This window comes from Caballeronia eucalypticola (assembly GCF_047608185.1).
Classification (GTDB): Bacteria; Pseudomonadota; Gammaproteobacteria; order Burkholderiales; family Burkholderiaceae; genus Caballeronia.
Window position 1 is genome coordinate 1 of the sequence record NZ_JBLKRU010000017.1, and the last position, 57,005, is coordinate 57,005.

Here is a 57,005-nt window from a genome sequence, read left to right on the forward strand (position 1 = left end):
AACGGCAAGGAGCCGCCGAAATCACTGATGCCCTGGTACTTGACGTGGGCGTTGGCGGGAATTGCCTTGAGGTTTTTCACCGGAAACTGCGCGCTGCCACGCGGCTCGACCATGCCGCCAATGTCGTTCGTGTAGGTCTGGCCCGCCCCCACCACGTCGATCTTGCTGAACGACACGTAGTAGGCCGTCGGGTTCGTCGCCTTCACGTCGTAGCCTTGGTTGTCCGCTGAGCGCACCAGCTTCCAGCTCACCTTTCCTGCAGCCTCATCCGCCGTGCCGGGCAAGCCCTTCGGACGCGCAAACACCTTGATGCGCGTGCGAAACGCAAACTGCAGCGTGTTGGTGTCGGAGGTCTTCGCGGTCTTGGGCGGCACGTCGAGCACGTTCAGCCAGAACACTGATTCGCGGTCCTGCGGCAGCGCATCGCCCGTGTACATCATGCGGATCGTCTGCGATTTCTTCGCGTCCATGCGAAAGATCGGCGGCGTCAGCACGAACGGCGCGCTCGCTTCACCGGGCTTGGCATCGGCATTGCCTTTGTCCATCCACACCTGGACCAGCGACGGTTCAGCGCGATCGTTAGTGAGCTTGACCGTCACCTCACGATTTTCAAGGGGATACACCACCCGCGTGCCGCCCACGGTCACGCTCGCGCCCGCGCTGCCGGCAAGCAAGGCCGCGACCAGACCCAAACCACATGCAATTCGACTAATGGACTTCATGATTGATGTTTCTCCGTGAAAAACGTATCTCGATATTTCGGTAAAAAAACAGGCATCTGCACCCGCAGATGCCTGCCTGTTCAACTCCTTCGGCTTACTGGTAATCGACCGTGTATTGCACCGAGGTGTTGACCGGGCCGGCTGTGGCCTTGCCCGTGGCGTAGTACTCAGCGAAATACTTCAGGTCCGCGGCACCCGTCACGATCGCCACGCCGTTGCCAGCCATGTCGTTGTTTTCACCCGTGACGACGTTGATCGGCAGATGCGATGCGTTGAGCAAACGAACCTGGACGTTCTGCGCACCGGCGGGTGCCTGGTTGGTCAGATAACCGGTGGTCTGGTCGATCGTCGGGCCGTTTTCGAAACGCGCGACCGCCTTCGTTTCAGTCGAGCAGCCGCTCAGCGTGAACGTCAGGTCGGTGGCAGCAGTCGTGCCGGCTGAGGCGCCCTTGGCGCTCAGGGTGCTGCCCGTCACCGTCGGCAGCGTGACGTTCTTGTCAGCCGCACCAGCGGCTTTTGCATCGATCGAGCAGGTGGTGTCGGTAACAGCACCGGTGAAGGTGATCGTGCCGTCCGCTGCGTTGGCACCGGTTGAAGCCAGGGCGATGGTAGCGAGCGTTGCAGCAGCAGCGAGGGTGGAGATGAATGATTTCATGAACGTTTCCAATAGAGAAATAAATGCGGGTTATGTAGACACTTGCGGCGCTTAGGATTCCTATCCCAGTCGATGCCGACCGCGCAGTGCGAGTCACCTTTTTTTCATCGTCTGGATTCGTGTGAGAGGCGATGAACCGGTTCGTCTGCGAGTGAATGAATATTAAGGTTCAGCGGCTCATATGACCCTCGGAACTCTCTTAAAGAATTAGGACACAATTGAGAATTCTTAAAAGCGAAATGCTGGCGGGTGGGATGGGTCGGGACGTCCATGAACGCCAAAAGGCGTCTGCGGATGCGGACGCCTTTTCGGTTTCAGACGGGTTTCAGACGGGTGAGGGTTTTCGGGAGCGGCGGTTGAAGCGAAGGGCGTTGCGGTTAGGGGGAACCGCTTGCGGCGCGCAAAGTAAGGGTACGCGTCTCGGGCGCCCAGGCTATCGAAACGATCATGCCAATCAGCAGCACGGCGGCCAGCACCATCATTGTGTAATGGAACCCGATCTCCGCGATCCCAACGGGCAAGAGGAACGTGCCAATCGCCGAACCAAGCCGACTGCATGCAATGGCGAGCCCAACACCCGACGCACGTACTTCCGTTGGGAAGCATTCCGGCGGGAAGACACCAACGAGATTGCTGAACGCCGACATGGTCAGGGTGAAGAAAGCGAACGCGACGATCATGGCGAGCGTTGCGGACGATGGCAGCAAGCTCATGGTTATCAGCATTGCGCAGGTGACTGCAAACGATCCGATCAGGAAGTGCCGGCGCGGCAGCTTGATGGTCAGCCAAATCCCCAGCACGGCGCCGATCACCAGCACCGCGTTCAGCAACAGATCCGCACCGAAACCGTTGCTCAGGCCGATTACCTTCAGGATGCCGGGCAGGAAGGTATAGATCGCAAAGTAGGGAATCACCAGGCACACGAAGAACCCGCAATTGAAGAGCGTCCTGCGGATCAGGTCGGGCTGAAACAGACGCGCATAACCGTGTTTCGTGGCGACGCTCGCCATGGCATCTTCTGCGTCAAGCGCTACGCCTGGCCCGAAATGCTTAAGCACAATGTCATTCGCCTCCTTGACGCGCCCTTTGCCAAGCAACCAACGGGGCGATTCCGGCGTACCAATACGCAATATCAGCACGATAAGCGCAGGCAGACTCGCGGACGCGAGAAGCCAGCGCCAGGCGTCGGGTCCCGCGTCGCCGTACGTCATGCCGAGCACGTTCGCCACCACGTAACCAATCGTCCACACCACGCTGAATGATCCCAGAAGTGCACCACGATGCTTTCGTGGCGAAAATTCAGCGAGGATGGCGTGACCCACCGTGAAGTCACCACCCATTCCGAAGCCGATCAACACCCGCAACGCGAATAATTCCATAGGCGAGGTAGCGAAGAATTGCAGGAACGCCGCTACGGTGATGATGACAAAGCTGCTAAGAAAGATGCTCTGGCGTCCCAGCCGATCCGACAGCAGGCCAAATACCAGGCTACCGAGGAAAATTCCGATCAAAGCGGAACTGCCGATTGCCCCCATCCAGAATGAATCGAGCGGCATCTGCCGGTTCATCGATGCCAGCGCGTATCCCACCGTGCCGAGCGCATAACCCTCAGTGAAGTGCGCGCCAAATGTCAGGCCCGCAATTTTTATATGGAATCGGTTTAACGGAATGTCGTCGAGTAAAACCGGCTTCGGCGTCGGCGGTGCTGGCGCGCGAACAGGCGTTGTGGCCGCATGAGGCAGCGGGCTGATTGGAAAAACACTACTTGGCGTGTCCTGATGACTCACTGCGTCTCCTTACCTATATGTTCTTCAATTCAGCTGACGCCGGCCATGCGCGACGGCAACATTGCGTGGCGCATAACCGGCATCCTTAGGCGCTCAGCAGTCATTGCCCATCAGGCCGCTGATCATCATGTATTTCATTTCCATGTATTCATCGAGGCCGTACTTCGATCCCTCGCGGCCAAGACCTGATTGCTTGACGCCTCCGAACGGTGCTACCTCCGTCGATATGATTCCTTCGTTGATACCCACCATGCCGGTCTCGAGTGCGTCGGCTACACGCCACGCACGGCCCAGGTCCTGCGAATAAAAATATGCGGCCAACCCGAACGGTGTGTCGTTGGAAAGCTTGATGGCCTCGGCCTCTGTTTCGAAACGGAAACAGGCGGCAACCGGTCCGAACGTTTCTTCCTGTGCGATCGACATGGTGCGGTTCGCATGAACGAGCACGGTGGGTTGGTAGAAGGTCCCGCCCAGCTCATGGGGATGCCCGCCGATTAGTGCTGACGCGCCCTTACCGAGTGCGTCTGCAACGTGATCGCCGACTTTCCTGAAAGCAGCCTCGTTGATAAGCGGGCCCTGATCCACTTCCTGCTCGAGCGCGTTCCCGACGCGGAGCTTCCGTACTGCCTCGGTCAAGCGTTGCGTGAATTCGGCATACACCCCCGCCTGCACGAAAAATCGGTTCACGCATACGCAGGTCTGGCCTGTGTTGCGAAACTTCGATGCCATCGCGCCCTGCACTGCTGCGTCGAGATCGGCGTCGTCGAACACAATGAACGGCGCGTTGCCACCAAGCTCCAGCGATAGTTTCTTCAACGTGTCCGCGGATTGCGCGGCAAGCAGCTTGCCCACGCGCGTTGAGCCGGTGAACGACAACTTGCGCACCACGGGCGATGCGGTCAACGCCGCGCCAATCGCTACAGCGTCTCCGGATACGACATTGAACACGCCCGCGGGGATGCCGGCTTCCGCCGCGAGCACCGCGAGTGCCAACGCGCTCAAAGGCGTTTCCTCGGACGGCTTCAGCACCATCGTGCAACCCGCCGCCAACGCCGGACCCGCTTTGCGCGTGATCATGGCAAGCGGGAAGTTCCAGGGCGTGATGGCGGCGACCACACCGACCGGCTCGCGCGTGACGATGATCTTCGAACCGGGCTTCGGGCTTGGGATTACATCGCCGTAGCTGCGTTTCGCTTCTTCGGCAAACCATTCGAGGAAGCTTGCGGCATACGCCACTTCGCCATTTGCTTCCGCAAGCGGCTTGCCTTGCTCACGTGTCAGCAGTTCGGCGAGCGCGTCGCGATGCTCCAGCATCAGTTCGCCCCAGCGCCTGACCCGCGCCCCACGCTCTTTCGCGGTCAGAGAGCGCCAAATGGGAAACGCGATCTCCGCAGCGCGAATGGCTTGGTCCGTTTCCGTAGCACCGGCCTTCGCGACATCGACGATCACTTCTCCCGTAGCTGGATTGCGGACGGCGTAAGTCTCGGCACTGTTTTGCCAGGCGCCATTGATGTAATGCTCTTTGCGAAGCAGATTCATGCGGCGTCCTTCATCGGTTGAACAAAGTCGCCTTGCGGCGCGCGAGATTCGCGCGCGGTGCGACGGCCGGCGGTGTAGTCATTGATGACATCGCACGGCGTGTAGTTGCGTTCGAGTTCGTACAGCTCGTCCGCGTCCAGGTGAGTGCCGAGCGCGCTCAGCGCGCTATCGAACTGGGCGGGCGAATCTGCGCCCACCAGCATGCTGGCGACGCCGTCGCGCCGGAGCACCCAAGCCTGCGCAATTTGCGCCGCGCTCACACCACGCCGCTTCGCCACGCGCGCCACCGATGCCGCAATCTCCCGCGAGGCTGCGTCGCCATACATTTGCGATGTAAAGAAGTCGGTCTGGTTACGCGTGGAGGCGGTGTCGCACGTGAGGAGTCCGCGCGCCAGCGGGCTGAAGACGGACACACCCAATCCCTGGTCCGCGCAATACGGCATCATTTCGCGCTCTTCCTCGCGGTAGGCGAGGTTCAGCTGCAACTGCATGTTGATAGGCTTGTGCCAGCCATGCCGCTCGCAGACCTGGACGATCTTCGCCAGTTGCCACGTGTACATGGTCGATACCCCGATATAACGCGCCTTGCCCGAGCGGACGATGTCGTTCAGCGCGCCCATGGTTTCCTCCACGGGCGTAGTGGTATCGAAGTAATGCAGCATGTAGATGTCGACATAGTCCATGCCCAGCCTGCGCAACGATGCGTCGATACCGTCAAGCACATGCTTGCGCGAATGACCGCCGGCGTTCTGATAAGCGCCCATGTCATACCCGACCTTGGTCGTCACCACGATTTCTTCACGCCGCGCAAGGCGTCCAAGAATGCGACCGACAACTTCTTCTCCAACGCCTGCCGAATAGAAGTCCGCCAGATCGATGAAATTCACGCCAGCCTCCAGCGCGTGGCGAACGATCGGTTCACTCTTTTGTTCGTCAAAAATCCACGGTTTCCATTGGGGGGTACCCATATTCATAGTGCCCAGACATAGGCGCGACACTTTCAGGCCTGACTGGCCCAGACGGACAAATTCCATTCTTTGAGTCTCCATGACGTCAATGACGCACGGCGACGGTTGCCGGTCACGGCACCGTCGCACTGATTTTTAGAGGGCCGCTTGCGGCAATTTGGGTGTGTAGAAGGGATTCGATACCTCTCGCGCGGCGGCAAACACGTCTTCCTTCGACGGCAAGCCGAGCATGGCGGCCTTGATGGCGTTTTTCGTCGCGCGGTAGTTGTTGCGAAAGACTGCGTCGAGATCGTCTGTAGATGGGTTCACCCAGTTCGCCGTCACCACGACCCAATCGTTTTCCGCTTCGGGCGGCAACGTGCCGTCTTCCAGCGATTCGGCTACGGCTTTCGCTATTCCCGCCTGCGATGCGCCCCAGGTTGCGTTGCCGTGAAATTCACCGGCTATGGGGGCCTTGTTGACATACAGCGTGAGCGGTTTGGTCGGCACGCCAGGTTGCGCGATGACGACAAACGGCGCGTGGCCCGCTGAAGGCGTGGCGAGCGCGGTGGCGAAGGCCTGCCCGGCTGGGCCGTTGCGCGGGCCGACAAGCACGTTGATGTGAGCGAGATTGACGCCCGGGCCTTCAAAGCCCTCGCCAATGTGGAGGGTGCGGCCGGATTGGGGTGTTGGCATGCTGGCTTCCGTTCATGGAGTGGATCGATGAACAGATTGTGCGAGCGCAAGCCGATGAGGAGGAATCGACGATTCGTGCGGACGGGTATGAGCGCCGCTCAGATCAGGGATTGCCCTGAGGCGGTAGATCCAGCAAACGTGACGTCAACGGCTGAGGGCACTCAGGCCAGCTTGCGTTTATCGTTCGGAAGGCGGGATCGCCCTGTAGCGATCAAGGAATACGCGATGCGCGTGTTCATCGACGCCGGCCGGATGCACATCGGTTGAAGGCGGCCGGGTTTCGAGCATCGCTTTCGGCCGAATCGGGCGGAGCTGAAAACCACCGCCGCAATTGGGGCACACGTTGCTCAGCCGGGACGACACGCAGGCTTCGCAGAACGTGCATTCGAAGCTGCAGATCATCGCGTCGCGCGCGTCGGGCGGCAGCGCTTTTCCACAGCATTCACAAGAGGGGCGCAAGGCAAGCATGATGGACATCTCCTTTTTCACAGTTTAGGGTCGGAGTGCCCGCTTGCCTTGCCAATCTGCCCACGATTTACGTCAGTACGCCCCACATGACTAGCGTCAACGCAAGGCCGACGACCGAGACGATGGTCTGCAACACCGACCAGACGTAGACGGTCTGCTTGAGTTGCAGGCCGAAATACTCGCGGATCATCCAGAAACCGGCATCGTTGACGTGGCAGAAGAACACCGAACCCGCGCCAATCGCCAGCGCCAGCAGCGAGTTGTGGGTCGCGCTCAAACCCGCCACGACCGGGGCGATGATCCCCGCAGTGGTCGTAGTGGCCACGGTCGCCGAGCCGGTCGCCTGGCGCAAGGCCACTGCGATGAGCCAAGCCAGCAGGATCAGCGGCATGTGCGAGCCGATGGCGATCTTGCCAATCGTCGTGCTGATGCCGGCGACGACCAGCGTCTGCTTGAGACCGCCGCCCGCGCCAATGGTCAACAGCAATGCGCAGATCGGCGGCAGGCTTTTGCGCAGGATGCCGCCCACTCGATCACGCGCCATGCCGCGCGACCAGCCGAGCGCGACGATCGCGAAAAGAACGGTGAGTCCCAGCGCGATAAGTGGCTCACCGAGAAAATTAAGGGTATCGAAGAGAAGGGTTTCGGGCTGGACCGCCAGTTTCGCGACCGTTCGTCCGAGCATCAGTACGACAGGCAGAAGGATGGTCAACAACGAGATGCCGAAGCTTGGCGCGTCGAGCCCTCCGTTCTCATCGACTTTCGATGAAAACAGCTTGCCCATCTCCTCTGGTTCCTCCACGTGCATGCGTTTCGATAGCCACATGCCATACACCGGTCCGGCGAGAATCACGGCAGGAATGGCAATGATGAAGCCCAGCCCCATGGTGATGCCGAGGTCCGCGTGCAGCGCACTGACGGCGATCAGCGGACCCGGATGCGGCGGCAGGAGCGCGTGCAGCGTCGTCATGCCGGCGAGCGCAGGAATCGCGATACGCAGGATCGGCTGCTTCGAGCGTCGCGCCATCACGAAGATGATCGGCACCATCATGACGAGACCGACTTCGAAGAACAGCGGCAATCCGATGATGATGGCCACCAGCGCCATCAGCCACGGCAAGGTGCGCGGCGTGGAGTGATCGAGGATGGTGGAGACCAGCCGGTCCGCCGCGCCCGATTCCGCCATCAGCGCGCCGAGCATGGCCCCGAGCGCGATGATGATGCCGACATCGCCCAGGATTCCGCCCGCCCCTTTGCTGAACGCGCTCGCGACGGCTTCGAGCGGCAAACTCGCCGTGAAACCCGCGACAAAGGTGCCGACGAGGATTGAGAGAAAGGGCGCCAGTTTCAGCGCGCTGATGAGAACAATGATCGTCGCGAGACCGAGCGCGCATGCGATGAGGAGACGCGTGTCGTGGGCGGACCACGCGGCGAGAGTCGAGGTCAGATGCACTGAAATGCCCTTGGCTTAGGTGGAGGGATGACCGGGGTGTTCGATTGCGTGTTTGTTCTTTGCCTGCTGGACGGCTTGTTTCGGGGGGTTATGCGGGACTCGGGTGTTCATCCGGTGTTGGCACACCACCGGCATCGCACGGTCGCCGGATTTTACGAGCGGAGGCTTACAAAATACTTGGGATGCTTCAGGCCGTAGGGGTTTGGCGGTAGTTTTAAAAAATGAGGTGGCGTTTTGACAGGCCGCTGGCGGAGGAGCGTTGTTACTCAGGGCCGTTCTTTAGCGGACGCGGGACGACGCAAATGTGTGTAGCACGTCATCGCCGGGTGGTTGAGTTGCCGTCTTATCTCGCTCTTGGGCCCATTCATTCCTCGTTAACTCTTTTCTGCGTTCTTCGCGTTTGAAGTCCATGGTCGATTAAAGCTTCCGTCGAGGCTCGCGTTCGGCAATAGATGACGTTGCGAGCAAGGATCAGATCGCACTTAGCTGACGTGTATCACGTTTATTTAATTTACTAGTTATAACTATTATAAATTTAATTTCATGCCCTGACCGGGGTGTGCATTTCAACCAAATATCCCGGATTGAGATCTAGCGCCGCGCCTGAAAAACCCAAAACGGAAATACAGATAGCGAATTCCATGGTGTTGGACGATGGCCCGAACAAATTTATGCGGGATAGCATTCGGGTTGTCAGATCGTCCTCGACATCGCGAACCCGAAGGGTGCCTAGAGCCAACCACCCCGATCGCCACTTACGCTGGATGATTGGTTTGCGTCCCAGTCAGTGAGTCGTACGAAGTCACTTAGACGACGCGTGCCCGCAGAAATCAAGACGGGTGATGCCAGACTTTATGCGCATAAAGTCTCGCAGGCGGATTTTCCGCTCGCTCGTGGTCGTTTTCGATAAACCGGCCACTGATCGACGGACACGAACGAGCGTAGTGATCATTCAGCAGGGGCCGAGGGCAGTACGCTCCTGCACCGACATATGTCGCTCCGTAATCATCAATCAAGGCCAATCGCCCTTCCTCATTGACACGGCGAGAAAACTCACGGCTCACCGAACGGCGAAGGACGGAGCATGTCGAGTCGGTGTCGAAATATTCAGGGAGTGATCAAGCCCAAATCTCAAGCCCAAGCTCACCCTCAAAGCCCGGCAGGAAACCACGTTTTCTCGATCGAGTTCACGTCGCGGCCATTGCCCCGAACCATTGCCAAACGTATCGGCTCTCCGACGCGCGCGGAGCGAGCGTCAAAAGCAAGATTGCAACTTAAGAATCAGCATCACGTCCCTTGGCCCTTTTGCAGCACAGCCCGCAGACGTCGGCCAACAACGCCATCAGGCGTGTCAAATCACTTCAGCGCTCCCAACTTTATGCGCATAAACCCGCAGAAACCCGACCAGACGGCCAATCAAAACAGTTAGCGCTAGAAAAATTGAGTTTTCAATGTAAAATTCGAAAAGCTAAATTTGGGAGCAAAACGTGGCAGCTGAAATCATTGCGATCACGCAGCAGAAGGGCGGAGTAGGAAAAAGCACGATAGCAATGCATCTAGGCGCTGCGTTTCACGAGAAGGGAAAGCGGGTGCTCGTCGTCGACGCCGACGGGCAAAATACGCTGGTCCACTGGGCCAGCGCTGCGGCCGACGAGGCCAGCGGCATCCCGTTTCCTATCGTCAACCTGTCAGAAGCAGGGGCCCAGATTCATCGAGAAATCAGGAAGTTCGTCAACGACTACGACATCATCGTCGTCGACTGCCCACCTTCGATTACGGAAAAAGTATCGGGTGTCGTTCTTCTCGCTGCGACGGTTGCCATTGTCCCGACATCGTCGTCGCCCGCCGACTATTGGTCCAGCGTGGGCCTTGTCAAACTCATCCAGCAAGCCCAGGTCATGAATGAGGATCTGCGCGCAGTGTTTCTCCTCAACAAGACCGAAGAAAAACGCATGCTGACACGCGAACTGAAGCGTGCGCTGGAAGAGTTGGGTTTCCCCTTGCTGAAAACGCAGATTCCGACTCGCGAGTGCTACAAGCAGGCGATGGCTCTCGGCCAAACTGTGCTTCAGATGAACGACCGAGGAGCGCGACTGGCGGCCATTGAGATACGTGCGTGCGCAGACGAAGTTCTCGCCATGCTTCCCTGAACTTTATGCGCATAAAGGATCCTGAATGAAACCTACCCAGTTCGCCAAAGGCTTCAAAGCCCGGCCAGATACGACCAGCAGCGAAAAGCGCACGGCCCTTGATCGCATCAATGCCATCGACGAAATCGTCAATCAAGAAGCAGGTAACGATAAGCAGGTCACTGGCCGCTCCAGCACCTACTCCGAAGACGCGTTTCACGACGACCCGACGGAGCAGGAGTCGGAAGACTTCAGGGCGTGGCGCCGGAAAAACCGATACGTACACGGCCAGGTCATTGAGTTGCCGCTGAAGGCTATCAAGCCCAGCCCGTTCAATCCCCGGCATTTCTATCTGAAGGCGTCTATTGCAGAATTGGCTGTCAATCTGGCGAAGCAGGGCCAGCAGCAAGCCATTCACGTGATCCCCGATCACGACAATCCCGGCACGTTTTTTGTGAGCGACGGCGGCCGGCGAGTACGGGCGCTGAAGGAAGCCAACAAAGAAACCGTGAAGGCGATTGTCATCGACCTTCCCATTGGCATTGAAAGCTACAAGCTGGGTTATGACTTGAACGTACAGCGGGACTCGCAAACCGTGTTCGATAACGCCATCGTCTGGAAGCGTTTCCTCGATGAAAAGCATTTCCAGAGCCAGCGCGAACTCGCTGACCATCTTGGTCTCGACGAGTCCACGATCGCCGTCGCGTTGGCTATTGCCAAGCTTCCCGAGAACGTGATGCATGAAATGGTCGCCCGGCCGGATCGATTTGGTTCGAATATGGCTTATCAGGTCTCGCGCTTTCATACGGCGCGCGGCGCAGATGCCACGCTGCGATTGATCAATAAGATTGCATCGGACGATCTGAGCACCCGGCAAGTCGCCGACATTGTGAAAGGTCGGGCGACTGCACAAGAAACCCCGAAACCCGCAGGCCGTCAACGCTATGCGCAGCGGCTGGAAATCAAGCTGGATGGGCTTTCCGTGGGCGATCTGAAGACGTATGGAGACGACAGGCTGGAGTTACGCTTACGTGGTTTGTCGAAAGACAAACGCGATGAAATTCTTCAGCAGATAGAGAAGATGCTGCAGACGGATACCGCAAAACAATGAAGGTACCGTAGTAACGAAAAATACCAGTAGAGGGACAAAATTGGCGGGCACGACGTCCGCTGCAGTCCCTCTAACTCGATTCTTACGTGGTGCGGCTCTGATTCAACGTGAATGCCAGCAAGTCGCCATCGGTCGGCTCTCCCCACGTCTTACGCGCAAGCCAGTCGAAAAACGACGTTTCTCCCATTTTTGAATCGAGTCCCCGCTTGCGCCAATCGTCACGCATGTGGGTACCAAGCTCCGGCAGCACATCTTCCTCAAAGGTTTGACGGGCAAGCTCCCGTTCAGACTCACCTTGTTCTTCGTATAACGAGCGCGCTTCCTTCCGGCGAAACACGGAATATTCGCTCAGCAACCGTGCCTTCAGGTCGTCTGCCGGCGCTCCATTGGATTTCGCTGGCGCCGCTACCGCCGGCAACGCTTCGACCTTGGGCGCATAACCCTTCTTCAGAGCATCTTTGAAAAGCGCAGCCGCACTGCGCACCGCAGGCAGCGTCGTGCTCCGCATTCTCTGCTCGGTCATCTGCAGCGCTGACCGAATTCGGTTTTCCTCGCTGTCCGCGTAAAGCGTTTGCGCATCTTTCAGCGGGATCCCGATTTTCACCATGCGATCGACCAAGGTACTGTCGAACACGTTCGGATGTTCGTCGAGTGCAAGCATGGGCTGCTTACGCTCAGTCACGCGAAACTGAATCTCAGCTACCCGCCTGCCTTCCCTGTGCTCGATCAATTCCACAAAGATGTTGGTAACGGCATTGACTTCCGCAATCGCGGGGCGAAGATAGTCGCGCTTGAAATACTTGTACTCGCGCTTGGCTTCGTCGCCTGCTTCGGTGTCGGGTGTACCTGACAAGATCGGCCGCCACCATTCCCACGTCTCACGCATAGTGAGATGACTGGGATTTGTCAGATAGCGGACGCAGATTTCGTAAAGCGCAAGCCCAGCGCTGCTACGGAGCTGACTTTGAAACTGCAGACTCAAGCGCGCGTATTGCACCGGGTCGAGCAGCTTTTTCTTGATCTTCGGTGCGAATGAAAACTCAACCCACACCCGACGCGTGGCAGGGTCCTCGAGAATTTCGGCGTCTGCAATCAACGTCGAAATTCCCCACTTACGGCCTGGCTTCAGACTTGAAGTGCCTGTGCTCCACTCCACCTGCACCGACACCATGCGGCGCAAATGCTCTTTCACGAGCGCGGTATCGTTGGAATCGAACGCTGCATTCGCGACAATGTCCGATAAAAGCGCACGATACGTGTCCCCGGACTCATCCGCTTGCTGAGCGACAGCCAGCAGCACGTTGAACAACTTTCGAGTCAAAAGCGTGATCTTCCCGCTTTTTGGCTGGATAGCGATGGCTTCGACGGCTTTTCGCAGCTCAGCCGAGCTCGGACTCACTATATCGGTCTTCTTCGCGCGTTTGGTTGCCATGCTGGAGTCAGGAGAATTTTGGAAAGCATACTCATGACGGTGATGCTCGTCTACAGGTCCACACTCACCCTGTAGTGGTGAAGGCGATGTCACACGCAAAACTCACTGAGGTGCGCTCCTGAAAAGCCTCACCTTCACCGTGACGCCCCATCTCATTTTTGCCCCGTGCCACGCGGGTAAACGGATGCGGAGCTTGCGGGACCGGATCGTGACGCCGCAAAGCGCGGTCCCGTATCTTCTCACCTGAAATTTTTTTACGCGCCCCTGTGGTTTTTGCGAAATTTCTCCGGAACGCGAAAATTCATGAAAGCGCAGGGAAATTACCGTATTCGTCGAGTTATCAGAGCTTTAACTCTCGATAACACTACGGTTAGCACGCAATTTCTCCCGCAAAGGCTCACCCTTACGCCACCGGAGAGCCCTATTCAGCCAAACGGCGGTCTCAAAACAGGCATTTGAATCACGCATCGAAGGTCCCGCATAACCTCACCTTTGGACTCTCCCGCAGTTGGCAGCATCGATACCTGTCCCTCACCGGCCCCCGCAAACACTCACCTTTAGAGTCATAAACAGAGATTTTCTAGATTTTTGCACTGCAAAAGCCTTTTTAGCATCGAAATTCAGGCTAACACGGTCCTGTAAAAGCTCACCTTCATCTCCTTTTGAGCACGACAAGATCGCCGCAGGCAGCTGAACATTACTCCCGAAAACCCTCACCTCTGGCTAGATGTGAGCGCCATCTATGATTTGAAATTCTATTTAAATCAACAGCTTATTGGGACATTGGTGAATACGGTGTCCGGCAAGCGGGATCTGCGAACCTTAAGGTCAAGACATGTCGTCCCGAAAAGCCTCACCTTTGGACCTCGCCAAAGCCGTCGACACCGATCTTGCGCGTATCTCAAAGCGCTCCCGGAAAACCTCACCTCTAGTCCTGATTTGCAGAAATACCCCTTAAAACCAGTAGGATCGGCAAAATAGGCGCTGCCGAATACCGCCGCACAGCTCTCCCGTATTCGCTCACCGTTGGAGTTTGGGCGTCTCCGAAACCAGGGCGTCTGGACTGTCCACACCCGTATGGTCTCACCCTCAAATCGATTTGGCCCCTGCAAAGTCTCACCAATAGGTAATAATTACCTATTTTTGGTTGGAATTTTCGCATTTTCGCGATCCTGCAAAGGCTCACTGCAGGATTTGGCGAGTTAACGCTTGCCGTACCGTCACATATGGGGAACAGAAGGAGCGGCCCCTGTATTTCCTCACCATCACAAAACGTCGGTCTCCCGAACTCGCTCACGCTTGCTCCTGTGACTCCTCACGCTAGTCCCCGAACCTATACACCGATCACCCCCGTGTTAGCTCACCATCTATCCCGCAGACGCTCACCGAACCCCTCGGAAAGCCTTATCTGGTAAGGCTTCGCCGTGGCGTTAACGTCTTTAACTAGGTTTCAAAGGTGTTTACTTCTAATACTCTCAAGCAGCTGAGTGATTAGAGAAAGAGAACCGTGGAACAAAAACGCCGTGGAACATTCGAGGAAATGACGATCTTGCAAAAAGATGCTAGTAATCAACGGCTTGACGGATTAACCTCGACATGTTTCACGGATGCCATTGCACTGCATGGGTGATATACCGCGATTGGGCAGAAAGAGAGTACGCGCGAGGGCGAACCTGAGTATCCATCCAAAATCCGTAGCATTTGATACGTAAAGTATTATTATACGAACGAATTTGACCCGGAGTTTCGTATGAACGATGCAGAACGTCTTGCGCTGAGAGCTGAGCTTTCGACAATGCGAACCGGCGGAGCGCGTCGACAAGATTTATCGCAGCACGCCTGCAAGCGGCTTTTCTTCGATTTTGGCATTCGCCCGTCGATGGCCACTGTCCGGGATCTCACGCAAACCGGCAGCGCGAGCGATATCCCGAAGGATATCGACGCATTCTGGGCTCGGATCAGATCCGCATCGCGCGTTCGGATTGAAAGCGGAGCGATTCCGGAAGGACTGCAAGAGCGAGCCGGTGAATTACTCGGACAGCTTTTCCAGGAAGCGCAAGAATTCGCGGTTCGATCTCTCGAAGATGAACGCCATGCTGCTAAAGATGATGTCGACGCTGCGTTAAGCCGGCTTCGCGATGCAGAAGTACGTTGTGCAACAGTCGACGAAGCACGTCGCCGCAGTGAGGCGCGCGCTGATAGCGCACTAGCCCGCAATTCTGCACTCGAGATCGAATTAGGATCGCTTCGGGGCCGCGACCTGGAAGCACAAAGCAGTGTGCAGGCGTCGATTCATCGATTGGAACGGGAACATGCTGCGCTGACTCAGCGGCTGGAAACAGAGCAAACGGCTAACGCCGCGCTACGCGATCGCGTGGATGCGCTGAACACGGAACTGCGACACAACACCGAGCATTACGCGCAACAGATCAAGGACGCGATCAGTGAGGCCGAGCGGCGAGTGAAGCCAATGCTCGTGGAACTCGATTCTTTGCGTGGCATGGCGGCAACTTACCAAGCGGGAGTGCGTCAGGCGAGCCAGAAAGAATTCGATTTCATTCAACAACTTAGCATCGCCAAGGCTCGCGCAGATCGGCTGGAACTGCGAATTCGCGAGCAATCGGATGAAATCGACGCGCTGGCTTTGGAGCGTGACGCGTTGCGCGGACAAAGCGGGATGAGCGAAAACGTCGCCCGGTTGATCTGGACGATGGTTGAGGAAGGAAGACTGTCCGAGCAGGAAATGGAGAGCTTGGGAACGGACATCGACGGTTTTGTTGCCGTGCCTGCTAGCTGTCCAACGTGTATTACCGGCGAACCCGAACTTGCGCAGCACGACGACGAGTTCGAATTGTCCTGTCCGGATTGTGATCGATCGTCTGGGACTGCATCGTCACGGCTGCTGACTGTGGCCCGATTTCACTCGGCCGAGATCGTCGATTCGAGAGAACCGGCCCAAAGGTGAGGCTTTTCGGGAGCCAAACGCTATTTGAACGCGTGGTTCGCCTCGTCCCCGCTTTCTCGCGCCTCGGCTTGATCCCGCTCCCGTATTTCCTCACCTATCCAGTTTTGCCATGCTCGATGCAGCCGATGCGCCGAGATTTGCTGCTGGAACCCGAGCCATTGCCCGACACGCTCGGGCGCTGTGCCACTTTCGAATAACTCGGCCGCAAATGTATTGCGCAAGGTTTGCGGACTGGCGCGTGCCGCCCGGGAATTGGCGATGCCTGCCGCTTCGATCACGGCATCGATCGCGCGCAGCATGGTGGCCTTGTGCATCGGGCGTCCTGACGGCGCGGATGGGAACAGCAGGTCGCCGAGTAATCGCGCCGTCTTGCGCTCGCTGATCCAATTATCGAGTAAGGCGATTGCAAAGGGTGCGAGCCGGGTTTCCCGATTTAATGCGGAGTTGGTCGCCTCGACGGTGAGCCATGGCTGGCTCCATGAATAGTTACTAACGGTCAGCGCCGCTGCCTCACCCGTCTTTACCCCGCCGCCCAGGAACGCGCTGACCAGCGCACGATCGCGCCGTTCGCGCCACAGCTGCCCTGTCGGCAGATCGCCGATTGGAGAGAAAAGATACCTGATCAGAGCTGCCCGTTCACCGTGTGCGAGAAAACCAGTTGGCTCGTTTTCGCGTGCGTCTCGCCATGGAGCCTCGCCGTCCTGCGCAATGAAGCGAGCTGGATTCGTCGATGCCATTTCGATCTCGCGTACATGATCGAGTACCCGTTCGATAAGGCGAAGATAGCGAACGCGCTGTGGTTTTCGAATCTCTAATTGGGTGACAAATTGTTCGATGGCAAGTCGGTCTACCGTTCGGAGATCGATTCGTTTACTGGTCAGCCATTCGAGAAAAAGCCCCCATTGCGCTCGGTAGACATCCGAGGAAGATGCTTTGAATGCTTGATGCGCCATCCAGGAATCAAACGCGCTACGCGGATCGGTGTACCAATTAGCGCGCTCGTGATTGAAAATCTCGCGAGTTTTCGGGTGGGCGGTCATTAGCCGGAAAATCCGTTAGTTGTGAAAGGTGTACCCCGGCAGGTTACGCGAAAGCTGCCGGCGATGTCCATCACACTAACGTGCTCGAGTTTTGCCGCAAGGTTGACGTTGTTCAAAAAGAGAACGGCCGCCAGGCTCTCGGCGGCCACCCTCGTCATTCGCGCTATTTCAAATTCAGAGATCAATGCGACGCGGCTAACGCCAGTTCAGGGTGCCCGGCGCGGGCCGCACATTCGTAGGCATCGACTGCAAATACGAATACGGGCGGTAACGCATTCGACGCCCTGAAATCGACGAGATCATCGGTTTCGGGAAAAGCCATGTCATCCGGGCGCGCAAACAACGCGCGGAGCGCGGACTCATGTCGCCCTGCAAAACCGAGATCCGCGAGCGCTTCTGCCTCGATAGCGAGCAACAATCTCCAAGTCAAAGGCACACTTTGCACGATGTAGCGCTGGGCTATATCGCGCGTAATCCGCTCGAGGTCACGCACTGTGCGTGCGAATTCGGGGCTCTTTATACGATCTTCGTCGAAGTCCATTGTGTTCTCCTCCATTCATGCCATTGCGCCAAGATATGTACTGTACAAATATACAGTACTAATCGCAATGTTCCTCTAGAGTCGCGCTGAGCGCTCCGCGCGTATGTGCGATTCCGCCTACGTGGGAATCAGACGCGTGCGGCTGGTCTGGCGCGTCCGAAATCGCCATTCTGATTACACGGTCAGGGCGCTTTCCCTGACATGACGCCGCGAATCTCAGGAGACCGGGATTTCGCGTCTCAATACGAAAGGAGATCAAGATGAACAAGGATCAGAAAGACGGTGTAGTGAATCAGGCCAAGGGCAAAGTCAACGAGGTCGTTGGCAAGGTGACCGGCGATAAGAGTCAAGAAGCCAAGGGTGATTTGCAACAGGCCGCGGGCAAGGTGCAAAAAGGTGTTGGCGATGCGCGTGAAAACGTAAAGGATTCGCTCAAAAAGCCTTGATTGATCGCGCCAGGATGCAGCGAGTAGCTATCTAAGGGCCGCTGTAGCCGCTGCGGTCATTGCATCTCAGATGATTGGCCGTTCCAAAGCAATTTGGAACGGCCTTTTGCATGGACGCGTTAGTCTTACTCTGTCGCATCGATATCAGAGTATCGCGGGACAGCGTTTTTCTCACGCTGCTGGGGAAACTTCATGGACTAGGGCTTGCTCCACCAGGTTTCAGTGACGCAGCCCGCTCCTCTTATTTTTACAAGCTGGCGGCTGAACGTAGCGCCAGCAGCGTCCGAGATTTAAGTCGTTGCCTGCTCGTTCCTTCTCGGAGCGCAGCCCGAAAACTTTATGCGCATCAAGTTCCGACCGCCGCCGGCGATCCATAGCGCCAAGTTCGCCCGATCCCGATCCCGATCGCGTTAGTCGAAGAAGCCACGCGTCCGCATCCATTCCGTCGGCATTCGCGGAGCCATCTGCGGCGAAGACCAAGTCGACGAGGCGAAAAACACTGCAGCCTTAGCCAAACATCCCACCCATGACTGTCCTCAACCCACGAAAGATCAAGCCCCAATTTCACACAAATGCCCAAGGCGTTCATGTAAAGTTCCGCTCAAAGTTCTTATAAAAAGGCGTGGTCGCCCGGACCGCGACGGCAGAACGCACAGGTTTGAGCCGAATGAAAACGTCAGCAACTGTCTCAAAAAAGACCCGCGTCCCGCTAATGCTCGCGGCGTTGTTGGCATTAGGTGCGGCATCGAATGTGTCAGCGGCTGAGGTTTGTAGTGACGGCCTATGGGCCGATGCGATGGTCGGTTCATATCACGTCCATCCCAAAAAGCACTTTGATCAATTCAATCCAGGCATTGGCGTTGAATGCTGGATTTCCCCGCAGTGGGCGCTGACCGGCGGTTACTTTCGAAACTCGCTGACGGCGCCTTCGTTTTATGGCGGCGGTGTCTGGGCGCCGGAATTCGCGCATTGGGGTTATGTCCGGCTGGCCGCCATGGGCGGGTTGATCTCGGGATACGACTACGGCAAGTGGGGTATCGGCCACGATCACAAGCTCGGCCCGGTCCTCGCGCCGCTCATCATGGCTGAGTACGGTCGCATTGGCGCGAACATCATCCTGATTCCGCCGATTCCCTCCAGCGACTTGCCCTTCACGATTGGGTTTCAGCTACGCGTCAAATTTTGGTGATATCTCGTGGGCACTGAGGAGTTAGTCGTGCCTCCTACGAGATCGCACAGTAAAGTCAAATAGACGGGGACGCATGACCTCGTCTCGAGCGTATCAATGTCAGATGCTCCACTGACTCCGCCCGCCTTCACCCCTTCGTTGTCTGTATCGTGAATCCTGTCTAATACGGACTCCAGATTAAAACTTGTACCGCAAGAGACGCCATTCCCATCAGTTGACTGCGCTCGCGGCGAGCTCCCGTATCAGCTCACCCCAAGACCGAAAATGCTTCGAACATCTGTTCGAAGCGACTTGCAATAAGCGCTACTCTCACGACCTGGACTGTCGTTGGTGAGCTTTTTCGGGAACTGGATACCAACGCAAAGCCTCGACCTGCGTAACCCGAATTGCATCTGATCCCAAGACGTTCACATATCGACAATCCCTACCGTATCTTTTCAAATTTCCCCACCGGCCTGTCATAAACGAACGGTATTCTCAGCGCCATCGTTTCGGTGCATCGCTTTGATTGGTATTCGCCAAAGGTATCCGTTCACTCCGATCCTTCCTGAGACTGCCATGCAAACTTCGACTCTGCGCGCTCATATTCGCGTCGATACTTCCCGGGCTGTTGCTGTCCGCCTGCGGTAGTTCGGATTCACCGAGTCAATCGGCGTGTGGTGGCGCATCCGTATCGGCGAAGATGAGCTGACCGTCGGCCGCTACGCCTGCTTCGTCATCCTGAGTATTTTCCTATCGTCGACATATATGCCTGAAATCGGCTGCCGTACGTATGCGGACGGCCAACCGCTCCCCATAGAACACTCGAACGCCACACGGTGGTGACCGCCGCGCAAGCCGGGACCTACACGGCCGACAACCTGCCTTATGGGCTCGGACCGCGCGTGCCGATGACCGTCGTCTCACCGTGGAGCAACGGGGCCTTCGTTTGCTCGCAAGTATTCGATCACACGTCGGTGCTGCAATTTATCGAAAAACGTTTTGGCGTGATTGAAGCGAACCTCACGCCGTGGCGTCGCGCCATATGCGGTGACTTGACGTCGGCGTTCGATTTTTCGAAGCCTGATGCCACCGTGCCGCCGCTGCCGAGTACGACCGGATACATCGCAGCGGCCGATATGCAATGCGCATTGCCGACCGGCCAGACCGCGCCGGCTGCGACCGCGCCTCAGGCTATCGCGGCGCAGGAGCCGGGCACGCGTCCGGCGCGGCCATTGCCTTATGAGCTGCATGTGAACGGCACGTTGCAGGTGAAAAGCCAGACATACACGCTGAGCTTCGCGAACACAGGCAAGGTGGGCGCAAATTTTTATGTGTACACGGCTGACCCAACGGCGATGCCCAAGCGTTATACCGTCGAAGCAGGCAAGCAGCTTTCCGATACGTGGCCCGCCGATAAGAACGGCCAATACTCGTTGAGCGTGGTTGGTCCGAACGGATACTTCCGGCGCTTCACAGGTGCGGTGGCGGCCGATGCTGCCGTACAAGCCGAGACGGTGACGTGCTACGACGTGGCCAACGGCAATGTCTATCTGACGCTCGGCAATCAGGGCACTGCGCCGGTGGTCTTCACGGTGACCGATTTGGCATACGGCCAGCCGCCGCGATCAATCACGGTGCCTGCGATCAAAACCGCCGAGGATCACTGGGATCTGTCATGCAGCAGTAACCGGTACGACCTGCATGTCACGATGCCATCCAACCCGGCATTCCAGCGTCGTCTCGCGGGGCATGTTGAAACCGGGCGTGCAGGCACGAGCGATTCTGCTGCCACGGCGCCGGTGACGAAAGCTGTCTGAAGAACATTGAAAATGGATCGCGCGGCTTCGGCCGGCGCGCATCAAGTGGCGCGTTGCAACGCATTCGGTGAACGAACGCCCATCGCGCGTATTTCGCTCTCACTTTCAGCGCCGCATCTGCTGACGGGGTGCTCCAAAAACCTGACCTCGAGTCCAAGTCCTTCCACGCACCAATTCTCACGTTTCTGAACGCATCTTGCGGACGTCCCTATCGTCTACTATTATGGACGGTATGAGATCATTAATAGACGATACCGGACCTCGCATCGCTCGCCGTATTCGGCTTGAACGAAGTGCGCGCGGATGGTCACTCGCGGACTTGGCCGAGTCCTCCGGAGTCGCCAAGGCGACGATCAGCAAGATTGAGCGCGAGGAAATCAGCCCCACCGCGGTCACGCTGGTGCGACTGGCCGGCGCCTTCGATTTAACGCTTGCGGGCCTGTTGGTGAGAGCAGAGGGCAATGGAGACCGCTTGTCGCGGGCGGCCGATCAACCGCTCTGGCGCGATCCCAAGACCGGTTATCTGCGTAAGCAGGTATTCAACAACCCGGACCATCCGGTGGAGATTGTTCAGGTCGATCTGCCGGCGGGACGACAGGTGGTGTTGCCTTCATCGTCTTATGCTCATATCCGCCAGGTCGTGTGGGTGTTGGTAGGCGATCTCGTGATCCTGGAAGGCGGTGAGCGGTACGCTTTGAGCGCCGGCGATTGCCTGGGGTTTGGTCCGCCTTCGGAGGTAACCCTGGCGAACGAAACCGCATCGATTTGTACCTATCTCGTTGTTCTCGCCCGGACTTAATGAACTTAATGGACTTAAGGGATGTAATGCCCGATGTCGAACATTGAAATCAGCGAATTACACGCATCATCGACGACGTTCGAGATGCTCAGCGGGCTCTTGATCGAGACTGTCGCAAACGGTGGTTCGGTCAGCTTCATGCATCCGCTGCAGCCCGAAGCCGCGGATGCGTTCTGGGCCAATGCGCTGGCTGCCGCAACTCGTGGCGAACGAGTGGTTCTCGGCGCGTGGGACAGTAAGAGACTGGTGGGAACCGTCACCCTGTTGCTCGACTGTCCGCCTAATCAACCGCATCGGGCAGAAATAGCCAAATTGATGACCGGTCTTAGCTATCGCAGGCGAGGAGTGGCGTTGTCGCTGATGCAGGCCGCAGAAAATATGGCCGCGAAGCGCGGACGTACGTTGCTGGTTCTCGACACGGCAACCGATGGTGGAGCGTCGACGCTTTACGAACGTCTCGGGTTCACTCTTGCGGGAGAGATTCCCGACTATGCGCTGAAGCCGCATGGCGGGCTGACGGGTACCAAGATTTATTGGAAGCGAATTGGCACTCGGCAGATATAAGCGCTTTTTTTGTGTTCGCGCTCCGAATTAAATTTTAATTCGGATTACAGACGATATTGCCGTGACGATCAACCGCCTTCGCGGCTGGGTCGTCGCAACCTTCCTGCGAACTTGCGGAAGACTGCATCGGTAATTAGAGCGCCAGTCTTCAGGGCACTTAGGGTTTTATGTTTGACTGCTCTATCCGGTTATGTACTTCGCGCGTCAATGCCTCGATACGTTCGCTCATTTGCTTCGTGATCTCGGTCAACTTGGTATTTTGTTCGAGCAAGGCAACAAGTTGATCGGTCTGTCGGGCCGCTTGCAACTGGCGCGCTTCATTCGCGGAGGCGAGGTCTTCGCGATGCCGCGCATCGGCGTCGGCATTGACCTTGTCGCGATCCGCTTGCCGCGTTTGCGCAAGCAGAATCAAAGGCGCGGCGTAAGCGGCCTGGAGACTAAACGCAAGGTTGAGAAGAATGAAAGGATAAACGTCGAACTTGGTCAGGCCGGCGACATTGATGCCAATCCACACGGCAACAATAATCGTTTGCCCGACGAGGAAAGTGGGTGTTCCGAAGAAGCGTGCAAACCGCTCGGCTTTTAGCGCAAACCAGTCGTCGCCGAATACTGACGAAAGGTGCACGTATGGCAGATGAAACCGTAAGTGATGTTGTTTGGTTTTGTGCTGTTCGTCAGGCGGAATGGGACTGTTCATGGTGTGCTCTCTCGCTTGGCGATTAACGTAACGGTGCCGTTGTTATACACAGTCGGCGTTAGCGTTGCACTCATAAAAGCAAGCAATGAACGCGAGTAGCACAGGCGTTATCAATGCTTAGGTGAGGTTATTCGGGAGCCTGGTGCATCCAGGAAGACCTTTGCCACGAAGCGACAAAGCCAGCAAGAGTGAGTGCTGACTTCGTCCGAGACCGAGTGAAGAAAGCCGTATGTTGCTAAGCACAGCATACGGCTGACAACGCTCTTGAAATCAGCCCTTAACCTTGCCGATTTCAAACTGAAAGTCTGCAATACCATCAACGCCGCCAGCGACCTGATCGCCCGGTTTCAACGCACCGACGCCCGCCGGCGTACCGGTAAAAATCAGGTCACCCGGCTTGATGACAACCGCCTGCGACACCTGACTGATGATGTCCGCAACCGGCCAGATCAGGTCGCTGAGATCACCCGTTTGCCGCGTCTCGCCATTGACCGTCAACCAAATGCGGCCGCTGCCCGGATGACCGATCTCGCTTGCAGGACGAATAGCGGTTACAGGCGCAGATTCGTCGAAGCCCTTGGCCCAGTCCCACGGCCGGCTCATCTTCTTGGCGACCGCTTGCAGATCGCGTCGCGTGAGGTCCACGCCCACGCTGTAGCCGAAGATGTACGACAGCGCATCGTTCGGCTCGATTTGCCGGCCCTCTTTTCCGATGGCAATCACCATCTCTATCTCGTGATGCAGGTCGTCGGTGAGCATCGGGTACGCAAGTGTTCCCGTTGCAGGAACGACAGCGTCGGCCGGTTTCGTAAAGAAGAACGGCGGTTCGCGATCAGGATTGGCGCCCATCTCGCGCGCGTGATCGGCGTAATTGCGTCCTACGCAAAAGACGCGGCGTACCGCGAAGGCGGCATTCGACCCAGTGACGGGCACAGCAACAGTTTGGGGAGCGGGAAAGACGTATTCGGTCATGGCGGAAAGCTCGAAGTTGGAAGTTGTCTGGCGCGGATCATCGCGACGTTTACAGACAATATGCTTCGGCCCACCTCTCGTGCAGGACAAATCCGCCCTACGCCTTGGATTAAATTGCTCTATTCCGGATCCCGCCAGCGAAAGGACGGGCAGGAGTCTATGGCTCGAATTGCGACGCCCGGTATTCCGTAGGCGATATTCCTACCGCCTGCCGGAAGCGTCGGGTGAAATAGGCTTCGTCGCGAAAGCCGACCAGGAACGCGATGTCCCTGACGCGACGGGTATCGTCTGCAAGCAATGCTTTTGCCCGGCTGATTCTTTGATCCGTTACCCATTGCACGAACGTCCTGCCGGTTTCCTTTTTCATCAGGCGGGCAACATAGCCGGGCGTCAACGCTGCTGCGATTGCGGCCGACCCCAGCGAAAGCGTGTCGTCTTCGAGGTGCGCCAGAACGTGACGCATCACCTTGCTGATGGAGTCGCGGCGGTTCACCGCGCGCTCACCAAGCGACGCCAGTTGCATCAGCGGGTCCGCATATCGTGCGCAAACAAGTCCGATCAATTGCAGGAGATAACCACGAAGCCGGCTAGTCGCACCAAACCCGCGCGCACTGTCTATTTCCATCATAAGGTGAACGATGCGTTCGACTTCGACGAGGTCCGGCTCCGTCAGCTTGAAATCGGTTTCATCTTGGAAGCGAAAGGGCGCTAGCTCTGGAAACCGGATGATGGGAACACTGCCAAGGTCGATCCGGCCATCGACTGCATCGACATCAAGACCGAGGAAGTCCAGCGCGAAATTGATCACGATGAACCGTGAGTGTTCAGGGTGCGGAATCATGTGCACCCGATGCGGCGCGATGAACGCCAATGAGCCTGTTGGGAACGGACGCGTTACATCGCCGATCTGCTGCTGCGTGTCGCCCCCCAGATTGATCTGGATCTGGAAGTAGTCGTGCTTGTGCGGTTCCGTAATCGCGGAGCGTAAGGTCTGGTCGCGAATATAAAAGTCGAGGCGATCACTGCGCTCGGGCATCGCATAGGTTCGGGAAGAGCGTTTGACGATTGCGCTCATTGGCACGAATTCTTGTGCGAGATTCCGTTTCCCTTAAGGGCTGGCGATTTCGACGAATACACGGTGGCTATCGTAAGAAAATTAATGTTGTCTTGCCTAAAGCAAGCCTTAAGCATACCGCTTCGCCCAAAGCGTTGCCTTATCCACTCAATAGCCACCAGATCGCCGCCAAACAACGTGGAAGGACGCACAAGCCCAAAGGCCCCATGCGCAGTAGGGTAGAAAATACGAATGCCCGGCAAGCGGTAACATCATCGGGACGTTTGAAGCTTGGGCGTCGATCCGTCCGGCATGATCGAGCGCGACGAAATTGCGAATATTACCCGGACACCACCTGCTGGGCGCATGCATGGCCCCCGTCACTGGCACATAAGCGTTCTATGACCTCTGTTCTTCTACTTGAAAATATCCACGACACCGCTGTCGCGCGTTTCAGCGAAGCGAAACTCGAGGTTGAGCGCCGCGCGGGTGCGCTCGCCGGCACGGATTTAACGAGCGCACTTCAAGCACATAACCTGGTCGGGATTCGCTCGGCAACGCATCTCAGGCGCGAGGAAATAGATGCCGCGCGCCATCTGCTCGCAATCGGCTGCTTCTGCATTGGCACGTCCCAAGTCGATTTGGACGCGGCCGCGAATGCAGGAATTCCCGTGTTCAACGCGCCATTTTCGAACACGCGCTCCGTCGCGGAACTGGTGATCGCTGAAGCTATCTTGCTGCTGCGCCGCGTGCCCGAAAAGAGCGTGCTGGCACATGCTGGAACCTGGGCCAAAGGAGCCAGCGGATCGTTCGAAACGCGCGGCAAGACCATTGCGATAGTTGGGTACGGAAACATCGGCTCGCAGGTTGGCGTGCTTGCCGAAGCGATGGGAATGCGCGTGGTGTATTACGACGTGCAAGCACGGCTCTCGCTGGGTTCTGCCCGCGCGGCGCAATCGCTCGCCGACGCGGTCGCTCATGCCGACGTGGTGACGCTCCATGTGCCCGCAACGGCCCAGACGAACCGCATGATCGACGCAGCAACGCTGGCGTGTTTCAAGGCCGGCGCGATCCTGATCAATGCATCGCGCGGTTCGGTGGTTGATATCGATGCCCTCGCACAAGCGCTGCAGGCGAAGCGGCTGGGCGGTGCTGCCATCGACGTATTCCCGGAGGAGCCCAAGACCAACGCGGATATTTTCAAAAGCGTGCTTCAGCATTTGCCTAACGTGATCCTGACGCCTCATGTGGGCGGCAGCACGGAGGAAGCGCAGGAGAACATCGGGACGGAAGTCGCGACCAAACTTATTTCGTTTCTGACGACCGGCGACACAGTGGGATCGGTCAATTTTCCGCATGTCAATCCGGGGCCGCTCGACGCGCCCGCGCGCCTGCTCAACGTCCACGGCAATGCGCCCGGTGCGCTCGCGACGCTCAACACCCGGCTGGCGGGCGAGGGCGCCAACATTGTCGCTCAGCATTTGCAGACGCAGGGTCAGACCGGCTACGTAGTAACGGACCTCGATAGAACCCCATCGAACGAACTGATCCAGGCGCTGGCCCGCGAACCGGGCTTCATCCGAACGCGCCTGCTGGTCAAATAATCCGGCGTCATTGAGGGACCGCGCGACTAATGGAAGCCGGTCCCTTTTCACCACTGCATCAACGCAAGATCAGCTAGGTGAAGCTGAGAACGATTACGCATTTTGTATCGATAAGCGTCGTGGTGCTTAGCTTATTGCGATCGAATTCCCCGCATCACCCCCGCTAGCACCCAGCGCATCTACTCAATTCTTGCAAAGCGAAAGCCCGTATGAGTTGGCATCCAGCCATCGGTCATAGGCAAGCGTATCCGTTGCATGCGCCGCCCTCGGGCGTCGGCCAACATTCTCACAAGAATGGCGGATATGACATGCAGTCGCGTCCTAGGATAGTAGAGCGTTAGCGCTCTTACGCAGACAACAACGCGACGCACTCCGGACCCTGTGCATTCGTGCGCGCCCGATGATTCCGGGAGGGCTATGCTCGAGGATTCGCTCACGATCCGAAACGAGACGATGCCAGCGCAGCACGATCTTGCACGTCAGCATGGCAGGCGCGCTTAAGACTTTCACTTTGTCATCTTTCACATGCTGTGCGTGACGCTCGCATCCATGGCGTCATTCGGGATGAATCATGCAACCGGAGGTGGCGCCGCTTGATCGCGCGCACATAAAAAATCGATCTCGCTGGAGGGCACATGAATACGCACGAAGCCATCAGGATCGGGGACGTCGAACTCAATGTAGAGCGCTACGAATTGCGCCGTGCGGGCCAGCACATCCGACTGGAACGCTTGCCGATGGAACTCCTGATTTTCATGGTTTCGCGCGGTGGCGAGCTGGTTACGCGCGCTGACATCGTCAGGATGTTGTGGAGCGGCAACGCGTATCGCGATACCGACAACAGCATTAACACGGCGATCCGGAAAATCCGGATCGCGCTCGGCGAGAATCCGGACGACCCGAAGTATCTGCTTACTATCAAGGGCAAGGGTTATCGGCTCGATGGCGTTCGGATGTCGCCCGTGCAGCCGGAAGCGGTCGCGCCGGCCGCCTTTCGCGCGCTGGTGCTGCCCTTCGAAAATAAAAGCGGCGACCCGGCCCAGGACAGTTTCTGCGATGCCCTCGCCGACGAGACTTCCGCGAACATCGGCATGTCGCATGCGGAACAGATCTGCGTGATTGCCAGGACCACGGCTGCAAGTTATCGGCGATCCAACAAGAGCATTGCGCAGATGGCGCATGAGTTGGCGGTCGACTATGTGCTGGAAGGTTCGCTCACGCGAGAGGGCGGACGCGTGCGCGTCCTGGCGCAACTGATTCGCTGTACGGACCAGGCGCAGATCTGGGGCCGTGCTTATGAGCCGTCGGCAAGCGGTTCGATGGATATGCAGAAGGAGGTTGGAACCGCGCTGGCGCGGGATGTCTGGCCGACGCTCGTGGAGCAGCAGCGGCTCACGCTGACAAGGCACCTGCCGATCGATCCGGCGGCGCACGATGCGTACTTGCACGGAAAGTATTACTGGTTGCGCCGGGTTCATTTTCACCCGGGATTCGCCGCGCATCACGGACTGAGCGGCGAGGACTTCACGCGTGCGCTCGGCTACTTCGAGACCGCGCTCGAGCGTGATCCGACCTGCGCGCTTGGTTATGCCGGTTTGTCGAATATCTATGGATCGACCGTGACGCATGGCTTGTTTGCGCCATCGCAAGGTTATCCGAAGGCCAGGGAAGCCGCGCTTCGCGCATTGGAACTTGACCCGGACTTGCCGGAAGCGCATCACGCGCTGGCTGGCGTGCACTATTTCTATGACTGGGACTGGCGTAAGGCTGAGACGGAATTTCTCGAAGCGCTGCGCCTGAATCCCAATCTCGCCGAAACCAGCCGCCTCTACGCGCGGCTGTTGATGGTGCTTGGGCGCGAGACGGAGGGGCGCGCGCAGTTCGAGCGGGCGGAGCGGCTTGACCCGCTCACATTCGATGGTTCACGGATCTTCGGACTAGTGTTATCGGGCCGGTACGAGGAAGTCACCCGGGAGTTTCTGACCGAGGGGCATGGCAACCGTTCGCCATTGATCTATCAGGTGCTGTCGATCGCGTTCGAAGCGCAGGGCGCGTACAAGGAAGCGGTGGAAGCGACCGTCGATGCGTTAACGCGTTGCAACGACTTTGCGAGAGCCGATGTGATCCGGACCGTGTGGGAAGCAAGCGGATACGACGCAGTGCTGCAATGGTACTTGCAGGACTTACTGGCGAGGCGGCAGTCGGCTTACACGTCGCCGCTGCTGTTTGCGGAGATCTACGCCCGGCTGGGCAAGCAGGACGAGATGTTTCATTGGCTCGATGTGGCGCTGGCCGAGCGATCGTCCCGCCTGTGCGAGTTGCGCACGAATGCGTGGTTCGATCACTATCGATCGACAGGGCGATTTCGTAACCTCGAAAAGCGGATTGGATATTAATGGAGGCTTTCTGTAGTCCGCGTGCCGGACGCCCGTCACGCGGATTGGAAGCTCACGCCAAGGTCAATTCCCGTGATAGATCTCTTGCAACCGGCTTTGTTCTCCGGATTGCTGTGAACGAATGAGATCCTGGTAGACCTGTTGCCGCGTCAGGCCCGCTGGCATGCCTGCATCGCTTCTGGAGATATCCGTTATGCCGCCAACGTCCTGCGCGGGCTGTGCGGTGGTTTGTGCGGTCATAGGCTGGTCTTGCGCCCATGCTTGTCCAACGAGGAGGGCAGCAGCGCATGCCCCCACGATTCTAAGCGTCTTCATGTTGATTTCTCCCAAAAGCCGAGGTTGGACCGGTCAGCAAACTACTGGCCGAAAAAGGCGATACCGGGCGGCTGAGCGTCCGGGCTCGCGTGGGGCCATGTTGCGACGCTGCTTTAAGGAACTCCATCGACGCAAGATGAAGAAATCGTTAACGAGCTTCATAGGCGGGAACAATGCGACTCGAATTGCATGCGGATCGACTCGGCCGCGAGAAGGCGTAAAGTTTCAGCGAGCCGCATGGTTGCGTTGCCCGAGGGAGTAAATCGATCGGTTATATTCGTCGCTAAGAGATCTAAAACACCTGCTTAAGAACCGCGTGAGTACGACAAAAATGCGATTGCTTATTCAACGTTGCGCCTGGTGTTTGCTGGCATTTATATCGATAGCAAGCCATTCAGCGCTTGCCGGCGACCTGCGCAGTAATCGCGGAAACGATCCGTTTTTCCAGATATCCAAGGCAATCACCGCATGCCCGGCTCCTTTGGGGCCGTTGGAGACGGAGCAGGAATGGAATAACGACGCGCATTACCGGATCGAGCGCGGCAATAGCTGCTGGGTGGAAGGGCGATGCCGGTTGTCCAATTCGTATCGCTACGATGCCGAGATAGCCGAAGCGGTTCAACGTCGGCTCAGCATGATCAGTCTTGCTACCCAATGGCGCGAGCAAACATCGTTATGGTTATTGCTGCAGCGCAGGTTTATCTACGTGCAAGGGTGTGTATCGCCGGGTTTCGATAAAGACAGATTCCTCGCGGAGCTGGCAAAAACGGCGGATGTCGAGAAGGTCATCGACAACACGACCACCGATCCCAAGGCAAAGCCCTTACCGTATCCACCCTCGGCACCGTAAAGGAGGAGATGAAGATGAAGGTCAAGCGCATAGTCGCCAACATTGGCGCGCAAGACGTGGCCGGCGCCCGGTCGTTCTATCAGGAGGTGCTGGGTCTGAACCTGCTCATGGACCAAGGCTGGATTCAGACCTTCGGTTCAGAGACGGCCATGAGCGTCCAGGTTAGCGTGGCCTCGGAGGGCGGATCCGGCACACCGGTGCCGGACCTGTCGATCGAGGTAGACGACGTGGACGCCGCCCTGGAGCGCATGAAAGCCGCGGGTTTCCCGATTGAATACGGGCCCGCCGATGAACCTTGGGGCGTCAGACGTTTCTACGTGCGCGATCCGTTCGGCAAGCTCGTCAATGTGCTTGCCCACACCTGAACCGGCCACCTTGGCGAAAGACCGCGCCTTCAACATCGAATGGCACAACCGTCAAAAACTTAGTTGGCCTGCGGCACATTCGACTTGTTCCCCGCCAACGGTGAGCCATAACCACCGCTTTGCGTGTTATTGGGCAGACCGTTGATCAACTGCGCACGCGGATCGGTCGGATTCAGGTTCATCTCACCCGCTTGCTGATTGCCGTGCGACGGATACTCGCTGCCCAGCGGCGCATTCGGCATTAACTTCGGGTTGTTAGCGGGAGCGCGCATGTCGTCATTGGGACTCAAACCCATACTCATGCTTTGCGCATGGACCGCCTGAGTAGCAAACGACGTGACTAGCACGGCGGCGGAAACCGATAAAACGCGCTTCAACGTAACGATAATGGTCATGACTGAACTCCCTAAGTAAGTGGGTTTTTTCGTGTCCTTGCCGTCTTGTCGCGTCACTTGGCACGTCATTTAAGTACGTCACCAAGCACGCGTTTTTGTCGTGTCAAAAGCGTGTCAAACAAAGCGATTGCGTGGGTCATGCACGCATTGTTTTACTTGCCCGGCTTCTTAAGCTTAGCCTCGCGTTTGGGCCGCTGGCCGATAATTTTTGTCCGGGTTTTGTTCTTCAGTTTCTTCCACTGCTTGCACTCGTCCTTTGTCCGTAAGCAACCTACACAAAGACCGGTTTTACTGTCGAATTTGCAGATATTGATGCAGGGAGACTCCACGGCCATTAGATATCCATTGCGCGTACGCGTTAGCCAGACCGTCTGAATCTCGCACGATGTATGCCCGCGGACCTAAAACATAATCTGCATGGGGACAATAGGCGCGCCACGTGCTAAGCGTAAATTGGCGCCCGGGGCCCTGCGAGACCGAGTGCTAATATTTGGAACCATTTCGCTCGTTGCACTGCGCCGACCGACATACCGGCTTTTGCTGGACGACCATGCCGAAACCCATTCTGTTCTCCACGCTAAGCCAGCTTGAATTCGAGCGGGCCGTGCTCGGGCGTGTGGTGGCGGGCATGCCGTTGCGCGAGGTGCTTGAGCACGTGGTGCATCGTGTGGAAAGCCGCTCTGAACAGCGGTTGCGAGCCTCCATTCTGCTCGTCGATATAACAGGGAAGCGCCTCATACACGGCGCTGCGCCGAGTTTGCCTGATGAATACAACCGCATCGTGGACGGTTTGGAATTCGGGCCGTTGATGGGGTCATGCGGGGCGGCGGCGTTCCGCGGCGAGCCGGTGATCGTGGAAGATATCCAGACCGATCCGGTTTGGGCCGCTTTCCGCGATATCGCCCGGCAATACGACTTGCGCGCGTGCTGGTCCATGCCCATCCAGGCCGCCGACGGCCGCCTGCTCGGCACGTTCGCCAACTACTACGCAATCCCGAAAACGCCATCGCGCGAAGAACTGGAGGACATCGCGCAAGTAGCGAGCATCGCGGCGCTCGCTATCGAGCGCCATGCAAGCGACCGGGCTTTGCGCGAAAGCGAAGAGCGCCTGCGCATCGCGCAGCAGGCGGGCGGAATTGGCACCTTCGAGATATTTCCGCACAACGGGCGCTTGGCCGTTTCCGAAGAATTGTGCTGGCAATGGGGTTTGACGCCCCGTCATGAATACCCTCTCGATGACCTGCTGGAACTCGTGCATCCTGACGACCGCGAGCGCGTACGCGCCGGCCATCTCGACATGCCTGCGGGCGCGCTCGATTATCTGGAGTACCGCATCCGCCGGCCGGACAACGGCGAGGAGCGCTGGATGGCACGCCGTGGCGAAGCGATTCCAGATACGGCGGGCGGCTTGCGTTATCTCGGCGTGACTTACGACATCACCGGGCATAAGCGCTTCGAAGAACGCCTGCGTGTCAGCGAGACGCAATTGCGGCGCTTGAACGATTCGCTCGCCGCCGAAGTCGACGCGCGTACCCGCGAGCGCAACAGCATTTGGCGCAACTCGCGCGACCTGTTTATTGTCGCTAGCAGCGCGGGCGTGCTGCGGGCCGTCAATCCGGCCTGGACCGATATTCTCGGCTTCCGCGAGGACGAGCTGATCGGCAAGTCGTTCGCGGAAATCGTCCATCCTGATGACGTCGACGCTACCGAAGCCGCGCTGCTGTCGGCGGCACGGTCGGGACTGGTGCGGTTCGAGAACCGCAATCGCCACAAGGATGGTTCGTACCGGTGGGTGTCGTGGGTTGCTGCGCCCGAAGGCGATGCGCTTTACGGCAACGGCCGCGATGTCACCAGCGAAAAGGAAACTCAGCGGGCGCTTCAACAAACCGAAGAAGCGCTGCGCCAGGCGCAGAAAATGGAGGCGCTTGGCCAACTCACGGGCGGGATTGCGCACGATTTCAACAATCTCCTGCAAGGCATTACGGGGCCGCTTGAACTGATCCGCCGATACACCCAGCTTGGCCGGACCAATGACATCGAGCGGTTTATTTCGATGGCGACCGGTGCGGCCAACCGGGCGGCATCGCTCACCCATCGGCTGCTGGCGTTTTCGCGGCGTCAGCCGCTCGACCCGAAGCCGGTGAACGCAGATGAGCTGCTGCATTCCATCGACGATCTGCTCAAGCGGACGATGGGCGAAGCGATCGATACGCGTGTGGTGCGCAATCCGCATTTGTGGCTCACGCGCTGCGACGCGAATCAGCTTGAAAACGCGCTGCTGAATTTCGCGATCAACGCGCGCGACGCCATGCCGGAAGGCGGCCGGCTGACGCTTGAAACCGGCAACGTGGAACTCGGCCACGACTTCGCCGCGCGCCATCCCGATGTGGCGCCGGGCGCTTACGTGGTGGTATCGGTGTCGGATACGGGGGCGGGCATGCCGGCCGACGTCAAGGCGCGCGCCTTCGACCCGTTCTATACGACTAAGCCGCTGGGCCAGGGCACGGGGCTGGGTTTATCGATGGCTTACGGGTTTGCGAAGCAGTCGGGCGGGATTGCGACGATCGACAGCGCGCCCGACGCCGGCACCACGATCCGGCTGTATCTGCCGCGTTTTTCGGGCGATCCGGGCACGCAGGAGATCGCGAGCGAACTGAACGACGCGCATCGTGCGGCCGGGCGGCACGCAATCCTGGTGGTGGAAGACGACGAGTCCGTGCGAGAACTCGTGTGCGAGATCCTGCGCGATCTGGATTATCAGGTGCTCGAAGCGTTCGATGGCCCGTCCGGATTGATCATCCTTAATTCGGATGTGCGCATCGACTTGCTGGTGACTGACGTCGGGCTTCCCGGTCTGAACGGCCGGCAACTGGCGGATGCCGCGCGGGCGACGCGGCCCAGGTTGCGAGTGCTTTTTATGACCGGTTATGCTGAAGCGGCGACCCGCACGAATGGTTTCCTCGATACCGGCATGGAAATGATTACCAAGCCGTTCACGCTGGAGTCCATGGCGAGCCGGATTCGCCGGATGGTGACGCTGAGCGTGACAGACGAATAGGCGCCGAGCGCTCCCGTAAAACCTCACCTTTGTGCTCCCGTATTACCTCACCGTTTGGCGCAAATGGCATGTCGTTTGCTCAGACTTGTCGACGTTCCTTCGATACCCGAGCCGCCGGACACCGGCTCGTGGCAATCCAGACACGGAAAACGTGCGCCCGCGTCGCGATCCTGCCCGGACTAGCGCGTGCGTTGCTGCGTCTGATTCCGCGCTGTCTTTATGTCCCTATAGCGTCATTAACGAGAACGCAGTCATGAATCAAGATCCCGTGCCCCGTCGGCCGTCAACCGTGGTTTTGCCGCCCGAAGGACCGGGATTGCGGGCGCTGACATCGCTAATTACCGGTGTAGTCGTGATTTGCGTGCTGTATTTCGGTCGCGCGGTGCTGATTCCGATCATCCTCGCTGTTTTGTTGAGCTTCCTGGTCGCGCCGTTCGTGGACTTGTTGCGGCGGCTGAAGTTCGGGCAGGTGCCGTCGGTGATCGTGGCCGTGCTGGTCGCGTTGTCGGTGCTGACCGCGGTCGGCGCGCTCATCGGCGCTCAGGTGGCGCAGCTCGCCGGCGACCTGCCGCAGTATCAGGTTGCGGTGGAACGGAAGATTGACTCGGTGCAGCAAAAGACCATTGGCCGGGCCGATGCGTTTCTCGGCAAGGCGGCGACGGCGCTCAAACGCCTTTCGCCGAATCGCCAGGACGAAATTCGCAAGAACGAAGAAAATCCCGCAACCTCGCCCATCGATTCCCCGATGCCGGTAGAAGTCCACGAACCGGCGCCGTCGCCCGTGGAACTGGCGCAGCGGTTTTTATCGCCGATACTCAGTCCGCTGGAAACCACCGGCATCGTGCTCGTGGTCGCCATCTTCATCTTGTTGCAGCGTGAAGACTTGCGCGACCGGCTGATCCGGCTGTTTGGCTCGCGCGACCTGCATCGCGCGACGACCGCCATGGACGAAGCCGCTCGCCGGCTGTCTCGCTACTTCCTCGCGCAACTTGGCATCAACATGGGCGTGGGGGTGATCATCGCGATCGGGCTGGCGATCATCGGCGTGCCCGGCGCGTTGCTGTTCGGCGTCCTCACCGGCTTGCTGCGCTTCGTGCCGTATGTGGGCACCTGGATCGCGGCGTTGCTGGCCGTGGTGTTCGCGGCGGCCGTGGGTCCCGGCTGGTCGATGATGATCTGGACCATCGTGCTGTTCGGCGTGACCGACGTGGTCGCGGGGCAGGTGGTCGAACCGCTGCTGTACGGCCACAGCACGGGTCTTTCTCCGTTCGCGGTGATTGTGGCGGCGATCTTCTGGAGCTGGATCTGGGGACCGATCGGGCTGGTTTTATCGACGCCGCTGACCTTGTGCCTGGTGATCCTGGGCCGGCATGTGGACCGGCTTGAATTCCTCGATGTGCTGTTCGGCGACCGTCCAGCGCTGACGCCAGCGGAGAATTTCTATCAGCGATTATTGGCGAACGATCCCGATGAAGCGCTCGTGCAAGCCGAGTCGCTGCTCAAGGAGCGGTCGCTCAGCGCGTATTACGACGAAGTGGCGCTGGAGGGTTTGCGGATCGCGCATAAAGATGTGTTGCGCGGCGTCGTGACCTCGGACCAATTGAGGCGCATCAACGAATCGGCGATGGATATCGTTGAAGGGCTTGAAGAGGTCGAAGACGTGGTGATGGCGGTCAGGCAGGAGGAGGACCCGCCGGCCAGTCTTGAGATGTCGGATCGTGAAGCCGGCATCGTGCACGAAGCGCCGCCGTCTCACTTCGATGCCGCCCGCGAAGGCCACACGTCGTCCGTTTTGTGCATCGCCGGGCGCGGTGTGCTCGACGACCTGGCGGCGACGATCGCGGTGCAACTCTTCCGCAAGCATGGGCTGGGCGCGGATCTGGCGCCCTACGAACGTTTTTCGCGGACGCGCTTCGACGAGGTCGATTTGACCGGGGTATCGCTGATCTGCGTGATTTCATTCGATGCCGCCGAATCGCCGCCGTATTTGCGCAATTTGCTGCGGCGTTTGCATCAGCGCGCGGCCACGGCCGATCTGATCGTGGGATTGGTGCTCCCAAACAGCGCGCTGGAAGGCGAGGCGGTGATTCGCAAGACCTCGGCGGCTACGTCGTTCAAGGAGTTGGTCGAGGCGTGCGTGGCGGCGGCCCGGCGGCAGTCCACCGATGGCATTTCGTGGGAGGGATTGAATCCGCCGGACGCGGCTGCGTCGGCAGAAGTCGAGAGCGCCAAGGGGAAGCCGCCCGTGGTGCCGGTGTTGCGGGGGGCTTGAGGACGTTTCGACGTTCCGTTCGCGCCGCAGGTGGTATCCGGGACGCGAACGGACTAAAACTCTTCTACCGATTTCCGTCGAACAGGTCGTTCAACATGGTGTCGAACGCGGCTTGCGCTTCTTCCAGTTCCTGAAGCGCGGCGTCGAAAGTCTGCAATGCCATCTGCGAAGGCCGGCCGTCACCTCCAGGCGGAAAGTGCCCCTGCAACGCCGTGAACGCGGTCTGTACCTGCCGCGTGGCATTGACGATGCGCTCCATCGCCCGCGCTTCTTCTGTTCGATTATGTTCGGCCGTCATCAGAGTCTCCGTTCTACGAACCCTGATAGTACCAACGGTTTCCACAGCAGGCACGCGCTCCGCTCATCGCATGCTTTACTGCGACGTCCAGCCGCCATCGATCTGAAGCGCAGCACCGCGCATTTCGTCGGCGCCTTCCGAGCACAGGAACACCGCCAGCTTGCCGATCTGTTCCGGCGTCACAAACTGTTCCGACGGCTGTTTCTCGCCCAGCAACTTCGAGCGTGCGGCGTCCGGCGAGATGTTGTCACGCGTGGCGATATCGTCGATCTGCTTTTGCACCAGCGGCGTCAAAACGAATCCCGGGCAGATCGCATTTACCGTCACGCCCGTGCGCGCGTTTTCAAGCGCGGCCACTTTCGTCAGGCCGACGATGCCGTGCTTCGCCGCCACATAAGCCGATTTCCCCGCCGATCCCACCAGCCCATGCGCCGACGCGATATTGATTACGCGGCCCCAGCCGTTGTCGCGCATCTTGGGCAACGCCACGCGCATGGTGTGAAACGCCGACGTCAGGTTGATCGCGATGATCGCGTCCCACTTGTCGATGGGGAAGGTATCGATAGTCGCCACATGCTGGATGCCCGCGTTGTTCACGAGCACATCGACGGCGCCGAATTGCTCGACGGCGAAGGCGATCATCGCTTCAATCTCGGCGGACTTCGACATATCCGCGCCGTGATGCACCGCTTTCACGCCGTGCTGCTCGATTTGCGCGATGGCGCCCTGGATGACGGCGGCATCGCCGAAACCATTCAGCACGAGATTCGCGCCGGCTTGCGCGAGGGCATTAGCGATTCCAAGGCCGATACCGCTCGTCGATCCGGTGACGAGCGCGGTTTTGCCGGCGAGCGGTGCTGCTGCGGATGAGGTCATGTGGGAAGTCCTGTGGGAGAGGAAGGGGGAGGCGGCAGCGGCCAAGTTTGCCAGATGCGGCCAGGCGATGTGGGTTTGCCCCGGCGACGTTCAATGCATTTCAACGCATTTTCAGCGCACTTCAACGCAAGCCGAGGCAACGGGCAAGAAACGAAAGCCTTAGACCAGCCCAGTCATGTAGTAGACCGCGATCACGAAAAACACGGCCAGCGTCTTGATGATCGTCACGGCGAAGATATCGCGATACGACTCACGGTGCGTCAACCCGGTCACGGCGAGCAACGTGATCACCGCGCCGTTATGCGGCAGCGTGTCCATGCCGCCGCTGGCCATGGCGACCACGCGATGCAGCACCTCCAGCGGAATGTGCGCCGCTTCCGCGCCCTTGATGAACGTATCGGACATGGCGGCCAGCGCGATGCTCATGCCGCCCGACGCCGAGCCCGTGATGCCTGCCAGCGAACTCACCGAAACCGCCGCGTTCACGAGCGGATTCGGGATGCTCTTGAGCGCGTCGCTGACCACGATGAAGCCCGGCAACGCCGCGATCACACCGCCAAAACCATACTCGGACGCAGTGTTCAAGGAGGCGAGCAACGCACCGCCGACCGCCGCTTTCGTTCCTACCGCGAAGCGTTCGCGCACGCGTCCGAATGCCGTCAATACAACCATCAGGATGCCGAGCAGCAACGCGCCTTCCACGGCCCAGATCGCGACAACCGATTTGATCGGCGTGACGACGGGCGCATGAATGCCCGGCAGCACGTTGTCGGCGACTGTATAACTTGCGCCGTACCAGACCGGGATCAGCTTGGTCAGCACGAAGTTCGCGACGCCCACCAGCACCAGCGGCGCAACCGCGAGCAGCGGATTCGGCAAATGCGCGCTTTCCACGCGCTCGGGTTCGTTCACGAGCGACGTGCCGTAGCCTTCGCCCGTGGCCATCACCGAACGGCGGCGCCACTCGAGGAACGATAATCCGACCACGACAATAAACAGCGAGCCGATAGTGCCAAGCCACGGCGCGGCCCAACCGGTGGTCTTGAAGAACGTCGTCGGGATGATGTTCTGGATCTGCGGCGTGCCCGGCAGCGAATCCATGGTGAACGAGAACGCACCGAGCGCGATAGCGCCGGGCATCAGCCGCTTCGGGATATTGCTCTGCCGGTACATTTCGGCCGCGAACGGATAGACCGCGAACACGACCACGAACAGCGATACGCCGCCGTAGGTGAGCAACGCACACACGGCGACGATCACCGCATTGACCCGCGTTTTGCCGATATATCGAATGGCGGCGGCCACGATGGATTCGGAGAATCCCGACAATTCCACCACTTTGCCGAACACGGCGCCGAGCAGAAACACGGGGAAATACAGCTTCACGAAGCCGACCATCTTCTCCATGAAGATGCCGGAGAACACCGGCGCGACGGCGGCGGGTTCGGTCAGGAGGACGGCTGCGAGCGCGGCGAGCGGCGCCACCAGGATCACGCTGTAGCCGCGATACGCGGCGAGCATGAGGAATGCCAGGGCGGCGAGGACGATGATGAACGACATTAAGTCTCCGTTAGTTGTTGTGTGTCCGGGCGCGGTAGCCAAAGCGTCCGGAAATGACCGCGCCCTTTATGCAGCATTCATGCCAAAGGCCATGAAGCCTTGCCCAGTAAGGGAACGCGGTTTTGCCAAGTAACATGTGCCCTGAATGATGTCTACTAATCGAGACAACGCCGTGACCCAAAACTCGCCCGAACGGCCGGTCACATAATGCTTGACGGCAATCTTGCTGGTTTTCCACGTTTCGAGATATCCTGTCTCAATATCGAGAAAACTTCATGAGACACCGGATGCACAACGACTGGACGCATGTCCCCGTCGATTACAGCGACGTTTTGCGTCGCGCGATGGATTCGCTTTTCAAGACCTTCGAGAATTTTAGCGAAGGCACGTTTATCGTCGATAAAGAAGCGCGGGTCGTCTGGATCAACAAACGCTACGCGGCACGCTTCGGGTTTTCGGACCCGCAAGAGGCGATCGGCCGCGATTGCGAATCGGTGATTCCGAACAGCCTGATGCGCGAAGTCGTGACGACCGGCAAGCCAATCCTGCTTGATCTGCTGGAAACGGACCGCGAGCCGCTGGTCGTCACGCGCCTGCCGCTGAAGGACGACTACGGCCAGACGGTCGGCGCGATCGGTTTCGCGCTCTTCGATGAAATGAAGGCGCTCACGCCGCTCTTTTCACATTACTCGCGCGTGCAGCAGGAACTGATCGCGACACGGCAATCGCTCGCGCAGGCGCGGCGCGCCAAATACACGTTCGCGAGTTTCGTCGGAACGAGTGCTGCGAGCCTCGATGTCAAGCGCCAGGCGCGCCGCGCGGCGCAAGTCGATTCGCCCGTGCTGCTGTCCGGCGAAACGGGCACGGGCAAGGAACTGCTGGCGCACGCAATCCACGGCGCGTCCACGCGCGCCGCGCGGCCGCTCGTGACGGTGAACGTCGCGGCAATTCCGGACACCTTGCTCGAAGTGGAGTTTTTCGGCGCGGCGGCGGGCGCTTATACCGGCGCGGATCGCAAAGGCCGGGTAGGCAAGTTCGAACTAGCCGATGGCGGCACGCTCTTCCTCGATGAAATCGGCGATATGCCGCTCGTGCTCCAGGGCAAGTTGCTGCGCGTATTGCAGGAGAAGGAGTTCGAGCCGCTGGGGTCGAACCGGATCGTGCGCACCGATGTCCGGATCATCGCCGCCACGTCCGCCGATTTGCCGGCGCTGGTTGCCAGCGGCCGGTTTCGCGCGGACTTGTTTTATCGGCTGAACGTGCTGTCCATTCACGCGCCGCCGTTGCGCGAGCGGGCGGGGGATATCGAGGCGCTGGTGTACGCGATGCTCGAAGAACTTTCCGCCGACGCCCGCCCGCGTCACGCCGGCCAGTTCGTGCTCCACGACGACGCGCTACGGCTACTGTCCGCGTATTCGTGGCCCGGCAACGTGCGCGAGCTGCGCAACGTGCTGGAGCGCGCGGTGATGTTGTCGGACAGTGAACATATTGATGCCCGCGCGCTCGGCGCCTTCATGGGCGCGGAGGCATCGGCTGCGCCCGCGAGCGAGGCCGAAGAAACCGATGCGACGTCCTACGCCGACGCCATGGCGGGTTTCGAAAAGCGTTTCCTCTCGGAAGCCCTGCGTGCAAGCGGCGGTCGCGCGGCCGAGGCGGCGCAACGGATTGGCATCGGCCGGGCGACGATGTACAAGAAGATCGTCGCATTGGGCATAGAGGTGTGAACCGTGAGCAAAGACAAGAACAAAACGCTGTTATCCCGCGAACTCGAACTGCTTGCCATCGACCAGTTGCAGCGCATGGCGCAAGAACGCTTCGACACCCGGCTTGGGCAGTTCGAGGCGAAGGAATGGCTTGACGAGATATCGAAGATGATTGGCGCGCATTTCTACAACCAGGCGCTCGCCGATGTCAAAGCGAAAATCGATGCCCGCGTCGAGATGATCGACAGCGACATCTGGGGGCTCCAAAAGTAGCGCGAACGCTGACCCGGATCGCGCGATCAGCATGGCTAAGGAGGCAAGCCGAAAGCTCCGCATGGCATACTCGCGGCATCAATAAAAACAGCGTTAAAAAGGGGTTCCGGATGAAAATTTTCCACGTACGAGCATCGCGTTTTTTCGCGCTGTTGCCGCTTGCGGCCGCGGTGTCGGTGTTGTCTGCTTGCAGCAGCGCGCCGCCGCTTTTTTCATCCGATGGCCGCCCGACCAACATGATCCAATGCCCGGCCAATGGCGGCTGGAGTAACTGCCAGCAAAATGCGCGCGCATTGTGCGCAGGCAGTTACGACGTCCTCGATCAAAGCAGCGACAACGGCCAGAACAGCCTGTTGATTGCGTGCAAAGCGCAGTAACGCCGGGCCTTGTTTATGGTTTAGCTTGGGCTCTGATCCAGCGCCGGTTGCGCGGGCAGGTTGAGTAAAAGGCGAATCAGGTCGACCTGGCGATTCGTCGCCGTTTTCTGATAGATCGCCTGCAACTGTTTGCGCACGGTGTCGTGCTGAACGCCAATCCGGTTGGCAATCTCTTTGGGCGTGCGCCCTTCCGCAATATGAGAGGCGACGCGGCACTCTGCGGGTGTCAGATCGAACGCGCTCGCAAGCAAATCTGAATCGACAATGGGCGGCGAATCCGGGTGATAAAACGTGAGCAGCGCTGCGTGCTCGCGATTCACTGCGACCGGGAGATAAAACACGTATAGCGCGTCCTGAGCGGTGGGCTCAGCGTGGTGATCTTCAGTCAGCCGAAGCATTCGATACCCCCGCGTCGCATCTGCCGCCACGCGACATTCTTCCAAAATTTGCTGTTGCGCCGCGCATTGCAATTCAAGCTTGCCGTCAACGACCTGAACCAATTGGGTTCGTCCCAGCATCTGCGTGGTTGCATCGTTAAGACGGAGCAGCGTTCCATTCAACGCGACGAGCATGGCCGGTTGACGCCAATCGTCGAGAAAGGGAGCACGGGCGAAAGGCTCTGGCATTGCGATGTAATGCACGTCCTGCAGTTGTGCAGCGCGTGAAAGATGCGGCATAAGGCGATCGAGCCAACGCGATTCCGGCTCGACAAGCGTATCAATAAGCGCACCCGTCTCCGAGTCGAACTCGCAGACCAGGGTAATGCGTAATTTGCCCGTGTCGAGAACAGGCCGGCTTGAAGTGCGAGCCGGCGCAATTATGTTCCCGGAATCAATGTTTTCCTGATCCAGACTAAACCGCGCAAACGATTCAATTGAGTTTTTCGGTAATACCGCCGCCGAGCTTCCAGAAAAATTGTAATAATCTTTATCTGAAAAATTTCCAAAACTTTCAGAGTGCGGATTAGCAGGTTCCTTCTCGTTGTTACTGCTGACTGTTATCCAGACCGCGCGAGCGCCAATCAATCCGGCGATTGCGGCACATGCGGCATGCCATGCGCGCGGTTCCGAGAGTGTTTCGTATATAGCGTTGACAGCGTGGTCGTATGGGTCGCTTTCAAGAAGCATCCATTTTCTCCTGTCATGCGGATAATTTGCCGATCCCAGATGCCGGCTTATTGCATTTTTACTGTTCCGCATTTGCGGAATATACAGCACCGCGTATGTTTCGATACTCTGCATGAAGTCCTTCCGGGCCTGCGCTAGCTTCCATCTGGCTGCGCATGTTGCACATTTCGCGAATCAGAGCATCCAACATGTGACAGCGGAAACGGTTATCTGTTCCGCGCGCTGCGTCGAACTCGTTTGAGAAAAAGTAAAAATAACTTCTACCGTGGAGTAATGAATGAATCATCGGCAAATCGAAACGGATATTCTTCATCTAGAGCGGGTAATCGGAAGAATTTCCGCTGACGACCGCATTCCTTTGTCTTACTGGCGCAACCGTGTTGATCTCGTGGCATCCAATGCGCTTGTGCCCGCGCAGCAATCGCGCATGCGGCGGATCAACAGTCGACTCGAGCAACTTGAAGCGGTTCCGGATTGAAAGGCTTACTGGTTTATTCTGGGTAACGGCATGTGGTTCGATTTCCCGGTTTCTGTTTCATGAAGTTACGGCCTAAGTAAATCTTCCCTTTGAGTCCGATTCCGGCATGCTTAAACGACGAGCCGAGAAAATGCGCACGGCAGGGATATTGAATCTCCGACGCGGTTCGACGCGGGACTCAGCGCCATGCGCCTCGAGCGCACTCGTGCCGCGACGCAGCAGTTCGTCGAGACGAAGCCCGTAGATCATCCAGCATCGAGTCGCTTTGCCAATACGTCCTCATAAAGGCCGGCCAGGAAGGCGCCGCTGCCGCCGAAGTATTGTGACGCGAAGACCGGCGAAACATGAAGCGGGCCCCCGCCGGGCTGGCTCGAAGGGCGCATAAGGACCGCTTCCTGACAGGTGTTTGATTATCCAATGACGCTCAATGCAAGGTTTCTCGCAACAGCGTCACGTCGTAGCCGAGTGCGCGTACGCGATTAACAAATGCCGTACGTTGCTCGGCCGAAGGTTTCGCTTCACGCGTCAGGATCCAAAGATACTTGCCGCTCGGCTCGCCGACGATGGACCACGTGTAGTCATCGGCGTGATCGAGCACCCAGTAATCGCCAACATAGAACGGTCCGAAGAACGACACTTTGAGCTTCGCGTTGTTCGATTCCGGCACGATCTTCGCCTTTCCTTCGGACGACCTGAACGCGCCGCTCACGCCGCCAGTCCGACATGAATTAACGATGGAAAGCAGCCCGTCATCGCGCTTAGCATAGTTCGCCGTGACCGCTTCGCAACCGCGTTCGAAGCGGTTTTCGTAGCGCGCAAATTCGAACCAATGGCCGAGGTAACGATCGAGATCGACTGGCTTCGCAGGCTCGGGCACCTCCGCGTTGCCGCTCTTGTTGCCGCCGGCCATTGCGTAGGCAGCCAGCAGACCCAGTCCGCCGATCACCAGCAAAGCTGTTGCGCCGATGGTGACGGATCGTTTGAATTTCATGGTGGTCCTCGTTGTAATTAAGCGGCATTCAAGCAGCATTTAATTGATACATGTCGCTGTATGAGCAAGCTTCATTCCGTTGTTTCCGGTCCCGCATAACCTCACCTATGGCGCGATGAATCTACCGAAAAGCACTGGCAGGAAGCACTTAAAGTTCACGCGCACGCGTATCAACTGTTTTAACAACGGGTCGCAACTCATTGATAGAGAACGCTTTAACGTAGCGCATGCAGCGCGCTGCAAACGTTGCTCACAGTGCTTAATGTGAGTTCTCAACATGGCAGGATCACCCTCCCGTATAACCTCACCTATGACGTCACTCACTTCACGCGTACGCAAGCGGAACGTCGAGTTCCTGCTTCGTGTCACCCATGCAAATCATGGCGCAGGCCTCGAAGCGACATCAATGATAAGCCGCGAAAGCCTTATAGATAAAGGCTCACAGCGGCATACCTCAAGCACTTGCTGAAACCGGCTTATCGCTTCAATCTAGTTAGCGATACTAGCAATTCGCCTCAAGCGTGAGTTTTTGTCGAGTCATGCAACTCACCTCGCGCGGCTCCCGAAATCGCTCACCTTGCCGCTCACTTCATCGCTGATCTTCATAGAGTGCGCTCTGCGGCGAACGTATTGAGCCGCTATGCTCTTGACCTCGTTCACTTCGCTCCGCTGCTCATGTCGTCGCTGGTCTCGTCGCTTTTCGCTCCGCTCCTCAAAATCATTCTTCCTGTGTTCGCGTTGATCTTTGCAGGTTATGCGTGTCGCAAGACCAATCGGCTGGGACCGAATGCATCGTCTGAACTGAATCGATTCGTGGTCTATCTGGCACTGCCCGCGCTGCTCTTCGACATCATGGCGACCACGCCATGGCCTACGCTCGATCAGCCTGCGTTCATCGCAGTGTTCGGTTTGGGTGCGGGCGGGATATTTGTGTTGACCGTGCTGATTCGATTGAAACAATCACGCCATCTCGCCGATGCCAGCCTCGATGGTCTCAACGCCGCGTATCCCAATGCGGGGTTTATCGGCTTGCCGTTATGCATGCTCGCGTTTGGTCACGCGAGCCTCGCGCCTGCGGTGATCGTGACGATCATGACGGTATGCGTGCTATTCGCCGTGGCTATTGTGTTGATCGAAGTGGGTTTGCAGACCGAGAAGAACCTGGTTGCCACGCTTGGCAAGGTGGTCAGATCGCTAATGACCAATCCGTTGTTGTTCGCGCCTTTCGCGGGCTGGTTATGCAGCGGAGCGGGGCTCACGATCTCGGGCGGTGCGGACACGTTTCTCAAGTTGCTGGGTGCAGCGGCAAGCCCGTGCGCACTCGTTGCACTCGGGCTGTTTCTTGGCGAGAAGTCAAAAGGGGGCGCGGCTAGAACGACCACCATGCTGGTCGTGGCCAAGCTCATTGCGCAACCGTTGCTCACGTGGTGGCTGGCGTTTCATGTGTTTGCACTGCCGGTGTTGTGGGCGAAGACAGCCGTCATTCTCAGTGCGTTGCCCACGGGGACGGGGCCATTCATGCTCGCGGAATTTTATAAGCGGGAAGCGGCGGTGACGTCCCGCACCATTCTGTTTTCCACGGTGATCTCGCTGATCACGGTCACGGTGTGTCTTGCCGCGTTGAGCTGATAGCGAAGATCTACAAGCGCGTGTCGCGCGCGCAATGTTCAACACCTTGAACATTACGGTTACTCACGCGGTTTATATAACGCAGGTTGAACATAAAACCGCGCGATCATTTTTTCGATGGATAACGCGGCTTCAACAATCGAAACCGCCGCGTTCCTCAACCGCGCTTATTGCGTGCTCACGCGCGTGCCGTTCCCTTCTGTCACGGTCGTATCCGTACCCGATGTGACGCGTTGAAAGCGCGCGCTTTGATACGGCAGCAACTGGGGATAACTTTCCGTGTGCAGCGCTTCTAGTTCCCCGCTCTTTTGCGCAGCGATCAATTCGGCTTTCACTTCAGCTCGCGTTCTGGATGCGTAAGCGCTTTGCTGCGCGACGTCGGTGGATTGTGCAAAAACCGGTGCCGATGAGACCAGCACGGCGACAAACAAACTTCCAATAAGCGCGCGTTTCATGATGAACCCTTCACTGTTTGGAGACGGCGCGTTTCACGCCATCGATGTGAAGCAGTCTATTCACATAACTATCGATAACCAATGTCGATTGAGAAAACATATTGTTGTCTATCGCGCATGAATGTGAAGTTCCGTTTCTGCGCGCCGGGATGACCGTTCCCTGTCTCGCCCCGCCGCCCTTCATTCATTGCGTTTTCGGTAAGGATTAATTCCTGACACCGCCATTTGTCTGCGTCCGCTTAATCGATATTCTCGGTTTACCGATCAGTTGCGATCGTCGTCAAATTACTGAGATATCCCATGAAACGCATGCTTTCCGTCTTCGCCGCTATCGCTTTGTTCGCTATGACCGGCGCTGCCAACGCCTCGGCCGATGCCAATCCGCAGTCGTCGACATGCCAAGGCCCGCCGTCGCAATGCAACGTGTTTTTCGGCCAATAACGTCGCGTTGGCCGGTTTAGCGGTGTCCTTTAGTTGTATCCCGCCAACCGCTTTGGCGGTTTAGTGCGAATTATTAAACAACTACAAAGTTGTCCACAGTTTCTGTGGACAACTTTGTGGAAATCATCTCAAAAATGGCTTGCAGCGGGCTTGTCATCGGGTATCGATCGAAACGCCCAATTCGAGGCGAAACGTCATACGAAACGTCCGTTCTCCCGCGTCGTTCGCGACAGCAATCCGACCCATTCCCGATAGCCTCGGGCTCGACCGAACGCCTATGATGTGCTGGCTGTTGCAGCCATATACGAGGAACATACAGGGCACATTCGCGGATTCCGTTCGGGATCCGCATCAATCAAACACCGGGACAAGCCATGACCTACAAGATTGCGGTTGTTGTTGGCAGCATTCGCCGAGATTCGTTCAACAAGCAGCTTGCGCACGCGGTTACGTCGCTGGCGCCGCCGGATTTTTCGTTCGAGTTCCTGGATATCGCGAGCCTGCCGCTCTATAGCCAGGACTACGACAGCGACTTTCCCGAGGTTGCGCGCACCTTCAAGGAAAAGATCGCGGCGGCGAATGGGCTGCTGTTCGTGACGGCGGAATACAACCGGTCGATTCCCGGCGTGCTGAAAAACGCGCTGGACTGGGGTTCGCGTCCGTGGGGGCACAGCGTGTGGGGCAACAAGCCCGGCGCGGTGCTGGGCACGTCGCCGGGCGCGACCGGCACGGCGCTCGCGCAGGCGCATCTGCGCAATGTGCTTGCTTACCTTGATGTGCCGCTCATGGGTCATCCGGAAATGTTCGTCAAACACGATGCAAGCCGCATCGATGCCAGCGGCACGATCGTGAGCGAAGACACGCGCAAGTTCCTGCAGAATTTCGTCGATAAATACGTCGCGTGGGTGCAGCGTATGGCGAAGGCCTAAGCCCGCAAAAAGAGCAAAACGCCAACGGCCCGCTTTAGCGGGCCGTTGGCGTTTCAACGCGTCGTTAAGAACAAATTCTTACAGATGGTGCTGATGCCCCGTCACCCGTTCCCAGCCATGACGCACCGCAAGCTTGAAACGTTCCCATGTGTCATGACCGCCCGAGCTACGGCCTTCCCAGTCCTGGCGCAACTCGGTTTCCATCGTGTCATCCCAGTTGCGGCGCGTATAACGCTCGTTGCTGGCTGCTGAGACGCCGTATCGATACGCCTCCTCGTACTCTGAATAGCTCGCACCGCTCGCCGCGTACTTCGCCTCGTAGTCGCTGCGGAACTCGTCTTCGTACTCTATGTATTCATCGGGCATCGTGGTACGCGGACCCGCATGGGCTCCGAGCGCCGAGTCGCCGGTTTGACTCAACGTACCCGGAACCGGTGCGCCCGTCGCGCTCATGGAACCCGTGCCGCCCACTCGTGCCGATGTCTCGGTTTCATCGAGCGGATCAAGCGGATCGACGGCGCGCCAGCCTTGTGCTGACGTCGTTCCCGTCAACGGGTCTTCCGCGCCTGCCGCCCGCAGAGCCGCTTCCCTTGTGTCCGGCCAGACCGCGCCGCTCGTGCCCGTGTTCGTGCTCGTGCCCGTCAATGGATCGCTGGCAACTGCATCGCGGCCGACCGGGCTGATCGGGTCGAGCGGCTGCACAGCCGGATCGTCACGGTCAACATGCGGATAAGCGCGCGCTCGATATGCATCCCGGTTTGCATCGGCGCGAACGGGGTCGAGCGGATCGACCGGCGGATTCACCGGAGCACGTCCCGGCACAGCGCTGCCCGAGCCAAGACCAAGTTCGTCCAGCAGCGAGTGATCGCGATCGTCGGCTTCAACGGCCGCCGAGCTTGCCGTGCGTGTGTGATTCAGCGTGCCCCAGCTGGCCGCGCGCTCGTCTATATCGATAGCACCTTGCTCAGCCAGCGTCTGGCGCGCAGCGTCCGCGCGGTCCTCAGTTGCCGTATCGACAGCCACCAGCACCGCCCCGCGCCGCACGGCTTCGGAGTAATGCGCCACTTCAGGCGGTTGATCGCGGCCGCCAAACAGCATCGAGAAGAAGCGTTCGATATTCGCCAGCACGCCGCCGGTTTCGGGCGGCTGGCCCACGCCGGGCGCCAGCGCGGGGTCATCGGGCGAGGAAGGTTCGGGTGCGGCCTGGAGTTCGATGTCGGAACGTGCAAAACCCGACGCGACAAGTGCGCTGCGCGCGACTTCGGCCTGGTCGTAGGTATCGAAGATACCAATAACTGTGTGTCGCATGGCTGCCTCCTGGGTGGCCTGGATTGAGTTGCGACGCGTCAGGGAGATTCGCCGCACTTCTATTTGAGCCACGCAACTCGCGTGCCGGGTCGCGGGCGTATGCGCCGCGATGCGCTCCACAGCCTGACGCGATCCCGCCCCAAGCCGGCCGGCGCGCAGCTGTTTTTACAAACGATGTGGAAAAGGCGCGCGGTTCAGTGCTGCGCTTCGCCGTGTTCGCGGTTGTCGGCGTGCGCGCTCAGTTTTTCGCGAATGGCCTGGAGGAGGGAATCGAGCAGGGCGATATCGAACGGTTTGGACAAGACGCGCGCATCCACCTCACGCGCCCGGTCCAGTTCTTCGGCATACCCCGTCACCAGGATCACCGGCACGCGCGGCGTCCAGCTTTGCAGGATCTCGGCCAGGTCGATGCCGTTCAGTTTGCCCGGCATGTGGATATCGGAGAGCACGACATCGAACGGCAGCACACCGCCATTGGCGGCGTCGCGACGGGCCGCTTCCAGCACGGCGATCGCGCCGTCCGCGTTGAAGATATGCGTGACGTCATGATTCATCATGGATAACAACGCCTCGGTGCCGGCCGCCACCTCTTCGTTATCTTCCACGAGCAGCACGCGCAGCCCGTGCGATTCGCTGGCCGTGGCGGCGTCGTGATGCGTTTCGGGCGATTCCGCCACGGCTGCACTCGCGCGCGGCAAATAGAGCCGCACCGACGTGCCCGCGCCGACCGCGCTATCAATGGTCGCCACGCCGCCCGCGCGCTCGCAGAACGCGAACACTTGCGGCAGGCCAAGCCCGGTGCCCATGCCTTTGGACTTGGTGGTGAACAGCGGTTCGAACGCGCGGCCGAGGACATCGGGACTCATGCCCGCGCCCGTATCCTCCAGCGTCAACTGCACGAATTCGCCGATGATCGGAAATCCGTCCTCGTGACGAAAGCGCACGTTGTCGGCGCGCACCGAGAACGTGCCGCCGCTCGGCATGGCATCGCGGGCGTTCACCGCCACGTTGATCAGCGCAAGCTCGAGTTCTGCTGCATCGACGCGAACCGGCCACACGTCGCCACTCGTTTCCAGATTCAGCGCGACTTTTGCCCCCAGCGACGCCTTCAGCAATTCCCGGCAAGCCGGCAGCCACTTGCCGATCGCGATGTTCTCATTGCGCAGCGGCTGCTTGCGGGCAACGCCCAGCAACTGGCGCGTCAGCGACTGGCCGCTTTTGAGCGCGCGTTCCATGGCCGACAACTCGCGATCCAGTCCCGTAGCGCCGCGTCGCCGGACAATCTGCACGTTGGTCGAGAGGATCATCAGCAGGTTGTTGAAGTCATGCGCAACACTGCCCACCAGATTACCCAGCGCTTCCATCTTGCGCGCCTGCCGGTAAGCCGATTCAATCGACCGGCGCATGGACGCCTCCGCCTGCCAGCGCTCCCAGGCTTCTTCTTCGTGGGCGAGGCGGCGCAGCGACAGCCAGATCACGCCCCACAACACCACGCACGGCGCGAACAAGGACAACATCAACACGCTGACACGCCGATACCACGCGGCCCAGATGGTTGAGACGGGATATCCGCTCGATACATACACCGGATAAGTCCCCACCTTCCGAAACGCCACGATCTTCATTTCATTGTCGAGCCCTGAGCGCATTCGCACAACGCCGTTGTGCTCTTCCTTGGCATAGGCCTCGCGCAATGGCGAACTGGCGGCAAGGTCCATGCGGTTGGGCGGCCGGGTCGGGTACCACGCGAGCACGGCGCCGTCCGCGCGCGTGAGGCCAAGCGATACGGTGGAATGTTCGCCCAGCAATTCGCGATAGAACGCGCCGAAGTAACCCGGACGTAGCGCAACGGTCACAATGCCGGCGAAGCTGCCGTCCGCGTTCTTGCGCGGCACGGCCGTATTGAACACGGTTTCCCCGGCCACCTTGCCGATCATCACGCGGGAGACGTTTTCGAACATCTTGTGGTCGCGGATGCCGATGAAGTCGTCGCGGTTTTCGATCGATACATCCGGCACGGGGTAAATGCGGCTCGTGGCAATCAAACGGCCATCGGCGCCAATAATGCTCACCGACGCCACTTGCGGATAACCGCCGCCCATTGCAACGAGTTTGTTGTGAATATCGAGTTCTTCGCCGCGCAAGGTGTCGTCGTCCACGCCTTCGATCAAATCGATCACGCGGGCATTGAGCGTCTCGTTCATGTCGAAGACTTTGAGCGCGTGCTCTTCGGCCACGTGCGCGTTGCGGTCGACCACTTCGGCGGCATCGGCCTCGCGCGATTTGAGGTCGCTCCACGCCATGGCCGCGACGTAGAGGCAGGGCAGGACGATGGCGGCGATCAGCAGGACCAGGAGGGTCATGCGCTGGGCGGCAAAGTTACGCTCCGGCACCACGGGAAACGGCGGCTCGTCCTGCCAATGGTCAGCGCCCGGTTCCTCGCGTTGCGGCGTCATGATGACTCGTCGTCCCGATGTGAATGGCTGAGCGTGGCATCTTTATACAACGATGAAGGCAGCGAATGCGGCACGCGGAATTCCGCGCACTTTAGCCGCTTGTTAGTTTGCCGCCAGCGCTCGGGAAAGAGACCCCGTGCATAAATCGTGCCTTTGGAGTTCATTCAACCGATGAATCGATGTTTTGCCGAACCGATCGTATCGACGTGTAAAGCGCCGGGATTGAGTGAAGATAATTTTTTCTGGAGCAAGAGAGCGGGAGGTAAAAAGCGGCGAATCGCGTAAAGTTGGCAATGGATATCGCGTGGACGCCGATCGTATGCAAAGAGCAAACCGTTGATTTGTACGAAGATTTTGATCAGTGGAAGGTGGGTTACCAAGCGCTTTGAAAGCACCCGGCGGGCGGCCTTAGGGCAACAGTTCACAAACTTGATATACTTTTCGCCGCTTCCGGCATGGCTTGCACGCCGCCTGAAGCGGGTGTCCAAGCCATGCCGGGCTTGCATCCAGCATTACAGCTAGCTTTACAGCATGCTCCATGAAGCCGGATTTTCCCGGCGCCCGATCTAACACTTGCTGCCCTTGGGGGCGCCACAGCGGAGTCCGTCTTGGCCGTTTCCAATCTTATCGCCGACGATGATCCTGCTCCCGACGTTGCCAAGGTAACGTCGGGTAGTTCGTTCTATCTCGCCATGCGCATCCTGCCGGCTCCGCAGCGCGACGCCATGTATCAGGTCTACGCGTTCTGCCGGGCGGTGGACGATATCGCCGACGGCACGTTGCCGCGCGCCGAACGCGCTGCCGCGCTCGAACAATGGCGTACCGACATTGACGATTGCTACGCCGGCAAGCCGCGCCGGTCGCTGGCCGCGTTGACGCAACACATTGAAGCGTTCCACCTTTCCCGCGATGACTTTATCGCCGTGATCGACGGCATGGCCATGGATGCGGCCGAAGATATCGTCGCGCCCGATGAAGCCACCCTCGACCTCTATTGCGACCGCGTGGCGAGCGCGGTGGGGCGGTTATCGGTGAGGATATTCGGGATGCACGAAGATGCTGGACGGCGTCTCGCGCACCACCTCGGCCGTGCGCTGCAACTCACGAACATTCTTCGCGACATCGATGAAGACGCCGGTATTGGGCGTGTTTATCTGCCGCGAGAACTGCTGTCCCGCGAAGGTATTTCCACGACCGACATTACGTCCATCATCAACGATGCCCGCTTGCCGCGCGTCTGCCTGACGCTTGCGGATCGTGCGCGCAGCCACTACGCGCAATCCGACGCCATCATGGCGACCGCGCCGCGTGCTCAGGTGCGGGCGCCGCGCATCATGTCGGGCGCGTACCGGTGCGTGCTTGAAGCGAATTTGAAGCGTGGTTTCGATCTCCCGCGCAACCACGTCCGCACGCCGCGTTCGCGGCTGCTGTGGATCGTCGCGCGACATATTTTCTGATGTCGCGTCTCGTTCATGTGATTGGCGCCGGGTTGTCGGGACTCGCCGCCGCAGTCCAGTTGCAGCGTCGTGGCGCGCGCGTGATGCTGCACGAAGCCGCGCCGCACGCGGGCGGCCGCTGCCGTTCCTACTTCGATATCAAGCTCAACGCCACCATCGATAACGGCAACCATCTGGTGCTGTCGGGCAACCACGCCACGCTCGCCTATGCCAAGGCGATCGGCGCGGCCGACGAGCTCGTTGGTCCGGCCCAGCCTGAGTTTCCGTTCATGGATTTGCGCAGCGGCGCGCGCTGGACGGTGAAGTTGTCGGCGGGGCGCGTGCCGGGCTGGATCTTCGATTCCGCCGCGCGTGTTCCGGGCACGATGCCCGCGGATTATCTGTCGCTGTTGCCGCTGTTATTCGCCAAACCCGGCCGCACGATGCAGCAAACCATGCGCACGAACGGGCGCTTGTGGGACGCGCTGATCAGCCCGCTATTCCTGGCTGTGTTGAATGTGGATCCGCGTGAAGGCAGCGCGGTGCTCGCCGGCAACGTGTTGAAGGAATCGCTGCTGCTGGGTGGTCAGGCGTGCCGTCCGCTGGTCGCGCGCAATGGCCTGGGCCATGCGTTCGTTGATCCCGCGTTGCGGCTGCTGCAATATGGCGGCGCGGAGATCAAGCTGGGGTCGCGGGTGCGTGAGATCGGCTTCGCCGGCACGGATTCGAAGACGCGTGTTGCATCGCTTGATTTCGACGATGGCCGCGTGGACGTCGGTATTCATGACGGCGTGGTGCTTGCCGTGCCGCCGAATGTCGCGCAACAACTCGTGCCGGGCTTGACCGTGCCGAACGAATTTCGCGCTATCGTCAATGCGCATTTCGCGATTGATCCGCCGCTGGCCTTCGAGCCGATGACCGGTTTGCTGAACGGCACCTCCGAATGGCTGTTTGCGTTCGATGGACGTCTTTCGGTGACCATCAGCGGCGCGGATCGTCTCCTCGATACCCCGCGCGAGACGCTGGCGCAGGGCATCTGGCAAGAGGTCGCGAAGGCGGCGCGCTTGCCCGTCGAGCGCATGCCGACATGGCAGATCGTCGCGGAAAAGCGTGCGACCTTTGCGGCTACGCCGAGCCAGGAGAACCTCCGGCCGGGCACGCGTACGCGCTGGTCCAATCTGATGCTGGCCGGCGACTGGACGGCCAACGGGCTGCCCGCCACCATTGAAGGCTCGATCCGCTCCGGCCAGAAGGCCGCGGACCTGCTTATGAATCCTTCCATTGATTTCTCGGTGCAACGCTGATGAACGAACCTGTCCAGCCGCCCGGTATCCAGCCGGTGACGGCGGCGGCGCTGGAAGCGTCGGTGGCGCGCGCTGCCGATGCCATTCTTGCCGACCAACATCCCGACGGCTACTGGCTCTACGAACTCGAAGCCGACGCCACCATTCCCGCCGAGTACGTGCTGCTCGTGCATTACCTTGGCGAGACGCCGAAGCCTGAGCTCGAAGCGAAGATCGCGCGGTACTTGCGCCGGATCCAGCGCGCCGATGGCGGCTGGCCGCTTTTCACCGATGGCGCCATGGACGTCAGCGCCACGGTAAAGGCGTATTTCGCGCTGAAGATGATCGGCGATTTGCCCGAAGCCGAACATATGCAACGGGCGCGCCGCGCGATTATCGCGGCCGGCGGCGCGGAAAAATCGAATGTGTTCACGCGCATTTTGCTCGCGCTGTTCGGCGTGGTGTCGTGGCGCGCGGTGCCCATGATGCCCGTGGAAATCACGCTGTTGCCCGAGTGGTTCCCGTTCCATTTGTCGAAGGTGTCGTACTGGGCGCGGACCGTGATCGTGCCGCTGCTCGTGCTCAACGCAAAGCGGCCTAAGGCGCGCAATCCGAAGGGCGTGCGCATCGATGAACTGTTCTTCGATGCCCCCGTGAACGCCGGCATGGCCGCGCGCGCGCCGCATCAGCATCAGGGCTGGTTCGTGTTGTTCCGTTGCGTCGATGCCGTGCTGCGCGTCGCTGATCCGCTGTTCCCGCGCCACACGCGGCAACGGGCGATAGAAGCGGCGGTGCGTTTCGTCGATGAACGCTTGAATGGCGAAGATGGCCTCGGCGCGATTTTCCCCGCGATGGCCAACTCCGTGATGATGTACGACGTGCTCGGTTATCCGGAAGATCATCCGAACCGGGCGATAGCGCGCAAGTCGATTGAGAAGCTTTTGATCATCGACGAAGCGCCGAACGGCGAGGCCTATTGTCAGCCGTGTTTATCGCCGATATGGGACACGTCGCTCGTCGCGCATGCGTTGCTCGAAGCCGGTACGCCCCAGGCGCGCGCTGCCGTTTCGCGTGGTTTGGATTGGCTCGTGCCGCTGCAGATTCTCGATGTACGTGGCGACTGGATCTCGCGCCGGCCGAATATCCGGCCTGGTGGCTGGGCGTTCCAGTTCGCGAATCCGCATTATCCGGACGTCGACGATACCGCCGTTGTAGCGATGGCGATGGAACGTGCCGATCGTGAATACGGCACGGCGTTGTACGGCGAAGCGATTTCGCGCGGGCGGGAATGGGTCGTCGGCATGCAGAGCAGCGACGGCGGGTGGGGCGCGTTCGAGCCTGAGAACACGCAGTATTACCTCAACAACATTCCTTTCTCCGATCACGGCGCGTTGCTCGATCCGCCGACGGTCGATGTGTCCGGCCGATGTCTTTCGATGCTCGCGCAGTTGGGCGAAATGCCCGCGACGAGCGAGCCGGCGAAGCGCTCGCTCGACTACATTTTGCGCGGTCAGGAACGCGATGGAAGCTGGTATGGGCGATGGGGACTGAACTATATCTACGGCACGTGGACCGCGTTGTGCGCGTTGAACGCAGCTGGATTGCCGCCTGCCGATAGCCGCATTCAGCGCGCCGCGGATTGGCTCATCAGCATTCAGAACGCCGATGGCGGATGGGGCGAGGGCGGGGAGAGTTACAAGCTCGACTATCGCGGATATGAAGCGGCGCCGAGCACGGCATCGCAGACATCGTGGGCATTGTTGGGGTTGATGGCGGCGGGGTTTGTCGATCATCCGGCGGTGGCGAAGGGCGTGCAGTATTTGCAGGCAGAGCAGCGCGAACATGGCTTGTGGGACGAGACGCGATTCACCGCGACGGGATTCCCGAGAGTGTTTTATCTGCGATACCACGGGTATAGAAAGTTCTTCCCGCTTTGGGCGCTGGCAAGGTACAGGAACATGATGCGCGACGGTACGTCGCGCGTGACGGCGGGCATGTGAGTTCGCGCCCCGGCTTCGCTTCTGGCGCGGGTTCTGGTTCAGGCTTCGGTTCAGGCGATGCGCGTTTGCCCGTGATTGCTGTGACGGGGATGGCGTTTGAAGCGCGTATCGCTCGCGGGCCGGGAGTGGAGGCGGTGTTTGCGGCGCGGTCGGATTTGCTCGAGCGCGCGTTAAGCGAAGCGTTGGCACGAGGCTGTTCCGGGATTATCAGCTTCGGGACGGCCGGTGGGTTGTCGCCGGAGTTGGAGCCGGGGACGGTGATCATCGCTAGCTCGGTGTCCGGGCCGTTTGGTGTGCTCGATACCGATCCTGAATGGTCTGCAAGGCTGTTCGCGGCTTTTGCCGGGACGCCGCTGGAGGCGCGGGCGGTGCGCGGGACGATGGCCGGTGTGGCTGCGCCTTTGACCGGCGAGCAGCAGAAGAGCTCGCTTTATCGGGCTACTGGGGCGTTGGCTGTCGATATGGAATCGCATATTGCCGGGGCGATTGCCACGGCGCGCGGATTGCCGTTTGCGGTGTGTCGCGCGATTGTTGATCCAGCTTGGCGGAGTTTGCCGAGTGCTGCGACGGCGGGGTTACGGGATGATGGGACTACGACAGTTCTGCCGATATTGCGCGAGTTGTTGAAGGAGCCCTCGCAACTTGGGGCGCTGTTGAAGGTCGCGGGGGATGCGCGGGCGGCGAAGACTTCGTTGGTCCAGGCGCGGCACGCGATGGGGGGGGCGGGGGCGTTGGCGGTTTAGGGTTTTGGTTTTGGCTTGGCCGTTGCGCGGCTGAGTGGGAATGACGGTCGGTGTGTGGCGTGCGACTGCGTTTCGATTTCGTTCCGATGTCCGTTTTAATCTTGTTTCAATCATCCATGCAGTGATAAGCCTTTGATGGCTTTATCGACTGCTTTCTTCGGGCCTCTTACGGCCAGTCCGACTAGATCGGGCGCATCTGCCGGCTCCTTTAGAAACACTTCCCGATTGGCTTCATCGTGGCCAGTGGAAAACATCGCGCGCACGTAGACGGCGCGGGTGAGTTCTCGTTCGATTGCTTGGCGGAAGGCGCGGAGGAGGCCGGGGGTGTCGGATTGGTAGATCATTATTGGTTGGCCGAGGAGGCGGGCGTGGGTTCGGCCTG

The 57,005-nt window shown here is 59.0% G+C and carries 51 protein-coding genes (1 of these 51 running past the window's edge); 24 read left to right on the forward strand and 27 right to left on the reverse strand.

What is annotated here, in order from left to right; genetic code table 11:
* From ACMX25_RS20090 to ACMX25_RS20125, 8 genes are all read right to left on the reverse strand, one after another.
* Positions 1–722: fimbrial biogenesis chaperone (locus ACMX25_RS20090; RefSeq protein ID WP_414951827.1), on the reverse strand; the 722-nt coding region annotated here is incomplete at its 3' end.
* A gap of 94 nt (positions 723–816) precedes the next feature.
* Positions 817–1,377, reverse strand: coding sequence for a fimbrial protein (locus ACMX25_RS20095; RefSeq protein ID WP_414951828.1), 561 nt, complete (start codon positions 1,375–1,377; stop codon positions 817–819).
* 377 nt (positions 1,378–1,754) lie between these two features.
* Positions 1,755–3,164 carry an MFS transporter gene (locus ACMX25_RS20100; RefSeq protein ID WP_414951829.1) on the reverse strand — a complete coding sequence of 470 codons (1,410 nt, stop codon included), beginning with the start codon at positions 3,162–3,164 and terminating at the stop codon, positions 1,755–1,757.
* A 93-nt stretch (positions 3,165–3,257) separates the two neighbouring features.
* A complete protein-coding gene (locus ACMX25_RS20105; protein ID WP_414951830.1) occupies positions 3,258–4,703 on the reverse strand; it encodes an NAD-dependent succinate-semialdehyde dehydrogenase in 1,446 nt (481 codons plus the stop codon).
* Complete coding sequence (locus tag ACMX25_RS20110) at positions 4,700–5,737, reverse strand: aldo/keto reductase (protein WP_414951831.1); 1,038 nt, start codon at positions 5,735–5,737, stop codon at positions 4,700–4,702. The genes ACMX25_RS20105 and ACMX25_RS20110 overlap by 4 nt, the downstream gene beginning before the upstream one ends.
* Before the next feature lie 69 nt (positions 5,738–5,806).
* Positions 5,807–6,346, reverse strand: a complete 540-nt coding sequence (gene fae / locus ACMX25_RS20115; protein ID WP_414951832.1) for a formaldehyde-activating enzyme — start codon at positions 6,344–6,346, stop codon at positions 5,807–5,809.
* Positions 6,347–6,523: 177 nt separating this feature from the next.
* On the reverse strand, positions 6,524–6,814 hold the full coding sequence (locus ACMX25_RS20120; RefSeq protein ID WP_414951833.1) for a DUF1272 domain-containing protein: 291 nt from the start codon (positions 6,812–6,814) through the stop codon (positions 6,524–6,526).
* 67 nt (positions 6,815–6,881) lie between these two features.
* Complete coding sequence (locus ACMX25_RS20125; protein WP_414951834.1) at positions 6,882–8,267, reverse strand: GntP family permease; 1,386 nt, start codon at positions 8,265–8,267, stop codon at positions 6,882–6,884.
* A gap of 1,487 nt (positions 8,268–9,754) precedes the next feature.
* On the opposite strand from ACMX25_RS20125, the gene parA reads away from it, so the two are divergent.
* Positions 9,755–10,417: a ParA family partition ATPase gene (parA, locus tag ACMX25_RS20130; protein WP_414951835.1), complete on the forward strand. Its 663-nt coding sequence runs from the start codon at positions 9,755–9,757 to the stop codon at positions 10,415–10,417.
* Positions 10,418–10,442: 25 nt separating this feature from the next.
* Positions 10,443–11,507: a ParB/RepB/Spo0J family partition protein gene (locus ACMX25_RS20135; protein WP_414951836.1), complete on the forward strand. Its 1,065-nt coding sequence runs from the start codon at positions 10,443–10,445 to the stop codon at positions 11,505–11,507.
* An 82-nt stretch (positions 11,508–11,589) separates the two neighbouring features.
* Here ACMX25_RS20135 and ACMX25_RS20140 read toward each other — a convergent pair whose 3' ends face one another.
* Positions 11,590–12,939 carry a replication initiation protein gene (locus ACMX25_RS20140; RefSeq protein ID WP_414951837.1) on the reverse strand — a complete coding sequence of 450 codons (1,350 nt, stop codon included), beginning with the start codon at positions 12,937–12,939 and terminating at the stop codon, positions 11,590–11,592.
* Between the two features lie 1,750 nt (positions 12,940–14,689).
* Between ACMX25_RS20140 and ACMX25_RS20145 the strand changes: the two genes are divergently transcribed.
* Positions 14,690–15,904 carry a DNA-binding protein gene (locus tag ACMX25_RS20145; RefSeq protein ID WP_414951838.1) on the forward strand — a complete coding sequence of 405 codons (1,215 nt, stop codon included), beginning with the start codon at positions 14,690–14,692 and terminating at the stop codon, positions 15,902–15,904.
* A 20-nt stretch (positions 15,905–15,924) separates the two neighbouring features.
* Here ACMX25_RS20145 and ACMX25_RS20150 read toward each other — a convergent pair whose 3' ends face one another.
* Together ACMX25_RS20150 and ACMX25_RS20155 are read right to left on the reverse strand one after the other, a co-directional pair.
* Entirely contained in the window at positions 15,925–16,944 is a 1,020-nt protein-coding gene (locus tag ACMX25_RS20150) for a tyrosine-type recombinase/integrase (protein WP_414951839.1), read from the reverse strand.
* Between the two features lie 181 nt (positions 16,945–17,125).
* On the reverse strand, positions 17,126–17,485 hold the full coding sequence (locus ACMX25_RS20155; RefSeq protein WP_414951840.1) for a DUF2471 family protein: 360 nt from the start codon (positions 17,483–17,485) through the stop codon (positions 17,126–17,128).
* Positions 17,486–17,745: 260 nt separating this feature from the next.
* Between ACMX25_RS20155 and ACMX25_RS20160 the strand changes: the two genes are divergently transcribed.
* The 5 genes from ACMX25_RS20160 to ACMX25_RS20180 all read left to right on the forward strand — a co-directional run bounded on the left by ACMX25_RS20160 (position 17,746) and on the right by ACMX25_RS20180 (position 22,282).
* Complete coding sequence (locus ACMX25_RS20160; protein WP_414951841.1) at positions 17,746–17,931, forward strand: CsbD family protein; 186 nt, start codon at positions 17,746–17,748, stop codon at positions 17,929–17,931.
* A gap of 667 nt (positions 17,932–18,598) precedes the next feature.
* The gene (locus tag ACMX25_RS20165) at positions 18,599–19,120 is read left to right on the forward strand and encodes a hypothetical protein (protein WP_414951842.1); all 522 of its coding nucleotides are present in this window, start codon (positions 18,599–18,601) and stop codon (positions 19,118–19,120) included.
* A gap of 821 nt (positions 19,121–19,941) precedes the next feature.
* On the forward strand, positions 19,942–20,919 hold the full coding sequence (locus tag ACMX25_RS20170; RefSeq protein WP_414951843.1) for a phospholipase domain-containing protein: 978 nt from the start codon (positions 19,942–19,944) through the stop codon (positions 20,917–20,919).
* 232 nt (positions 20,920–21,151) lie between these two features.
* Positions 21,152–21,718, forward strand: a complete 567-nt coding sequence (locus ACMX25_RS20175) for a helix-turn-helix domain-containing protein (RefSeq protein ID WP_414951844.1) — start codon at positions 21,152–21,154, stop codon at positions 21,716–21,718.
* A gap of 33 nt (positions 21,719–21,751) precedes the next feature.
* On the forward strand, positions 21,752–22,282 hold the full coding sequence (locus ACMX25_RS20180) for a GNAT family N-acetyltransferase (protein ID WP_414951845.1): 531 nt from the start codon (positions 21,752–21,754) through the stop codon (positions 22,280–22,282).
* Between the two features lie 157 nt (positions 22,283–22,439).
* On the opposite strand, the gene ACMX25_RS20185 is transcribed toward ACMX25_RS20180, so the two are convergent.
* The 3 genes from ACMX25_RS20185 to ACMX25_RS20195 all read right to left on the reverse strand — a co-directional run bounded on the left by ACMX25_RS20185 (position 22,440) and on the right by ACMX25_RS20195 (position 25,026).
* Positions 22,440–22,979: a DUF1003 domain-containing protein gene (locus tag ACMX25_RS20185; protein ID WP_414951846.1), complete on the reverse strand. Its 540-nt coding sequence runs from the start codon at positions 22,977–22,979 to the stop codon at positions 22,440–22,442.
* A 270-nt stretch (positions 22,980–23,249) separates the two neighbouring features.
* Positions 23,250–23,951, reverse strand: coding sequence for a fumarylacetoacetate hydrolase family protein (locus ACMX25_RS20190; RefSeq protein ID WP_414951847.1), 702 nt, complete (start codon positions 23,949–23,951; stop codon positions 23,250–23,252).
* Between the two features lie 157 nt (positions 23,952–24,108).
* Complete coding sequence (locus tag ACMX25_RS20195; protein WP_414951848.1) at positions 24,109–25,026, reverse strand: helix-turn-helix transcriptional regulator; 918 nt, start codon at positions 25,024–25,026, stop codon at positions 24,109–24,111.
* A 362-nt stretch (positions 25,027–25,388) separates the two neighbouring features.
* Here ACMX25_RS20195 and serA point away from each other — a divergent pair, with 362 nt between their 5' ends.
* Together serA and ACMX25_RS20205 are read left to right on the forward strand one after the other, a co-directional pair.
* Positions 25,389–26,609, forward strand: coding sequence for a phosphoglycerate dehydrogenase (gene serA / locus ACMX25_RS20200; RefSeq protein ID WP_414951964.1), 1,221 nt, complete (start codon positions 25,389–25,391; stop codon positions 26,607–26,609).
* A 635-nt stretch (positions 26,610–27,244) separates the two neighbouring features.
* Positions 27,245–29,005 (forward strand): winged helix-turn-helix domain-containing tetratricopeptide repeat protein, encoded by a 1,761-nt coding sequence (locus ACMX25_RS20205; protein ID WP_414951849.1) that lies wholly within the window; start codon positions 27,245–27,247, stop codon positions 29,003–29,005.
* A gap of 63 nt (positions 29,006–29,068) precedes the next feature.
* Here ACMX25_RS20205 and ACMX25_RS20210 read toward each other — a convergent pair whose 3' ends face one another.
* Positions 29,069–29,320, reverse strand: coding sequence for a hypothetical protein (locus tag ACMX25_RS20210; protein WP_414951850.1), 252 nt, complete (start codon positions 29,318–29,320; stop codon positions 29,069–29,071).
* Between the two features lie 331 nt (positions 29,321–29,651).
* Here ACMX25_RS20210 and ACMX25_RS20215 point away from each other — a divergent pair, with 331 nt between their 5' ends.
* The gene (locus ACMX25_RS20215) at positions 29,652–30,170 is read left to right on the forward strand and encodes a hypothetical protein (RefSeq protein ID WP_414951851.1); all 519 of its coding nucleotides are present in this window, start codon (positions 29,652–29,654) and stop codon (positions 30,168–30,170) included.
* Positions 30,171–30,184: 14 nt separating this feature from the next.
* Complete coding sequence (locus tag ACMX25_RS20220) at positions 30,185–30,535, forward strand: VOC family protein (protein WP_414951965.1); 351 nt, start codon at positions 30,185–30,187, stop codon at positions 30,533–30,535.
* A gap of 59 nt (positions 30,536–30,594) precedes the next feature.
* Here the strand turns inward: ACMX25_RS20220 and ACMX25_RS20225 are convergent, their stop codons facing one another.
* Together ACMX25_RS20225 and ACMX25_RS20230 are read right to left on the reverse strand one after the other, a co-directional pair.
* The gene (locus tag ACMX25_RS20225) at positions 30,595–30,930 is read right to left on the reverse strand and encodes a hypothetical protein (RefSeq protein ID WP_414951852.1); all 336 of its coding nucleotides are present in this window, start codon (positions 30,928–30,930) and stop codon (positions 30,595–30,597) included.
* Between the two features lie 152 nt (positions 30,931–31,082).
* Positions 31,083–31,265, reverse strand: a complete 183-nt coding sequence (locus ACMX25_RS20230; protein WP_414951853.1) for a DUF1289 domain-containing protein — start codon at positions 31,263–31,265, stop codon at positions 31,083–31,085.
* 215 nt (positions 31,266–31,480) lie between these two features.
* On the opposite strand from ACMX25_RS20230, the gene ACMX25_RS20235 reads away from it, so the two are divergent.
* A complete protein-coding gene (locus ACMX25_RS20235; protein WP_414951854.1) occupies positions 31,481–33,988 on the forward strand; it encodes a PAS domain-containing protein in 2,508 nt (835 codons plus the stop codon).
* 253 nt (positions 33,989–34,241) lie between these two features.
* Positions 34,242–36,260 (forward strand): AI-2E family transporter, encoded by a 2,019-nt coding sequence (locus ACMX25_RS20240; protein ID WP_414951855.1) that lies wholly within the window; start codon positions 34,242–34,244, stop codon positions 36,258–36,260.
* Positions 36,261–36,324: 64 nt separating this feature from the next.
* On the opposite strand, the gene ACMX25_RS20245 is transcribed toward ACMX25_RS20240, so the two are convergent.
* From ACMX25_RS20245 to ACMX25_RS20255, 3 genes are all read right to left on the reverse strand, one after another.
* The gene (locus ACMX25_RS20245; protein WP_158939805.1) at positions 36,325–36,558 is read right to left on the reverse strand and encodes a BAR domain-containing protein; all 234 of its coding nucleotides are present in this window, start codon (positions 36,556–36,558) and stop codon (positions 36,325–36,327) included.
* A 75-nt stretch (positions 36,559–36,633) separates the two neighbouring features.
* A complete protein-coding gene (locus tag ACMX25_RS20250; RefSeq protein WP_414951856.1) occupies positions 36,634–37,434 on the reverse strand; it encodes a 3-hydroxybutyrate dehydrogenase in 801 nt (266 codons plus the stop codon).
* 159 nt (positions 37,435–37,593) lie between these two features.
* Positions 37,594–38,994, reverse strand: coding sequence for a GntP family permease (locus tag ACMX25_RS20255; protein WP_414951857.1), 1,401 nt, complete (start codon positions 38,992–38,994; stop codon positions 37,594–37,596).
* A gap of 287 nt (positions 38,995–39,281) precedes the next feature.
* Between ACMX25_RS20255 and ACMX25_RS20260 the strand changes: the two genes are divergently transcribed.
* The 3 genes from ACMX25_RS20260 (at position 39,282) to ACMX25_RS20270 (ending at position 41,347) form a co-directional block, all read left to right on the forward strand.
* Complete coding sequence (locus ACMX25_RS20260) at positions 39,282–40,718, forward strand: sigma-54 interaction domain-containing protein (protein WP_414951966.1); 1,437 nt, start codon at positions 39,282–39,284, stop codon at positions 40,716–40,718.
* A 3-nt stretch (positions 40,719–40,721) separates the two neighbouring features.
* Complete coding sequence (locus ACMX25_RS20265) at positions 40,722–40,970, forward strand: DUF2164 domain-containing protein (protein ID WP_414951858.1); 249 nt, start codon at positions 40,722–40,724, stop codon at positions 40,968–40,970.
* 110 nt (positions 40,971–41,080) lie between these two features.
* The gene (locus ACMX25_RS20270; RefSeq protein WP_414951859.1) at positions 41,081–41,347 is read left to right on the forward strand and encodes a hypothetical protein; all 267 of its coding nucleotides are present in this window, start codon (positions 41,081–41,083) and stop codon (positions 41,345–41,347) included.
* Positions 41,348–41,367: 20 nt separating this feature from the next.
* On the opposite strand, the gene ACMX25_RS20275 is transcribed toward ACMX25_RS20270, so the two are convergent.
* The gene (locus ACMX25_RS20275) at positions 41,368–42,024 is read right to left on the reverse strand and encodes a helix-turn-helix transcriptional regulator (RefSeq protein WP_414951860.1); all 657 of its coding nucleotides are present in this window, start codon (positions 42,022–42,024) and stop codon (positions 41,368–41,370) included.
* 727 nt (positions 42,025–42,751) lie between these two features.
* Here ACMX25_RS20275 and ACMX25_RS20280 point away from each other — a divergent pair.
* Positions 42,752–42,952, forward strand: a complete 201-nt coding sequence (locus ACMX25_RS20280) for a hypothetical protein (RefSeq protein ID WP_414951861.1) — start codon at positions 42,752–42,754, stop codon at positions 42,950–42,952.
* 424 nt (positions 42,953–43,376) lie between these two features.
* On the opposite strand, the gene ACMX25_RS20285 is transcribed toward ACMX25_RS20280, so the two are convergent.
* Positions 43,377–43,943, reverse strand: a complete 567-nt coding sequence (locus tag ACMX25_RS20285) for a lipocalin family protein (RefSeq protein WP_414951862.1) — start codon at positions 43,941–43,943, stop codon at positions 43,377–43,379.
* 675 nt (positions 43,944–44,618) lie between these two features.
* Between ACMX25_RS20285 and ACMX25_RS20290 the strand changes: the two genes are divergently transcribed.
* Positions 44,619–45,572 (forward strand): AEC family transporter, encoded by a 954-nt coding sequence (locus ACMX25_RS20290; protein ID WP_414951967.1) that lies wholly within the window; start codon positions 44,619–44,621, stop codon positions 45,570–45,572.
* Positions 45,573–45,739: 167 nt separating this feature from the next.
* Here ACMX25_RS20290 and ACMX25_RS20295 read toward each other — a convergent pair whose 3' ends face one another.
* Positions 45,740–46,027: a DUF4148 domain-containing protein gene (locus tag ACMX25_RS20295; RefSeq protein ID WP_414951863.1), complete on the reverse strand. Its 288-nt coding sequence runs from the start codon at positions 46,025–46,027 to the stop codon at positions 45,740–45,742.
* A gap of 815 nt (positions 46,028–46,842) precedes the next feature.
* On the opposite strand from ACMX25_RS20295, the gene ACMX25_RS20300 reads away from it, so the two are divergent.
* The gene (locus ACMX25_RS20300) at positions 46,843–47,397 is read left to right on the forward strand and encodes an NADPH-dependent FMN reductase (protein WP_414951864.1); all 555 of its coding nucleotides are present in this window, start codon (positions 46,843–46,845) and stop codon (positions 47,395–47,397) included.
* A 78-nt stretch (positions 47,398–47,475) separates the two neighbouring features.
* On the opposite strand, the gene ACMX25_RS20305 is transcribed toward ACMX25_RS20300, so the two are convergent.
* The 3 genes from ACMX25_RS20305 to ACMX25_RS20315 form a co-directional block, all read right to left on the reverse strand.
* Positions 47,476–48,705: a hypothetical protein gene (locus tag ACMX25_RS20305; RefSeq protein ID WP_414951865.1), complete on the reverse strand. Its 1,230-nt coding sequence runs from the start codon at positions 48,703–48,705 to the stop codon at positions 47,476–47,478.
* Positions 48,706–48,899: 194 nt separating this feature from the next.
* The gene (locus ACMX25_RS20310) at positions 48,900–51,161 is read right to left on the reverse strand and encodes a hybrid sensor histidine kinase/response regulator (protein WP_414951866.1); all 2,262 of its coding nucleotides are present in this window, start codon (positions 51,159–51,161) and stop codon (positions 48,900–48,902) included.
* A 164-nt stretch (positions 51,162–51,325) separates the two neighbouring features.
* Positions 51,326–51,649, reverse strand: coding sequence for a hypothetical protein (locus ACMX25_RS20315; RefSeq protein WP_414951867.1), 324 nt, complete (start codon positions 51,647–51,649; stop codon positions 51,326–51,328).
* A gap of 120 nt (positions 51,650–51,769) precedes the next feature.
* Here ACMX25_RS20315 and hpnD point away from each other — a divergent pair, with 120 nt between their 5' ends.
* The 4 genes from hpnD (at position 51,770) to ACMX25_RS20335 (ending at position 56,623) form a co-directional block, all read left to right on the forward strand.
* Positions 51,770–52,618, forward strand: coding sequence for a presqualene diphosphate synthase HpnD (gene hpnD, locus ACMX25_RS20320; RefSeq protein ID WP_414951868.1), 849 nt, complete (start codon positions 51,770–51,772; stop codon positions 52,616–52,618).
* Positions 52,618–53,901 carry a hydroxysqualene dehydroxylase HpnE gene (gene hpnE, locus ACMX25_RS20325; RefSeq protein ID WP_414951869.1) on the forward strand — a complete coding sequence of 428 codons (1,284 nt, stop codon included), beginning with the start codon at positions 52,618–52,620 and terminating at the stop codon, positions 53,899–53,901. The genes hpnD and hpnE overlap by 1 nt, the downstream gene beginning before the upstream one ends.
* On the forward strand, positions 53,901–55,880 hold the full coding sequence (gene shc / locus ACMX25_RS20330; protein ID WP_414951870.1) for a squalene--hopene cyclase: 1,980 nt from the start codon (positions 53,901–53,903) through the stop codon (positions 55,878–55,880). The genes hpnE and shc overlap by 1 nt, the downstream gene beginning before the upstream one ends.
* An 89-nt stretch (positions 55,881–55,969) precedes the next feature.
* Positions 55,970–56,623, forward strand: coding sequence for a phosphorylase (locus tag ACMX25_RS20335; RefSeq protein WP_414951968.1), 654 nt, complete (start codon positions 55,970–55,972; stop codon positions 56,621–56,623).
* A gap of 110 nt (positions 56,624–56,733) precedes the next feature.
* Here the strand turns inward: ACMX25_RS20335 and ACMX25_RS20340 are convergent, their stop codons facing one another.
* Positions 56,734–57,005, reverse strand: the 3' portion of a protein-coding gene (locus ACMX25_RS20340) for a DUF2000 family protein (protein ID WP_414951871.1). The gene runs 139 nt beyond the window's last position; only the last 272 of its 411 coding nucleotides appear in the window; its start codon lies off the right edge, out of view — the gene reads right to left on this strand; it ends in the stop codon at positions 56,734–56,736.

What these genes read in the sequence shown, in the direction of transcription:
- ACMX25_RS20095 (WP_414951828.1), bottom strand. Translation starts at nt 1,377, where the DNA reads ATGAAATCATTCATCTCCACCCTCGCTGCTGCTGCAACGCTCGCTACC.
- ACMX25_RS20105 (WP_414951830.1), bottom strand. Translation starts at nt 4,703, where the DNA reads ATGAATCTGCTTCGCAAAGAGCATTACATCAATGGCGCCTGGCAAAAC.
- ACMX25_RS20110 (WP_414951831.1), bottom strand. Translation starts at nt 5,737, where the DNA reads ATGGAATTTGTCCGTCTGGGCCAGTCAGGCCTGAAAGTGTCGCGCCTA.
- fae (WP_414951832.1), bottom strand. Translation starts at nt 6,346, where the DNA reads ATGCCAACACCCCAATCCGGCCGCACCCTCCACATTGGCGAGGGCTTT.
- ACMX25_RS20120 (WP_414951833.1), bottom strand. Translation starts at nt 6,814, where the DNA reads ATGCTTGCCTTGCGCCCCTCTTGTGAATGCTGTGGAAAAGCGCTGCCG.
- ACMX25_RS20135 (WP_414951836.1), top strand. Translation starts at nt 10,443, where the DNA reads ATGAAACCTACCCAGTTCGCCAAAGGCTTCAAAGCCCGGCCAGATACG.
- ACMX25_RS20140 (WP_414951837.1), bottom strand. Translation starts at nt 12,939, where the DNA reads ATGGCAACCAAACGCGCGAAGAAGACCGATATAGTGAGTCCGAGCTCG.
- ACMX25_RS20145 (WP_414951838.1), top strand. Translation starts at nt 14,690, where the DNA reads ATGAACGATGCAGAACGTCTTGCGCTGAGAGCTGAGCTTTCGACAATG.
- ACMX25_RS20150 (WP_414951839.1), bottom strand. Translation starts at nt 16,944, where the DNA reads ATGACCGCCCACCCGAAAACTCGCGAGATTTTCAATCACGAGCGCGCT.
- ACMX25_RS20155 (WP_414951840.1), bottom strand. Translation starts at nt 17,485, where the DNA reads ATGGACTTCGACGAAGATCGTATAAAGAGCCCCGAATTCGCACGCACA.
- ACMX25_RS20160 (WP_414951841.1), top strand. Translation starts at nt 17,746, where the DNA reads ATGAACAAGGATCAGAAAGACGGTGTAGTGAATCAGGCCAAGGGCAAA.
- ACMX25_RS20165 (WP_414951842.1), top strand. Translation starts at nt 18,599, where the DNA reads ATGAAAACGTCAGCAACTGTCTCAAAAAAGACCCGCGTCCCGCTAATG.
- ACMX25_RS20175 (WP_414951844.1), top strand. Translation starts at nt 21,152, where the DNA reads ATGAGATCATTAATAGACGATACCGGACCTCGCATCGCTCGCCGTATT.
- ACMX25_RS20180 (WP_414951845.1), top strand. Translation starts at nt 21,752, where the DNA reads ATGTCGAACATTGAAATCAGCGAATTACACGCATCATCGACGACGTTC.
- ACMX25_RS20185 (WP_414951846.1), bottom strand. Translation starts at nt 22,979, where the DNA reads ATGAACAGTCCCATTCCGCCTGACGAACAGCACAAAACCAAACAACAT.
- ACMX25_RS20190 (WP_414951847.1), bottom strand. Translation starts at nt 23,951, where the DNA reads ATGACCGAATACGTCTTTCCCGCTCCCCAAACTGTTGCTGTGCCCGTC.
- ACMX25_RS20195 (WP_414951848.1), bottom strand. Translation starts at nt 25,026, where the DNA reads ATGAGCGCAATCGTCAAACGCTCTTCCCGAACCTATGCGATGCCCGAG.
- ACMX25_RS20205 (WP_414951849.1), top strand. Translation starts at nt 27,245, where the DNA reads ATGAATACGCACGAAGCCATCAGGATCGGGGACGTCGAACTCAATGTA.
- ACMX25_RS20210 (WP_414951850.1), bottom strand. Translation starts at nt 29,320, where the DNA reads ATGAAGACGCTTAGAATCGTGGGGGCATGCGCTGCTGCCCTCCTCGTT.
- ACMX25_RS20215 (WP_414951851.1), top strand. Translation starts at nt 29,652, where the DNA reads ATGCGATTGCTTATTCAACGTTGCGCCTGGTGTTTGCTGGCATTTATA.
- ACMX25_RS20220 (WP_414951965.1), top strand. Translation starts at nt 30,185, where the DNA reads ATGAAGGTCAAGCGCATAGTCGCCAACATTGGCGCGCAAGACGTGGCC.
- ACMX25_RS20225 (WP_414951852.1), bottom strand. Translation starts at nt 30,930, where the DNA reads ATGACCATTATCGTTACGTTGAAGCGCGTTTTATCGGTTTCCGCCGCC.
- ACMX25_RS20230 (WP_414951853.1), bottom strand. Translation starts at nt 31,265, where the DNA reads ATGGCCGTGGAGTCTCCCTGCATCAATATCTGCAAATTCGACAGTAAA.
- ACMX25_RS20235 (WP_414951854.1), top strand. Translation starts at nt 31,481, where the DNA reads ATGCCGAAACCCATTCTGTTCTCCACGCTAAGCCAGCTTGAATTCGAG.
- ACMX25_RS20240 (WP_414951855.1), top strand. Translation starts at nt 34,242, where the DNA reads ATGAATCAAGATCCCGTGCCCCGTCGGCCGTCAACCGTGGTTTTGCCG.
- ACMX25_RS20245 (WP_158939805.1), bottom strand. Translation starts at nt 36,558, where the DNA reads ATGACGGCCGAACATAATCGAACAGAAGAAGCGCGGGCGATGGAGCGC.
- ACMX25_RS20250 (WP_414951856.1), bottom strand. Translation starts at nt 37,434, where the DNA reads ATGACCTCATCCGCAGCAGCACCGCTCGCCGGCAAAACCGCGCTCGTC.
- ACMX25_RS20255 (WP_414951857.1), bottom strand. Translation starts at nt 38,994, where the DNA reads ATGTCGTTCATCATCGTCCTCGCCGCCCTGGCATTCCTCATGCTCGCC.
- ACMX25_RS20260 (WP_414951966.1), top strand. Translation starts at nt 39,282, where the DNA reads ATGCACAACGACTGGACGCATGTCCCCGTCGATTACAGCGACGTTTTG.
- ACMX25_RS20270 (WP_414951859.1), top strand. Translation starts at nt 41,081, where the DNA reads ATGAAAATTTTCCACGTACGAGCATCGCGTTTTTTCGCGCTGTTGCCG.
- ACMX25_RS20275 (WP_414951860.1), bottom strand. Translation starts at nt 42,024, where the DNA reads ATGCCGCATCTTTCACGCGCTGCACAACTGCAGGACGTGCATTACATC.
- ACMX25_RS20280 (WP_414951861.1), top strand. Translation starts at nt 42,752, where the DNA reads ATGAATCATCGGCAAATCGAAACGGATATTCTTCATCTAGAGCGGGTA.
- ACMX25_RS20285 (WP_414951862.1), bottom strand. Translation starts at nt 43,943, where the DNA reads ATGAAATTCAAACGATCCGTCACCATCGGCGCAACAGCTTTGCTGGTG.
- ACMX25_RS20290 (WP_414951967.1), top strand. Translation starts at nt 44,619, where the DNA reads ATGTCGTCGCTGGTCTCGTCGCTTTTCGCTCCGCTCCTCAAAATCATT.
- ACMX25_RS20295 (WP_414951863.1), bottom strand. Translation starts at nt 46,027, where the DNA reads ATGAAACGCGCGCTTATTGGAAGTTTGTTTGTCGCCGTGCTGGTCTCA.
- ACMX25_RS20300 (WP_414951864.1), top strand. Translation starts at nt 46,843, where the DNA reads ATGACCTACAAGATTGCGGTTGTTGTTGGCAGCATTCGCCGAGATTCG.
- ACMX25_RS20305 (WP_414951865.1), bottom strand. Translation starts at nt 48,705, where the DNA reads ATGCGACACACAGTTATTGGTATCTTCGATACCTACGACCAGGCCGAA.
- ACMX25_RS20310 (WP_414951866.1), bottom strand. Translation starts at nt 51,161, where the DNA reads ATGACGCCGCAACGCGAGGAACCGGGCGCTGACCATTGGCAGGACGAG.
- hpnE (WP_414951869.1), top strand. Translation starts at nt 52,618, where the DNA reads ATGTCGCGTCTCGTTCATGTGATTGGCGCCGGGTTGTCGGGACTCGCC.
- shc (WP_414951870.1), top strand. Translation starts at nt 53,901, where the DNA reads ATGAACGAACCTGTCCAGCCGCCCGGTATCCAGCCGGTGACGGCGGCG.
- ACMX25_RS20335 (WP_414951968.1), top strand. Translation starts at nt 55,970, where the DNA reads ATGGCGTTTGAAGCGCGTATCGCTCGCGGGCCGGGAGTGGAGGCGGTG.